This is a genomic window from Thermoanaerobacter uzonensis DSM 18761 (assembly GCF_900129115.1).
Lineage (GTDB): Bacteria > Bacillota > Thermoanaerobacteria > Thermoanaerobacterales > Thermoanaerobacteraceae > Thermoanaerobacter > Thermoanaerobacter uzonensis.
The window spans coordinates 115,343-173,013 of sequence record NZ_FQUR01000010.1 but is presented as its reverse complement, the minus strand read 5'-3'; the positions used below and the strand labels follow the sequence as shown (position 1 = coordinate 173,013).

The following is a 57,671-nucleotide window of genomic DNA, read 5'->3' as shown; positions in this document are numbered from 1 at the left end:
CATCACCTTCATAAAACTTCTTTTAAGTTGGATACAAAGCTCTTAACTTTCTGCAGCATTTCAGATTTATTATACCCTTTAGCAATTCTTTCTACAAGGGCACTCCCTACAATAATTCCATCACTGAAATCTTTTAATTTTTTCGCCATCTCCGGAGTAGATATGCCAAACCCTATTGCCTTTGGCATATTGGTGTATTGAGAGACTGTCTTCATATATTCTTCAATGTCAGTTTCAATATCCTCCCTCGCACCTGTCACACCTGTAATTGATACGCAATATACAAATCCTTTCCCGTTTTGCGTAATTAATTTTATCCTCTCTTTTGATGTGGGAGCAACTAAAGGTATTAAATAAATATCGTATTTATCTGCTTCTTCTAAAATATCTTTTCTCTCTTCAATAGGCAAGTCTGGTATGATAAGCCCATCTATCCCTACATCTTTTGACTCTTTTAAAAATTTTTGTATGCCATATTTGAATATAGAGTTATAGTAGACAAGGTAAACCAGAGGGATATCACTTTTTAACCTTATTTTTTCTACTATTTTCATTATATCAGGTATTTTTACACCTTTATTTAAGGCTCTTTGTGAAGAAGCCTGTATTGTAGGTCCATCAGCTAAGGGATCAGAATAAGGTATTCCCAGTTCTATTATATCCGCTCCTGCTTCTTCCAAAGCCAAGACTATATCATAAGTCGTCTCTATATCCGGGTCTCCCGCTGTTATAAAGGCTATTAAAGCTTTGCGCCCTTCTCCTTTTAAGGCTTCAAACTTTTTGTCTATCCTATTCATAACTCCACCCCCAATACTTTCGCAACTGTATTTACGTCTTTATCTCCTCTGCCTGACAAATTTACAATGATAATATTGTCTTTCCTTAAATTTGGAGCCAGTTTCATAGCATATGCCAAAGCGTGAGCACTCTCTAAAGCTGGTATTATTCCTTCTATTTGAGATAAGTCCATAAAAGCCGCCAATGCTTCTTCGTCTGTCGCATACACATACTCTGCTCTATTACTTTCTTTTAAAAAGGCATGTTCTGGACCTACACCTGGATAATCAAGTCCTGCAGATATAGAGTATACTGGCATTATTCTCCCCTCTTCATCCTGTAAAAGATAAGTCATCATGCCGTGCAATACTCCTACAGAACCTTTCGCCATTGTAGCTGCATGTTTCCCTGTTTCAATCCCTTCTCCTGCAGCCTCTACACCTATTAATTTTACCTCTTTATCTTCAATAAAGGGATAGAAAATTCCCATGGAATTACTGCCTCCGCCAACACAAGCAATCACATAATCAGGAAGTCTTCCTTCTTTTTGAAGAATTTGTTCTTTTGCCTCATCCCCTATCACTCTTTGAAAATCTCTCACCATAGTAGGATAAGGATGAGGACCAACAACAGAACCCATCACATAAAAAGTATTATCTACATTTGTCACCCAATCTCTTATTGCTTCATTTACTGCATCTTTAAGTGTTTTTGTCCCTGTAGTTACTGGCGTCACTTTTGCACCTAAAAGTTTCATCCTAAAGACGTTTAAAGATTGCCTTTTTATATCTTCTTCTCCCATGAATATTTCGCATTCCATTCCAAACATTGCAGCAGCTGTAGCAGTTGCCACTCCATGCTGTCCTGCTCCTGTCTCAGCTATAACTCTCTTTTTATTCATCCGTTTTGCCAATAAAATCTGTCCCAATACGTTGTTTATTTTATGGGCTCCTGTGTGGTTTAGGTCTTCCCTCTTTAGATAAATCTTTGCCCCACCCAGCTTTTTAGTAAGATTCTCAGCATAATACAAAGGTGTAGGCCTTCCTGAATATTCCCTCAAGTAATACCTATATTCTTCCATGAAATCTTTATCCTGTTTAGCTTTTTCAAATTCTCTTTCTAATTCTATAAGCGCATTCATCAAAGTCTCTGGCACATACTGACCTCCAAAACGTCCAAATCTTCCATTCATCGAATACCCCTCACTTTTTCAATAAATGATTTCATTTTTTTAAAATCTTTATAACCTTCTGTCTCAACGCCACTGGAGACGTCAACAGCATAGGGATTTACTATTTTTATAGCTTCCTCTACATTGTTTTCATTTAGCCCTCCTGCCAAAATTATTGGAACATTCAATTCAATCCCCTTCAAAACTTCCCAATTAAATGTTTTTCCTGTACCACCGTATTCGTTTTTTGTCAAAGTGTCAAATACAAAACTGTTTGCTCTAAATTCTTTTGTTTTTTCCAAATCTTCTTTGTCTTTTATGCGTATTGCCTTCCACACTGTGAAATTTTTAAAATTATCTATATAATCCTGTGTTTCATCACCGTGAAACTGTAAAACATCGAGATTTAGTGTTTGAGCTATCTTTAATGCATTTCCCACTGGTTCATTTACAAAAACTCCTACTGTTTTGATCTCTCTATCAAGAAGGCTTATGAGGTATAAAGCCTGTTCTACCTCTACTTGTCTTTTGCTTTTTGCAAAGACAAATCCTACATAATCAGGTTTTAGCTCATTGGCATATTCAATATCCTCTTTCCTTCTCAGTCCGCAAATTTTTACTTTTACCAATTTATCCTCCTCCTTTTGCCTCCCTTACAAAATCAGTGATTTTGTCAATATCATCTATAATTTTCATAAAAGTCTCGCCAATTAATACGGCATCTACCCTCAATGAAGCTAAATACCTTATATCTTCAGGTATTTTTATTCCACTTTCGGAAACAATTATTGTACTTTGAGGTATATGTTTAATCAAATTTTCTGTTGTGTTTATATCTACATTAAAAGTTTTGAGGTCTCTGTTATTTATACCTATTATGTCACATTCAGCTTCTAATGCTATTGCAAGCTGTTGTCTGTCATGAACTTCCACAAGCGCATCTAAACCTACACTTTTAGACAAATTATAAAAATCTCTTAATTTGTCCCCTAATACGGAAACAATGAGAAGTACTGCATCGGCTCCTAAAATTTTTGATTCATATATTTGGTATTCATCCACAATAAAATCTTTTCTCAAAATAGGTTTTGAACTCACTTTTTTTACTTCCCTGATATAGTTGTCATCCCCTTTAAAAAATTCCTTCTCTGTCAAAACGGAAATAGCGTCAATATCAACTTTCTCATACACTTTTGCAATTTTTACTGAATCAAAGTCTTCTTTTATAATTCCTTTGGAGGGAGAGGCTTTTTTTATCTCCCCAATAATTGATATACCCTCTTTTTGAAGTGCTTTCTTGAAACTGCCAGAATAGCCTCCTTTAATTTCGTTAATTAGTTCCTCTACTGGCTTTATTCTTTTTTTCTCTTCCACCTCCTTTTTTTTGTGTCTCACAATCTCATCTAATACCATCAACTAAGCCTCCTTTGGTACTCCAAAATCTCGGTAAGCTTATCAAGAGCTAAACCCGTATCTATTAGATAATTTGCCACTTTTATTCCTTCTTTTAAATCTTCCACAACTTTTCCTATATATAAGGCTGCTGCTGCGTTTAAAACGACTATATCTCTTTTTGGCCCTTTTTCACCTCTCAAAATGTTCAAAATTATTTGAGCATTTTCTTTAGCGTCTTTGCCTTCTAAATCTTCAAGTTTTGCATAAGGGATACCGTAATCTCCTGGGTCTATCACATAATCAATGACTTTGCCTTCTTTTACTTCACTGACAAAAGTAGGAGAAGTAGTAGTTATTTCATCAAGGCCATCAAAGCCGTGGACCACCATAGCCTTTTCAATTCCCAATCTTAAAAGTACTTCAGCAAGAGGATGAATCAATTCTTTATCGTAAACTCCTAACACCTGTCCTTTTACAAATGCGGGATTTGTCAATGGTCCTAAAACATTAAATACCGTTCTTGTGCCTAACTCTTTTCTAATGCCTGCTACGTTTTTCATTGCAACGTGATATTTAGGTGCGAATAAAAATCCCATTCCTTTTTCTTCAATTAATTTTTTTGTCTTTTGTGGTTCTGCCTCAATGTCAAATCCCAATTCCCTCAAAACATCAGCACTGCCGCTCCTGCTCGAAACAGCTCTGTTGCCATGTTTTGCAACTTTTACACCCGCAGTTGAAGCAATTATAGCAACTGCCGTTGAAATATTGAATGTCTTTCCACCGTCACCTCCTGTCCCACAAGTATCTATCACATAGTTAGAGGCAAGTTCTACTTTTATTGCATTGTCTCTCATTGCCTTCGCGAAACCTGTTATTTCTTCCACGCTTTCACCTTTTAATCGTAGTCCTATTAATATGCCCCCTATTAAAGAAGGAGTTGCATTACCACTCATAATTTCATTCATAACAGCATAAGCTTCTTTTTCTTCAAGACTTTCCTTTAAAACAATTTTTTTAATAGCTTCTTGTAACATGGTATCCCACCTCCAAAAAATTTCTTAAAATTTCTTTCCCCTGCTCTGTCAAGATAGACTCTGGATGAAACTGTAAACCATATACAGGGTACATTTTATGCCTTACTCCCATAATCACTCCTTCCTCTGTATAGGCTGTAATTTCTAAATCTCTTGGAAGGGTTTGTCTGTCAATAACAAGAGAATGATATCTCATTGCCTCTATGGGATTCTTAATATCTTTAAATATTTTTTCACCTTCGTGAAATACGAGAGAAGTTTTGCCATGCATTATCTTATCTGCTTTCACAATTTTTGCACCATATGCATATCCAATCGCTTGGTGGCCAAGACATATTCCTAATATTGGAATTTTGTCCCCTAAACTTTTAATGACATCAACGCATATGCCTGCATTTTCAGGCCTTCCCGGTCCAGGTGATAATATAATTTTTTCGGGATTCAGTTTTTCAATGTCTTTAACAGCCACTTCATCATTTCTTATTACAAATATTTCTTTGTGCATTTCTCCCACATATTGATAAAGATTATAGGTAAAGGAATCGTAATTATCTATAATCAGAATCATCAAAGAACCTCCTTAAGAGCCATTGCCTTATTTAAAGTTTCGTAATATTCCATTTCAGGAATTGAATCATATACAATACCTGCTCCCGCTTGAAGGTAAGCATAACCTTCCTTGAAGAGAATAGTCCTTATTGCTATGCACATATCCATATTGCCATTGTAGGAAAAATAACCAACAGCTCCTGCGTAAAAAGACCTTCTCACATTTTCAAGTTCGTCTATTATTTCCATCGCCCTTATTTTTGGTGCCCCAGAAACTGTACCTGCAGGAAGACAAGCTATAAGAGCATCAAAAGCCGTAAGTCCTCTTTTTAGCTTTCCTGAAACAGTCGATACAATGTGCATTACATGAGAGTAAAAATCTACTTCCATAAAACGCTCTATTTTTACACTTCCAAATTCACTAACTTTTCCTATGTCATTTCTTCCAAGGTCAACTAGCATCACATGCTCTGCCCTTTCCTTTTCATCTTTTAAAAGTTCCTCTTTAAGTCTTAAATCTTCTTCTTCATCTTTTCCTCTTCGCCTTGTACCCGCTATTGGATTTGTAGTCACTTTGTCTCCAAAAACACTTACAAGGCTTTCAGGTGAAGAACCAAGAAGCTGAAAATCACCAAAATCGATGTAAAAAAGATATGGAGATGGATTTTTTGACCTTAATCTTCTGTATATCTCGAAAGGGTGGGAGCTTACTGCTGCTTTTAACCTTTGAGACAACACTACTTGGAATATGTCTCCTTTTTCGATGTATTCTTTTGCTTTTTCAACAATTTTACAAAACTCTTCTTTTGTAAAATTGTAATAAATTTCCTTTTCTTGTTGCGATGGAAGGTCATGAAATTGAGGAGCATTTGATTTTACCTCTTGCAAAAGTTCATTAATTTTTTGCAAAACTTCTTCATATTCTACGTCTTCCTCAGGATACACATTATAAACAACATAGATTCTGTGTTTAAAGTGGTCATAGCAAATAAAACTTTTATAAAACATAAAGTATACATCCGGTATATTTATTTCATCAGGGTTTTTATCCAGCAGTCTTTCATAAAGCCTTATCGTATCGTAAGATACATAACCCACAGCCCCCCCTACAAAAGGAATATCAAGTCCTAAAGGATTATAATTAACCTGTAAAACATTTTTTATCTCTTCAAAGGCCATACCTTTTCTATGCTCTTCTCTGTCTGTGATAATTTTTATATCTCTGTTGTAACTTAGAATTGATAAATATGGGTCTTTTCCTATAAAGGAATATCTCCCCCAGTTAGTACCTCCATTTGCACTTTCCAGTAAAAATTTGTTTTTGCCTTCAAGACTATAAAAAATGTTTATTGGCGTCAATTCATCTCCGTTTATTTCTGCATAGACCGGGAAGACATATCCTCTTTTTTTGTGTTCGCAAAAATCTTCTTTAGAAATGTTTACCACTTTATCACCTCCTGAAAATTAAAAAAAGTCACCCCGCCCATTGGGGCGAAGTGACTCGCGGTGCCACCCAATTTGTCCTGTATTACTAAAAAAAGCATTTCACCAAAAGGGCGAAATGCTCGCTTGTGCCACCTTTTTCACACAGGACCACTCTTTCGGGTACGGAGATTCCTCGATACCCTGTCTTTTTAACGGTAGACCACCGGATACTGCTACTTAAAAGTTCGCATCTCACCTCGCGGGCCCATTCAATATCAGCTACAGTACTCGGCTTTCACCCTCCCGAGCTCGCTTTGACTAAACGCTGATATCTACTCTTCCCGGTCATTGGTTTTCATACATATTTATATTGTGTTATTTTAATTCTATAACGCATTAAATTATTTGTCAAGATATTTTTATGCAAGTCAATACTTGCAGGCTTAAATTGACAACTGGCACTTTATCACCTCAAAACCTTTTTAAATTTGTTTAAGAGCTTGATCCAAATCCTCTATTATATCATTGTAATCCTCAAGCCCTACTGATATTCTCACCATACTTTCTGTGAAGCCGGACTCCTCAAGCTTTTCTTTTGGATACCCTCTGTGAGTCATAAGGGAAGGTACTTCCACTAATGTTTCTGTATCTCCTAAGCTTACCGCTAACTGACACAATCTTAAATTACTTATAAACTTCTCTAAATTTTTGGTTCCTCCCTCTATTTCAAAACTTATGATAGCTCCGAATCCTCTCATTTGTTTTTTCGCTATTTCATAACCTTTAAAACTTTTAAGACCAGGATACATAACGTTTTTTACTTTAGGATGCGAATTTAAAAAATTTGCTACCTCTATTGCATTTTTTTCATGTTGCCTCATTCTTAAGCCTAAAGTCTTTATGCCTCTCAACATCAACCAAGCATTGAAAGGACTCATTACCCCACCAAATTCACACATATAATCAAATTTTAAATAATGTATATACTTTTCATCTTGTGAAACTGCAACTCCTCCAAGTGCGTCACCGTGACCTCCTATATATTTAGTAGCACTATGAACAACTACATCGGCTCCCAATAGAAGAGGATTTTGAAAATAGGGGGTAGCAAAAGTATTATCAACAACAATTTTAATATCTTTTTTATGGCATACCCTTGCAACCTCTTCAATATCTATAATAGATAAATTTGGATTAGAAGGAGTCTCAAAATACACAACTTTTGCGGAGTCATCTACACTTTTTTCTAATTCGCTTATATCTGTAAGGTCCACTATTTTATAATTTACTCCATATTTAGGCAGTATATTTGTCACTACGTTATAAGTTGAACCATAAAGAGTCTTATGAACTATTACAGTATCTTTGGGTTTTAAAAGAGAAAATAAAACTGAACTAATAGCAGCCATCCCGGAAGAAAAAGCTACTGCCCCTTTGCCATATTCCAACTCCGCTAATCTGTTTTCAAATAATCTTAAGGTCGGATTATTACCTCTTGTATAAACATAGTCTTGAGATTGAAAAGACATCACCTTTTCAACATGTTCGAGGTCATCAAAAACAAAAGTAGTCGTCTGAAAAATTGGAGGATTCAAAGCATTTTCAGGGTTCTTCTTAAACTCAGTTCCATGAATTGCTTTTGTGTCAAACCGATAGTTTTTATTTACTCCCATAGTAGTTCCTCCTATAATTTAATCACATCTAATCATAATTCAATTACTGCTTTACTGCAATTACAATGCTCTTGGTCTAATTTTTCTTCTAAAAAAACTCTTATAAACGTTTTTATCACTTTTTCTTTGTTCAATTCTAAGGTATCTTTTATTTCATGTAATGTTATACTGCCCTTCATTCCTGTAGCCCAATTTGAAACTATCCCCATCGCAGCATAGCACATTCCTAATTCTTTCGCTAAAACTACTTCTGGAACATTAGTCATCCCAACTACATCGGCACCTAAATTTTTATACATTCTTATCTCTTGTGCAGTTTCAAATCGTGGACCTTCAGTGCACACATAAACTGCATCTCCTTTTATCAATAAGTCTTCTTTTTTAGCAGCATTGTAAAATTTTGCCCTTAAATTGCTGCAATAAGGGTCACTCATATCTACATGTCTTACCACTCCATCTTCCCCTTCAAAAAAGGTCAATGGTCTCGATTTAGTAAAATCTAAAAAATCTTTAAGTATTACAACATCACCTGGCTCATAATTTTCATTAAAAGAACCAACTGCAGCTGTTGCATACACATATTTTACTCCCATTTGTTTCAATGCCATAATATTTGCCCTATAATTTACGAGATGAGGTGGAACTGCATGACCTTTCCCATGTCGGGGCAAAAAACCAATTTCCTCCCCCTCAATAGTCACAATATCAATTTCCACTTCTCCATATTTTGTCTCTACCAATTTTTTTGACACCTTTTGTCCTATTTCGTAAAATCCAGTACCACCAATGATCGCCTTTTCCATTAAAAATGTACCCCCTCTGTCTTTTGTATTTATATGCAAATAATCAAAATTAATCCGGGTATCCTTCACTTTAGCTTTAATATGTTTTCCCTGAAAGGAGGTCTAATTATTCCTTTTTCTGTAATTATTCCTGTTATATTTTCATGAGGAGTCACATCAAAGGCTGGATTGTACACTTCTATTCCTTCAGGTGCAATTCTTACGCCATTTATATGAGTTACCTCTTCAGGACTTCTTTCCTCTATAACTATCTCTTTTCCTGTCTCAATGTTAAAATCAATTGTGCTGGTAGGAGCTACCACATAAAAAGGAACGTGGTATATCTTTGCAATAGCAGAGAGCATAAAAGTTCCAATTTTATTGGCAGTATCCCCATTTAAAGCAATTCTATCGGCTCCTACTAATATTACATCTATTTTCCCATCTCTTATCAAAGTAGCAGCAACACCATCAGCAATTAACTTTGCAGGAATTCCTTCTTGTACTAATTCCCATGCTGTCAATTTTGCGCCTTGAAGCCTAGGCCTTGTCTCATCAGCATATACAAAAATATTTTTCCCACTGTAATGGGCTTCTCTAATAACTCCTAAAGCAGTTCCATACCCTACGGTTGCAAGGGCTCCCGTATTGCAATGGGTCAAAATAACTGCATTTTCTTTAATTATCTCATTCCCAAATTTAGCCATATTTTTGTTGGTTTCTATATCTTCGTAGTAAATATCATCTGCTTCTTTTTTTAATAGCTCATATAGGTCTTGTAGTTCTAGCTCTTTATTATTCTCAATAACTTTTTTCATTCTATTTATTGCCCACATAAGGTTTACAGCAGTAGGTCTTGATTTTGAGAGAATTTCTAAAGCTTCCTCCATTTTTTTGAAGAAACTTTCTTTTTCCTCATTAATAAATTCTTTGGCAGCCAATACCATCCCATAAGCTGCTGCAGCTCCAATTGCCGGTGCCCCCCTTACCACCATGTCTTTTATAGCAAAATTTACGTCTTTATAAGTTCTGCACTCAAAAATCTCATAACTATTGGGCAATTTTCTTTGGTCAATTAAATATAAAACTCCATCTTTAAACTCTATAGTTTTAATCTCTCCCACTTTTTTCACCTCTTTATTATTTTTTTACCTGCCCATAAGTTTTAAACTTTTCTAACATTAACCTCATTTCATCTTCTGGAAGAATAACTGGTTCTCCTATAGATTTTGACCTGTAATATAATTCTGCCACGTACTCAATTTGAATACTTATATTAAAAGCATTAGGCAAATCTTCAGCTCCTACCAAAAGTCCGTGATTGGCTAATAGCACAGCTTTTCTATCCTTCATAGCCTCAAAAGCGTTTTCTGCCAATTCTTTTGTACCAAAAGTTGCATATTTAGCACATCTGACATTTGGTCCTGCTAAAGCCACAAGGTAATGAACTGGTGGAAGGTCCCAATGTAGACAGGAAAGAGTTGTAGAATATACTGGATGAGTGTGTATAATAGCGTTTATGTCTTGTCTGTTAGCGTAAAAAATTCTGTGCATCTCATACTCTGAAGAAGGAGTCCTATTACCTTCTATTACATTACCATTTAAGTCCATTACTACTACATCCTCAGGCTTAATTTCAAAATAATTCATTCCTGAAGGAGTTATAGCCATCAATCCTTTTTCCTTATTGTAAATGCTTAAATTCCCTCCTGTACCTCTTGTAAGATTAGAATTTATAAGTTTTTTGCCATAATCTACTATTTGTTCTCTTTCTGATTTTAATAGCACTTTTATCACCCCATTTTTAATATGTGCTCTAGTGTAAATGATTTTACAACTTCTACTAAAGCCATCATATAATAATGCAAACAAAGTGTCAACTTACAAAAATTTAGGTATCCTGCCTTAGCAGAATACCTTTTCCATGTTATTTTTTCCCTATTAACTCCTTCGCCCTTTTCCCAACATTATACATTACTTTTTCCACATCTGCGGTTTTTATTTCTCTATTTTCCATTATTATTTTGCCATTTATTATCACTGTATCCACATCTGATGCTTGAGCAGTATAAGCTAAAGCAGAAATTAAGTTGTGGTGTGGATAAAAATGCGGCTTGTCAATATCAATAATCACTATATCCGCTTTTTTTCCCACTTCGATGGAACCTATCTCTTTATCCCACAATAAAGCTTTAGCGCCATTGATTGTCGCCATTTTTAGAGCTTCCAATGCCGGTACAGCAAGAGCATCGTAATTTAACGCCTTATTAATAGTGGCAGCAAAATGAACCTCTTCAAACATGTTTAAGTTATTGTTACTGGCTGGGCCATCTGTCCCCAAAGCTACGTTTATTCCTTTTTTTAGCATTTGATCCACTGGAGCAAAACCACTGGCTAACTTGGCATTACTGGTAGGATTGTAAACTGGTGATACCTTCATTTCCTTTAATATTTCAATGTCTTCATCGCTTATATGAACACAATGAGCTGCTATAGTTGGAACATCAAACACTCCTATGTCCTTTAAATGTTTCACAGGAGATTTTCCATGCTTTTGTAAACTTTCTTCTACTTCTTTTTTTGTTTCTGATACATGAATATGAATTCCTGTATTTAACTCCTTAGCTAACTCTACTACTTCCTTTAAATAAGAGGAGCTACAGGTATAAGGTGCATGAGGACCCACCATTACTTTGATTCTTCCCTCCGCTTTATTATGCCAGGTATTATAAAGTTTTCGCGTATCTCTTAACTTTTCCTTATTTATTTCAGCGTCACTTTCTTCTATAATACCCCTTGTCAACACTCCTCTTATCCCTACTTCTTCTGTTGCTTTAGCTACTTCATCCATAAAAAAATACATATCGCAAAAAGTAGTAGTACCAGAATAAATCATCTCTATCATACTCAATAAAGAACCCCAGTAAACGTCTTCTGCTGAAAGTTTAGATTCAACGGGCCAGATATGTTTGCTCAACCAATCAAATAACGGCACATCATCTGCATAATTCCTAAATAAAGACATTCCCAAATGAGTATGAGCATTTATAAGACCCGGCATTGCAATTTTTTTTGTTCCATCTATGACTCTGTCAACTTTTATATCCGGATTAATTTCTCCTATGTAAGTTATCGTGTCACCTTCAATATAGATATTGGTGTTTTCCATAAGTGGCTGTTCTTCTTTCATAGATAGCAAAGCTACATTTTTTATAAGCAAATTCATAATATCCCTCCTCAAAATAATGTTTAAAAAGGGGAAAAATCCCCTTTTTAAACTTGTGTTTGCTGCTCAATGTGAGAAGCACATCTTGCACAAATAGTTGGATGCTCTTTTATAGTTCCTACTGTTTCACTGTACATCCAGCAGCGTTCGCATTTTTCCCCAGGTGCATGGCTTACCACAATCTTCAAATTATAATCTTCACTTTCATAAGCATTTTGAGGAACAGGTTCTTCTGGTTGGTGAAGTACCATTTTTGAAACTATGAACACATATTCGAGGTCATTAAAGCCTTTAAAGAAATCATAAAGCTCTTGAGATGGATATATATCCACTTGTGCCTCTAAAGAATGACCTATCTTTTTGTCAGTTCTCGCTATTTCAAGAGCTTTAGAAATATCTTTTCTTATGTCAAAAAGTTTTTCCCATTTTTCTATTATATAAGGATTATTGTATTTTTCTTGGACCTTTGGCCAATCAGCTAACTGAACACTTTCAAAATTATTTTGACTGTCGTGCTTCATATATGACCATATTTCTTCTGAAGTAAATGTAAGCACTGGTGCTATCAACCTTACAAGAGTGTCTAAAATAATGTAAAGTGTCGTTTGAGCCGCTCTTCTCTCTTTAGAAGTAGCAGGATAAGTGTACAATCTGTCTTTTAAAATGTCCAGGTAAAGGCTACTCATATCTACTACACAGAAGGTATGAACCAGATGGAGAAAATCGTAATACTCATATTTATCAAAAGCCTCTGTAAGCTCTTCAACTACTCTGTTAAGCCTAAATAAAGCCCATTTATCTATCTCTAAAAGCTCTTCGTAATGGAGCATATCCTTATCAGGGTCAAAGTCATAAAGATTGCTTAACAAGAACTTACTAGTGTTACGTATTTTTCTGTACGCTTCTGTCATCTGTTTTAAAATCTCTTGTGAAATTCTCATATCTGAAGTAAAGTCAGCAGAAACAGCCCAAAGCCTCAAAATATCCGCTCCATATTCTTTTATAACGTCTGCTGGGTCAATACCATTCCCTAAAGATTTTGACATTTTCCTTCCTTCACCGTCTACAACAAATCCGTGGGTCAATACGTTTCTATAAGGTGCTTTTCCACGTGTTGCCACAGATGTCAAAAGAGAAGACTGGAACCATCCTCTGTGTTGGTCTGAACCTTCTAAATAAAGCTCTGCAGGCCACTTTAGGTCAGGATGAGTTTGCAGCACAGCTGCATGGCTGGAGCCTGAATCAAACCACACATCCATTATATCTGTCTCTTTCCTAAACTTTGTAGAACCGCATTCGCAAGTAATCCCTTTTGGCAATATCTCTTCAGCTGACATTTCAAACCATGCATCTGAACCCTTTTGCCTGAAGATCTCTTTAACTGCATTTATTGTATCATCGTTTATAAGCGGTTTCCCACACTTTTCACAGTAGAATATAGGAATTGGCACACCCCATACCCTTTGCCTTGAAATACACCAGTCTCGTCTATCTCTTACCATGTTAGTTATGCGCTCTTCGCCCCATGAAGGATACCAATTAACTTCTTTAATAGCTTTTAGTGCCTCTTCTCTAAATCCTTCCACAGAAGCAAACCACTGTTCTGTCGCCCTAAATATTATTGGACTTTTACATCTCCAACAGTGAGGATATGAGTGAGTAATACGGGTTTCTGCTACTAACGCATTAGCTTTTTTCAAGTCTTCCTTTATGACCTTGTTAGCCTCTTCATAATACAGACCAGCATATCCTGGCGCTTTATCTGTAAAATATCCCTTATCATCTATTGGATTTAAAGCATCAAGACCATATTCTTGCCCAACTAAAAAATCTTCTTCACCGTGGCCGGGAGCAGTATGAACACATCCAGTACCAGCTTCTAAAGTTACATGTTCACCCAAGATTATTAAAGAATCTCTGTCATATAAAGGATGGGTAGCCTTCATGCCCTCCAAATCTTTTCCTTTAAATACAGCAAGTATTTCATAATCTGAAAGGTTAGCTTCTTTCTTTGCAGTATCTAACATATCTTTTGCCATTATATATACTTCGTCTCCAAACTTTGCAAGCGCATAATCAAACTCTGGATTTAAAGCAATTGCAAGGTTAGCTGGAATAGTCCATGTAGTAGTTGTCCATATTATAAAATACACATTATTAAGATTCTCAACAATTCCCTTGAATTTCCCTAAATCATCTTTAACTCTAAATTTTACATAAATAGAATCAGAGGTTTCATCAAAGTATTCAATTTCTGCTTCTGCCAAAGCAGTCTCACAGCTGGGGCACCAATATACAGGCTTTAGACCTTTATAGATATAGCCTTTTTTAGCCATTTCACCAAATACTTCTATCTGTTTAGCTTCATACTCCGGATTCAAGGTAAGATAAGGATTATCCCAATCTCCCCTTACTCCCAATCTTTTGAATTGAGCTTTTTGCTTTTCAATCTGAGAAAAAGCAAAATCCCTACACACTTTTCTAAATTCTGTAGGACTTACTTCATGCCTTTTTATACCTAAAGTTTTTATGGCTTGCTGTTCAATAGGAAGACCGTGTGTATCCCAACCTGGCACATAAGGAGCATCATAACCCCTCATTGTTTTGTATTTCACTATAATGTCTTTTAATACCTTATTCATAGCAGTTCCAATGTGTATATCTCCATTAGCATAAGGCGGCCCATCGTGTAAAATATATTTTTCCTTGCCTTTATTTTTCCCCAATGTTTTATGATAAATATCCATTTCTTCCCATCTTTTTAATATCTCTGGCTCTCGTGTTGGCAAATTAGCCTTCATAGGAAAATCTGTCCTCGGTAAATTAAGTGTCTTGTTGTAATCCACTGAACATTACCTCCTCTTCAAATATTATCTTTCAAACTAAAAATAAAACTTCTCGTCAGGGACGAGAAGTTCGCGGTACCACCCTACTTATTAAGACAAAGAAAAACTTTGCCTTAATCTCTCAATTTAAGATAACGGGAAACCCGGCACAGCTTACTCCTATTTCAGCCTGCAGCTCCGAGGTGATTTTCAGTAGAAACGAACTTATTGGCTCGCACCTACCGCCAACTCTCTGGAAGTTGCTTCTACTTACTCGTCCTCATCATAGCTTTTAACAATATTTTTTACACAATTATATAATACCACAAGTTTTTCGTCAATAGTATGCATATCTCATGCAGTCAGAGCAGATTTCACTTTTACCCCAGGAAGACTACCAAGTTTACCAGTAAGAGCCCCTATTTCATCCGTTGTACCATCAACTATTAAAGCGATAACCGATACTCCCCTATCTTTATAGGGTATACCCATTCTTCCTACAATAATGTGGCCGTACTCACTCAATATGTGATTTACCCTATCCGCCACATTTTCTCTATTTTGAATCAATATTCCAACAACCCCTAATCTATTCTGCATCCTTCTCCTCATCCTCATCTGGAATCAATTCTTTCTCATCTATTGAAAGTATTGATTCCAACTGGGCTTCTAAAAGAGATTTAAATTTCGCTTTAAAAACATTTAATTGCTTGCGATATCTTTCTAACTCCATTCTTATTCTCACAACTTCTTGATTTGCCTTCTCTAATATTTTTTCTGCATTTTGTTGTGCATTTTGTATGATAAGTTGAGCTTCTTTTTCTGCATTTCTTTTCAATTCCTCTGCAGTATTTTGAGCAACAATCAAAGTATTGTTTAAAGTATTCTCCATATTTATGTAGCTTTGAAGTTTTTCATTCATTATATTAATTCTGTCTTTTAACTCCGCATTTTCTTTGTATAACATTTCATAGTCTTCCATAATTTTATCCAAAAACTCGTCCACTTCCTCTTCATTATAACCCCTAAAAGACCGCCTAAATTCTTTATTATGTATATCCATAGGCGTCAGCATAATATTACCTCCTTTTCTTTTGTAACATTATATAAACCTTAGAATATGTACAGAAACGCGACCTTTTTTTGTATTACCTCTCACTTCTTCTAATTTAATTCTTCCAAAACCACGTAAAGAAATTACATCCTCCTCTTTTACTTCTGAAGAAGGGTCTTCTGTATACTCCCAATTTATTTGAAGAAGACCGGACTTTATAAATTCTGAAGCCTTCGTCCTTGATATGCCAAAACCTGCAGCTGCTACACTGTCAACCCGTAGTGAGGCTACGGTAGAAAAAATGTCCTTGTACTTTATTTCAGGTTCCAAGACATTTTTCAAGTCAATTGAATTAACTCTTACCTTCTCTTTCCCGACTTTAAAAAGGTTCATAAGTACATAACTTTCCACATCTTTATGTAACAATATGTCACATTTATCCTCTTTTACAATTATATCGCCTATTTTTTGTCTTTTTATCCCCAACCCTAAAAGTGAACCCAACACATCTCTATGAGATATCTTAGAAAAATCACCTTCAATTCTTACAGCGCAAATAGGGGTATCTTCCGGCTGTAAAAAATCGGGGTAAATAATTGCTATCTTTCTTTCTGCTAAAGGATATCCCCCATCTAGATTATAGTTTATATCTTGCTGTCGATACTTTAATATAGTTTTTTCAAAAATTTTTTGTTCAGAGAGGCTTAAAAAGTCTGTATATTTTACTCTTTTAGATTTTAAAACGCCCTTAATTATGTCTTCAAATCGGGATACAGTAAATTCTTTGTCCATCATATATACCTCATCAGTAATAATACTAATTTAAAAACTAAAGGACGAACTAAATACTGAATCACCAAAATCGCCAAAACTGGCGAAAAATCTATCATTAAATTTCTTCCAATAGAAGACCTAAATTGTAATGCCCTAAAAGGCTCAAGTATTGGTTCTGTCGTTACGATCACAAAGCGAGAAAGTGGATTTGACATATTTTCCATTCGTAGCAAAGATAAAATAACCCTTATCAATATAAGCCAATTTATAACTTCAAAAAAATAATCTAATGCTGTTAAAATTGCAAAATTTACAGGCAAAATCATTTCCTCCTTATCAATTTAGATGGTATAAAGAATTTACTTCATCTTTTATATCCCCTGTAATATCAAAATTCTCAGGTGCAATTAAAAATATATAGCCAGATATCTTCTTTATCTCTCCATTAAGAGCATAGGCTGCACCGCTTAAAAAATCCACTAATCTTTGAGCTTCATTTTTATCCATCTTTTGTAAATCAACAATCACCGGTTTTTTATTTTTTAACTCATTACATATATTCATTACTTGTTCAAACTTTTCTGGCTTTAAAATCAAAACTTTTACTTGGGGCTGTGTATGAATATTGACAATTTTAGGCTTTCTATCGTAAGGTATAACAGGTTGTAAAGAGTCTACTTCTTCTTTCTCTTCTTCTGGCTCATCGATACCAAAGAAACTCATTAATTTATCAATCACTTTTGAAGACATTAATTATCCCTCCACATTATATTGTCTTTGCCCAAAAATAGAAGTGCCAATTCTAACAATATTCGCCCCTTCTTCAACTGCTACCCAATAGTCATTGGACATGCCCATTGACAAAAATTCTACTTGTACATTATGTTGCTTAATTTCTTTTAGCTCTTCAAATAGCTTTTTCATCTTCCTAAAATAGGGTCTTACCTCTTCTGGTGGAAGGTAAGGAGCTATTGTCATAAGCCCTCTAATTCTTATATTATCATATTTTCCCATTTCTTTAACAAAATTATGCATTTCTTCAGGAGGAATTCCATATTTACTTTCCTCTCCACCAATATTGATTTCCACCAAACAATCTATTATGAGACTTTTTTGTTTAGCCCTTTTGTCTATTTCTTCTGCCAGTTTGATACTATCTAAAGAATGTATCAACTTAACTTTGTCAATAATGTATTTCACTTTGTTTGTCTGTAAATGTCCTATAAAGTGAAATTCTACCTCATTTTTTAAATAAGGATACTTTTCATTTAACTCTTGAACCTTATTCTCACCTATGTCAGTTATTCCACAAGCAATAGCCTCTTTTATAGTTTCAACACCGAAAGTTTTAGTAGCTGCCACAATTAATATTTCCTCCGGATTTCTATTTACCTTTAATGCATGCTCTTTTATGTTTTCTTTTATCTTTCTTATATTTTCACATATAGTCGTATTTATCCCCCCTTATTTGCTCAAGTAATCCTCTCCATTTACCGCTATTTCGTCATACGCTTTTAACCCAGATGTTTTATCAACGCTTTCTACAATCGCATATTTGCCATCTGTAGCCTTTATTACTACTTCTTTAAAAGTAGGAACTTTGCCATTTTTTATTACAAAAACTCCTTCTTTTCCTTCTTTTTGTACAATAGAAGAAAGAGGTATTTTAAGTCCATTGTACTCTTTAACTTTAATTTTAACATCTATTTTAGAGGTTTTATAAAAATCGGGATATTCATCTATCATCTCAATTATTCCTATATATAATTTATCGTCACCTTTGTAGGTTTTTATAACTTTTCCCCGCAATTCACCACCATAATTATCAATCAAAATTTTCACATTACTATCTTCTTTTAATAAGTCCTGTTGTTTTTCATTTAAAACCAACGCTAAATACCACTCCAAATTATCCACTATTTTTACAAAAGGGTAATCTCCTTTTACTTCTGTGCTAATTTCTTTGGATTGAAAGTTTAAATTTTCAAGCTGTGTCGGATTTAAATTGAACATATTTCTTTCATTTAGAATATTCTCACTGCCATCGAAATAGTAACTTACAATTCCTGATTCTGGTGAATTTACAGTAATCATATTTTTTTCTACATATTTTTCTAAATACTCCTTTTGCTCTTTTAAGCTTTCAATCTTTTGAAGTATTATTGGCCCTTTACTTAAAATTTCTTCTTTTTTGGCTTTTAAGTCTTCAATCCTTTTTTGTATTTTATCTGCATTAGGCCTACCCTGTTGTATCGCATTTTGATAATTTTGCTCTTCTTTTTTTATTATGTTGTCTAATTTTTGAATATCTGAATAAAAAGGTATATTAGTATCCTGATTTTTTAGTTTTCTATCTATCTCCTCTAATTGATGTAGTTTTTCTTCATCAAAATCGGCAGAATAAACTTCCACAATAGGAGTACCTTTCGGAATTTTTTCTCCACTTTGTACAAGTTTTTTTATTTTGCCATCGAAAGGAGCATTTATCAACATTTCATTCTTTATAACATATCCTTGGGCATTAAAGGCTATTGAAATACTTCCATAAGTCACTACTGTAGTTTCATTTTTGTTTGCAAAAGTCGTTATCCCTACTTTACTTATGTAAACTATCACCAATAATATAACTATAATTTTAGCTAACCTTTTCACATCTCTCACCTTATCAATATATTCTATATAAATGCCGATTTTCCTTCTACAAATTTATGCATATATTCATTTTATCACAGTTTTCAATATTTTTATAGACAAATTAAGGAGATTGGCAAAATGCCATCTCCTTTCAGTTTGTTGACAAAGTTAAAAAATCTTCAAAGGAGATATTTTGCATCGTCACTCCGATGTTCCAAAGCGACAAAACTAAAGCTCGACCTTCAGGCTCCGGCAGGGTACCGGGCACAATCGGCCTCCTTGCCTTAAGGTGCCCGCCTTCGCCATCCATGGCTTCGGCCCTGCCTCCACCCTCGGTCTTACTAAGTTTTGTTATCGCTTTGTAACAAGTCACTCCTTATGCAAAATATCTCCTTTACGAAAGTTTGTCTACAGTCTGTAAGGAGATTGGCAAAATGCCATCTCCTTTATGTTTACTCTACCGGTTCTAATCTCGCAGTAAAATGCCTTAATATTGGCGGCTCATAAGTAAATCTATATCCTTTTATTTTATCTCTTCTTGCATAAACTCTTTTTACAGCTTCTGCTATAACATCCATATGGCTGTTAGTGTAAACTCTCCTTGGAATTGTAAGGCGCACAAAATCTAATTTTGGAAGTATCTCTTTTTTAGTAACAGGGTCACGGCCAGCAAGCAATGCTCCTACTTCTACTGCACGAATACCAGCTTCTATATAAAGCTCTACGCAAATTGCATGGGAAGGAAATTGTTCTTGGGGTACATGAGGCAAAAACTTTTTGCCATCTATGAAAACAGCATGTCCTCCTGTTGGGTATTGAATCGGTATCCCTGCATCTCTTAGTTTGCCACCCAAATACTTTACCTGATTAATTCGCCATGCTAAATAATTTTCATCTAGGACTTCTTCAAGCCCTCTTGCCATAGCTTCCATATCTCTACCAGCAAGGCCACCGTATGTTACAAACCCTTCCATAGGAATGAGCATTGTCTTGACATTGGTGAAAAGTTCTTCATCATCTTTTATGGCAATAATTCCACCAATATTTACCAGTGCATCTTTTTTCGCAGACATTGTAAAACCATCTCCATAAGAAAACATCTCTCTCACTATTTCTTTAATAGATTTGTTCTCATATCCCTTTTCTCTCTGTTTTATAAAATAAGCGTTTTCTGCAAATCTGGCCGCATCAAAGAAAAGCTTTAATCCGTATTTATCCGCTATTCTCCGCACTTCTTTGATGTTCTCCATGGAAACAGGTTGTCCACCAGCACTGTTACAAGTAACAGTTGCCAAAATAAATGCTATATTTTCTGGCTTTTTGTCTTTTATGAAATTTTCTAAAGCTTCGAGGTCAAAATTACCTTTAAAAGGATGATAATTTTCTGTGTCTTCTGCTTCTTTTATCACCATGTCTACTGCAATGCCCTCTGCTAATTCTATGTGAGCTTTTGTAGTATCAAAATGCATATTTCCCAATATATATTGTCCTTTTTTAATTAACAATGGAAATAAAACCTTTTCAGCACCGCGACCTTGATGAGTTGGAACAACGTAGTTGTATCCAAAAATATCTTTAACTACTTTACAAAGGTGCAAATAATTTCTACTTCCCGCATAGGATTCATCCCCCAGCATTATGCCAGCCCATTGGTAATCACTCATGGCAGAAGTACCACTGTCAGTCAAAAGGTCAATATATACATCATCTGACTTTAACAGAAAGAGATTGTATCCTGCCTCTTTAATAAGCTTTATGCGCTCTTCTCGAGTTGTTATCTTAAGTGGCTCTACCATTTTGATTTTATAAGGTTCTGCCATTTTCGTTAAATCATCATACATAAAAAAACACCCTCCTATTTTTATTTCCCCAGCTTGTAATCGTTTAATAATTCTTTAAAAAAAGAGAAAAATTTATCTATGAGCAACGACTTCTATTTCTATAAGAGCACCCTTAGGAAGACTTTTTACTTCAACTAAAGAACGGGCAGGTGGATTATCTTTAAAATACCTTCCATAAATCTCATTAATTTTTGCAAAATCCCCTATGTTAGTGACAAATACAGTTGTCTTTATAACATTATTAAGGTCCATTCCGGCAGCTTTTAAAATCGCTTTTATGTTCTCTAAAACCCTTTCCGTCTGCGCTTCAATACCTCCTTCTACAAATTCTCCTGTAGCAGGATCAATTGCTATTTGTCCTGATGCGTACAAAAAGCTGTCTATCATTACAGCTTGCGAATATGGTCCAATAGCTTTAGGGGCTGCGTCGGTGTTTATTATGGTTTTCATTTATTTTCATCCTTTCATTAAAAGTGTTATACAATATGTAAAATCTGAATACATAGAATATTATATCATTAATATTTATCGCTTTTCAATATTTTTTTAATGATTATAAAATTTTTTGCACTATGCCACTTCCCATCTCTACATTTCTTAAAAAGTTGAAAAAAGGAGAGGTGAGAAGTCCACCTCTCCTTTTTTCAACTTTTTAAGCCTTTAGGGCTTTGATTAACCTAAAAATTCTCTCAGTGGATTTTTCTAACAATGTTGGTGCGTTTTTTATGGCATCTTCAAGAGACATTGGTTTTTCCATAGTTGAAAAAATGCTGCTAACTCCAATCTCATAAAGTTTTTCTATATCTTCAACTGTTCCCGCTATTACAATAAGTGGTTTATTATACTTTTTGCACAATTTAGCTATTCCTGAAATTGTTTTCCCAAACGCTGTTTGGAAATCTATTTTTCCCTCACCGGAAATTACTATATCAGCTTCTTTTATTTTTTCTTCAAGTTTTAATGTCTCAATAATTATTTCTATACCACTTTTTAACTGCGCATTTAAAAATGCCATAAGTCCTGCGGCTAAGCCACCTGCAGCACCTGAACCTTCTACATCTATTATTTTTTTATTAAAATACTTTTCTAAAAGTTCACCATAATGTTCAAGGTTTTTATCTAAAACTTCTACCATCTCTTTTGTAGCGCCCTTTTGGGGACCGTAAACTCTTGATGCGCCATTTTCTCCAATTAAAGGATTTGCTACGTCGCAAGCTACGATAAACTCACATTCCTTTAGTCTCTCATCAAGATTTGAAATATCTATTGAGTAAATTTTGGAAAGTTCTCCTCCTCCAAGACCTATTTCTCTACCATCTTTATCATAAAATTTAACTCCTAACGCTGTTGCCATACCAGTACCACCATCGTTTGTTGCGCTTCCACCTATTGCTATAATAAATTTCCTACAGCCTTTATCTAAAGCGTGTTTTATAAGCTGACCGGTTCCATATGTTGTTGTAATCATGGGGTTTCTCTCATAATCCTTCAAAAGATAAAGTCCTGAGGCAGCAGCCATTTCTATAACTGCTGTTTTGCCATCACCTAATATTCCATAAAAGCTTTCAATATCTCTAAATAGAGGATCCTTTACATTTGTCTTTATTATTTTTCCTCCAGTTGCATCAACTAATGATTCAACAGTCCCTTCGCCACCATCTGCCATAGGGACTTTCTCGATAACGGCTTTTGGGAAAACCTTTAAAATTCCTTTTTCTATGTTATTTGCAACCTCAAATGCAGATAAACTTCCTTTGAATTTATCGGGAGCTATGAGAATTTTCATAACATCACCACCATATGACTGAGCATAAGCATCCCTCCTAGATAATTTGTTTTGCCCTTTCCCTAAGTATTCTCTCTTCTTCACTTTCAGGCTCAGGTAAGGTAACATTATGCGGCGCTGGCCTTCCATTCTCATCTACATGAACAAAAGTAGCAAAGCCTTCTAATATAGGCTCAACTTCATCATTTTTATATATTTTAGCATAAGTTTTTAAACTAGACCTTCCAGTTAAAACTACACGAGATTTTATTTTTATAATATCTCCTTTCATCGCACTCTTTCTAAATTCAAGGCCATGTATTTTTAGGCAAACAATGTTTTCAGGCTTTTTTATAAGGTCACAGGCAGCTATAAAACAGGCTTCTACAAACCATTCAGCTATTCTTCCAGCAAAAAGTGTTCCGTGATGGTTTAGATCTTCAGATTTAACAAGATGCGCACTACTTATTTCTTTCATTTTTTGGCCTCCTTTAAGTTAATTCTATTCATTGGCAAAAGTATGCAAAATCCTTTAATCCAATATTACCACAGTTTATAAAATTTTGCATATATTATCTTTACCAGTTGATAGTATCAAGATATTGTAGTGTTGATGCTATTTTTCTGAAAGGTTAAGGCATACAAGCAGTGACATCACGCTGGATACCTACTCCCATGTAATACTCGACATTCAAAAAGAAACCATTTAAGCAATTGATACCCCTACAGGTTAGAAAAGATATAAAAGACATGTTTGCAAAATGTTTGCAAATTTCGATTTCTAATTGTATTATTTCTAAAAAAAGAAAACCGCAAAGCCTTGCGGTTACAATTTCACTGGTCTGAGTGGGGGGACTTGAACCCCCGGCCTCCAGAACCCCATTCTGGCGCGCTACCAGCTGCGCCACACCCAGAAAAAAACTATGTTCAGCTTTTATTATAAACGAGATAAAAGAAAAAATCAATAGTTAAATGATTATAAAGATTATTCCGCCTCCGCTGTCATTTACAACTCTTTCTAATGTATCTCTCAGTTTATGACTTAAGTTTTCGGGAATAGCGCCAATCTTGTTTTGCATTCCCTCTTTTACAAGGTCACTCAAGGTCTTGCCAAAAATGTTGGATTCCCAAATTTTTTCTGGATCGCTCTCAAACTGTTCTGTCAAATATTTTACAAAATCTTCACTTTGCTTTTCTGTTCCTACAACTGGCGATACTTCTGCTGTAATATCAGTTCTAAATATGTGATATGACGGTGCAGAAGCTTTAAGCCTTACCGCAAATCTCCCGCCTTGCCTTACTATTTCGGGTTTTTCAAACTTCATGTCATCAAGGCTTGCAGGTACTACTCCTACACCTGTTTTTTCAGCTTGTAAAAAGGCGTCTTTAACTCTATCATACTGTCTTTTTGCATAAGCCAATTCTCTCATCATTGCCATTAATTCTTTATCACCCTGAATTTCAAGTCCGCTTTCATCACTTAATATCTTAAAGAATAAGCCTTCCTGGGTTTTTATTTCAACATTTGCACAGCCTTCACCTGGAGTTATCTTCTTTATAAACACCTCAGAAAAGTTTTCATTTGCTTTAAGACCACCAACTAACTTAGGTATATCTCTTAATCTAAACAAATCTTTTATGTTTTCTTTTACTGTTTCCATTATATTTTGCTTAAGCCAATGACTTTTATCAAGAGCATCTACCCATTTAGGCAAATCAATTGCAATCTCTCGTATGGGAAATTCAAATAAGACTTTTTCCAAAATTGCACGAATGTCTGGTATTTCCATTTTAAGTACATTTAAAACAACAACAGGTACATCGTATTTTTTCTCTAATTCTTTTGCTAAATTAATTGTTTCGGGACTTTGAGGATCAGTTGTATTTAGCACTATTATAAAAGGTTTATTCAGTACTTTTAATTCTTTTACTACCCTTTCTTCTGCTGCTACATAATTTTCTCGCGGTATGTCAGTTATGCTTCCATCAGTGGTCATCACTAATCCTATTGTAGAATGGTCATTTATGACTTTTTTTGTTCCTATTTCTGCCGCTTCCTCAAAAGGTATTTCATAATCATACCAAGGAGTAGACACCATACGTGGCTTATCCTCTTCCATGTATCCCAGTGCGCCTTTAACCATATATCCTACACAATCTACTAGTCTCACTTTGAACCTCGTGTTTTCATTAATTGTTATCTCTACCGCTTTTTCAGGAACAAATTTAGGCTCAGTAGTCATTATGGTTTTGCCTGCTGCACTTTGTGGCAATTCATCTTTTATTCTCTCTTTTTGGGGAAGATTTTCTATGTATGGCAGTACCAATATGTCCATAAATCGCTTAATAAAAGTCGATTTACCTGTTCTCACTGGGCCTACTACTCCTATGTAGATATCCCCTTGTGTTCTTTCTGCAATATTTTTATAGATATCGTAGTTTTCCAACCTATTTCCCTCCTTTTTATATCCCCATATCCTTTTCTTCTCACTCATATATATATGCTTTAACAGTACATTTATATGTAAAAAATATTGAAATATGATAAAATCTCCGGAAAACCGGAGATCCAGACTGTAGACAAACTTTCGTAAAGGAGATATTTTGCAATTGGTGCGACTTGTTACAAAGCGTTAACAAAACTTAACAAGACCGAGGGTGGAGGCAGGGCCGTAGCCACGGATGGCGGAGGCGGGCACCTTAAGGCATGGATGCCGATTGTGCCCGGTACCCTGCCGGAACCTGAAGGTCGAGTTTTAGTTTTGTCGCTTTGGAACATCGGAGCGACGATACAAAATATCTCCTTTTGAATATTTTTTTACTTTGTCAACAAACTGAATCTCCGGAAAACCGGAGATCAAATACCGTGCAATTCATGTTTTTTATCTCTCGTCATAAGACTATAAACAGCCTCATAGGGATTTTTACCCTCAAAAAGAATGGAATAAATTTCTTTAGTTATTGGCATTTCTATTTTATGAATTTGAGAAAGTTTGTAGGCGGATTTTGTAGTATTAACTCCTTCTACTACCATTCCTATATCTTTTAATGTTTCTTCTAAACTTTTACCTTTACCTATAAGTATTCCTGCTCTTCTATTTCGCGAAAGCATGCTGGTACAGGTGACAATAAGGTCTCCTACGCCTGCCAAACCTAAAAACGTCAGCGGATCAGAACCTAACGCAACACCCAAACGAGTAATTTCCGCAAGACCTCTTGTCATAAGAGCAGCTTTGGTATTATCGCCAAATCCAAGCCCGTCTGAAATTCCAGCTCCCAAGGCTATAATATTCTTTAATGCCCCTCCTAATTCCACTCCCACAACGTCCTTGTTTATATATAACCTAAAGTTTTCATCCATAAAGGCATCTTGCACTACCTCACAGGCTTTAACATTTAAAGAGGCTAAAACACAGGCTGTAGGAATTTGTCTGACTACTTCCTCAGCATGACTAGGACCTGACAAAACAACTACATCATTTGAAAAATATTCTTTTATGACTTCAGACATTCTTTTTAAAGTGGAAGTCTCTATTCCCTTTGCAAGATTTACCACAATAGAGTTTTTATCAATTACATCTTTTAATTTTTTCGATATATCTCTTACAGCATGGGAAGGTACTGCAATTACTACAATCGATGAATTTTCCGCAGCTTCTTCCAAATCTGTTGTAATGTAAATTTCTTGAGGAATATCAACATCAAGATATTTTTTATTGTGCCGAGTAGACATAATTTCTTCAAATTGATTTTTATCTCTCATCCACAATGTAATTTGATGCCCAAGTCGGTTTAAGTGTATCGCTATAGATGTTCCCCAACTTCCCGCCCCTAATACTGATATTTTCATGACCACATTCCTTTCTCATTTTATTTCCGTCTTTTGTCCAAGTTTAGATTCTGTTCCCGCCAGCAAACGTTTTATGTTGGAACGATGTTGGAAAATTGCTAAAGATGCTAGAATAAGTGAAAATACAAATATTTGTGTTGAATTCCAAAAGATTGTATTTAAAAGCACAAAAGTAACCGTCCCTGTTATGGACCCTAAAGATACATATTTTGTCAAAACAATTACTGTAACCCCAATTGCTAAGGCTATGAGCCCTAAAAGAGGGCTTACGGTCATTATAACTCCAATGCTTGTAGCAATTCCTTTTCCACCTCTAAATTTTAAAAACACAGGCCAGTTATGACCGCATACCACTGCTATTCCCGCAATCATAGCACCAGTATTACCCATTAAATATTTACCGATTAATACAGCTATTACTCCTTTTAGCACATCTAGCGCAAAAACAGGAGCTGCAGCCTTATATCCTAATACTCTCAAAACATTAGTAGCTCCTGCATTTCCACTCCCATAATTGCGAATGTCTATTTTTCGCATATATTTTGTTAAAATATATGCATTGTTTATGCAACCAATCAAATAAGCAATGATGGCCGTCAAAACAGCGTACATATTTTCCCCCCTTTCCCTTTTAATTTTCTCCTCTTTTTCTAGTAGAAATAACAATAGGTACCCCTTCAAAGCCAAAATTTTGTCTTAACGTATTCTCAATAAATCTTAAATAGGAAAAATGCATTAGCTCTGGTTCATTAACAAATACTACAAAAGAAGGCGGCTTAATTCCTACTTGTGAAGTATAATATACTTTTAATAGTTTGCCCTTATCAGCAGGTGGAGGAAACATAAGCATAGCTTCATTTAGCACATTATTTAAAAGACCAGTAGTAATTCTTTTATTATATTCCTCCCATACTTTATCTACAGTCTCTAAAACTCTGTGTACTCTTTGCCCTGTTTTTGCTGAAATAAATAGTATAGGAACAAATGATATAAAAGATAGTTTTTCTCTTACCATCTTAGTATACTCGTTAACAGTATTATTATCTTTTTTTATTGCATCCCATTTATTAACAACTATGATGATTCCCTTCCCATTTTCAAACGCATATCCTGCTATTTTAGTGTCCTGTTCTGTTGGACCTTCTGTAGCATCTATCATCAAAAGGCATATATCAGACCTTTCAATTGCAGCTAAAGCTCTTAGTACGCTGTACCTTTCTATAGATTCACTAATTCTACTTTTTCTACGTATCCCTGCTGTGTCAATAAGAACATAGTTCTTCCCATCTTTTGAAAAAGGAGTATCTATTGCATCCCGTGTAGTGCCAGGTATGTTACTAACTATTACCCTTTCTTCCCCTAATATTTTGTTAACTAGTGAGGATTTCCCCACATTAGGTTTGCCAATAACAGCAATTTTAATTGTCTCTTCAGTGTATTCTAACTCTTCCTGTGGCAATCTTTTTACTACTTCGTCTAAAAGTTCTCCGATACCCAACCCATTTGACGCTGAAATTGGAATGGGATTGCCTAAACCAAGGCTAAAAAAGTCATAATAAGTAGGAGGCATTTCTTTAAAACTGTCCACCTTGTTGCAAACCAAAATAACTTCCTTTTTTGCTCTTCTTAAAATGTTTGCTATTTCTTCATCTTCCGGCATTAAACCTTCTTTTGCATCAACTAAAAATAATATTACGTCGGAAGCATCAATTGCTGCTTCCACTTGTAAACGGACTTTTGAAAAGAGAATATCTTCAGCATTTGGGTCTAATCCTCCTGTGTCTACTAATATAAATTTTTTGTCCAGCCACTCTGCATTACCGTATATTCTATCCCTTGTAACTCCTGGTTTGTCTTCCACAATAGAAATTCTTTTTCCCATAATTTTATTAAAAAGGGTAGATTTACCCACATTGGGTCTACCTACAATACTTACCATTGCTCCTGCCATATCTATCACCTTCCATTCTGTATCTTTTGTAAAAATTTTTTCCCATCGACTTCAGAAACTATAACTTTTGTCCCTAGTTTTCTTTCTATTTCTTCAACAGTAGTATCATCAAGAAAAACATTTGAACTTTCCTTTAACATGACATCGGGAATAACTAAAACTTCTTCATTTATTTTACCTTTTAATTGGTTTATTATATCTTTCCCCACCACAAGTCCAGCTACTGTGATATTGTGACCAAAAAACTCATTGTGTATCTTCTCCACTTTCACATTAAACCCTGTTTTTCTTAATTCTTTCGCTACTTCTTCCATAAAATTATAGGCAGCTATTCCTGTAACAATAATGTAAGAGGTGGTATTTATATTTTCCCCTTTATTCGCTTTTAATCTTTTTACACTCCTTTGAAATTGATGTTTAAACAATGCTATAAGTCCCACGCCATTTTCTATTTGAGGGAATCCCTCGTAATGATGATAAGAAGGTATAGTAACACCTGCCATCACATAAAACTCATCTGACAAAAAAACAAAAGAAGAACCTAATTCTTTCTTTAATTTCTTTTGCCATGAAGATACTTGTTCGACTACATTTTTAGCTTCCTCTTTAGTAAATGTCCTAAGTTTATAAAGTTTCTCTCTGTGGTCTGTAAGTCCCACTGGAACAACTGCTATTGATTTTACACCAGGATATAGACTCGACAAATCCTTGATAGTTCTATCAAGAATTTTACCATCATTTATTTCTGGACATAATACGATTTGACCATGTACCTCAATTCCGTTCTCAACAAGTTTTTTTAATTTATCCATTATACCTTTTGCATTCGGGTTATTTATCATTCTTACTCTTACATCATCATCAGTGGCATGAATTGAAACATATAAGGGAGAGAGCTTATATTTTATTACCCTGGCAATTTCCTCTTCACTCATATTAGTCATAGTAATAAAATTACCTTGTAAAAAGGAAAACCTATAATCGTCATCCTTAAATAAAAGAGATTTGCGGACTCCTTTAGGTAACTGGTCAATAAAGCAAAAAATACACTTATTTCTACAATGTTTTGGTTTGTCAATTATTTCTTCTTCAAAGACTAACCCTAAATCCTCATCATAGTCTTTTTCCACTTCAAAAATATATCTTTCTCCTGTAGCCTTTTCAATTTCTAATTGTATAAACTCATTTGACACTTCATATCGATAATCTATTATATCAATTATTTCTTTTCCGTTTAATGTAATGAGTTTGTCTCCTTTTTGTATATCTAAATCCCATGCTATACTTCCTTTTATTACATCTTTTATATTTATTTTATGCATATTTTTCCTCCTAAATTAACTCCTCTCTTTTCAATTATGAATTAATCCTATCAATACGTCAAGACCTTATTTGCAACTTTGTTTTAATATCTGTTACTAATTTTACGAAATTGTTGTATTTTTTCAATATGCCATATACCGTTATAGGCCTACCTAAAAAGATAATTCCTAAGCGCCTTGACGTAATACCTCCAATCTTTGTAGTAAGTCCTATGGTAGGAAGTGCATCTACGACTAATATATCTTTTTCAGAAATTCCATATAAAGACAAAAAACTGTAAATAGCTTTTGTTACTATTTCTCGCCCATTTCTCGCACCGACAATGTACACATAGTTCCCAAATTCATCCTTACCCATATAAAAAAGAGTGCCAATTTCATCGTTGGAAGTTTTATCATAATGCGGAAGAGAAACAATTTCTTCATAAGTAGGCACTCTGTCAATAGGTAAAAGTCCTATGTGTATAGAAGCAGCTACAACAGAAGAGTGAGCACTTCCATAACACATATATACAATAATCACAAACCTACCACCTCATAGTATTTTTTTATATCTCTCTACAAATCTTTTTATATTCTTGTGTCTCATCAAATAGTAATTATACAAAAAATTGTCTATAGTTTGTGTTAGTATTTTCTTACCTCTTAGATTCATCAGCACTTTAAAAAAAATTACATCATAGTGGGAAGTGTCTATAAAAATTATATCTTCTTTTATTTTAAAAACTTCCATCAAATCATACAAAGTTTTCTTGATATTTTCACTAAAATTTTTCGTTCCTATTATGAAGACTTCATTTTGATTATTATCTTTCCCAATAAATCTCATTTGTCCATAATCAACTTGAAACAAAAAAGGGATTTTAAGAAATTCCTCTTTTTCAATTTTGGATTTATCATTTAAATGAAGATATGCACATATAGAAGAAGAATAGCACCCATAATAGCTATAATACACTACTTTCATAGATACCACCTAATATTGTTTAACTAAAATAAATACTCCATTTTCAAGATCATGAACGGCTGCCTTAAAAATTCTGCTTAAATACATAGAAAGCTTTTGCTGCTCTTCTTCATTTTCTACATATATGATAGGTGCAGTACCACTTGAAACATTGTCTTTTGCCTCTTTTAAAGCTACCATAGCTATTATATATCCTGTTACATGTACTTCCATTCTATCACCTCAATTGAAAGCTTTTCTCGCACCCCTTGACTTTGAAGGATACTTCCTTACAGTTTCAATTGCTGGCACATTCTTTATAATTTCCACAAAAGCATCAATATCAGGCTTCATCGCTACCATAACTACAATAACATCTCCATTTTCATTGTTGTTCATAGTAAGAGGAGCTAATTCAGGAGTATCAATATTCATTTTTAATCCCAATTGATTAGCAGCTTCATGGAGAATAGCCTGTCTTATTCCTAAGTTATTTATGGAAATTAAACTATCTAACCCTTTTGGTCGTATTACAACGGCCATTCCGAATTTCTCTATTATTTCTCTTCCTTCTTTTAGACCTATATCTGCTAAAACCACATCCTCAACGCACAATAAAGGTCCTTTAAAAACAATCTTTGAAGGAAGAACTTCGGCAATATCTCTAATATAAGCAATTTTCATTACATAACGAGATAAATAAATTGCTAGTCCTCCCACAATCGTCCCTATTATAACACTTTTAGAAAAATAAACTGCCAAAGAAGTAAGAGCAGCTACAGCCATAGCAATATAGTTTCTTGCTTCAAAAATTTTAGCTATATTTTCTATATAAGCCGCTCCTCTTGGAACTAATTCTGTTGCTTCCATTTTTTCTAAGCTGGTTCTCTCTATTTCTCTTACTTCTTTAAATTGTTGTGCTGCCAAAGCTAAAAAGGTAACAGCAGTGTACTGTTTTTCAATTAATGCAGGCACAGAAAAAGCTCCTAAAGCCGCTGAAATTATCCCTAAGGTCAAATGAGTCATATAACCTTGAGGATAAGTAGGATACTGCCTATAGTCCACTCTTAAATATATAAAGCGGGCTAGGGTCCCCAAAGCAATTCCACAAACCACAATATTGATATAAAATTCATGATTTATGCTCATGACTCATCTCCTTTTTTTCGCCTAAACTTACCCAAATAACTTGCAAATTCTTTGCGCGTAGCTTTAGAAAACTTGTGATACATTTCTCGCCCGCCAGTACTCAAAAACATGAAAGCTACTGCTGACACTACAACAACTCCAATCAAAACCCATATTCCGGTACCTGCAGCTTTATTTTGTCCTGGAAGCGGTTTTTGAGTTTTTGTAACAGTGCCTACTTGTTTTTGCTCATCTGAACCATAAAGTGCTTTAGTCAATATGTCTGCTATTAAAGAAGCAGAAACTTCTGCTCTTTCTCTTGTATGAGAGTAGGTACCAAATTCTAACAATAAAGAGTTTGGAGTCAAATCTTGATTAAAATCTCCTTTTCCAAAAAATACATCCTTGATCATGTTTGGATATGTCTTATCCGCAATAGCTTTTATCCTATAGGCTAACTGCTGATTTGCTTTTAAATTAGGGTTGTTCCGTCCTAAGACAATTCTTACGCCTGTAGCATTCTTCCCTGCAATTTTTCGTATATATTCTTGGAAGGGGACTGCATCTCTATGGACATCCAAAAGTAAGTCCGGTTTAAAATCCTTCAAAAGTTTGACCGCTCCTGTTCTTGACCGGCTGTATGCCATAGCATCATGAGGTAGATACAAAGTCCTGTCCACTTTGACTGTGACTCCTTTTGCCTCTAAAGCTTTTTGTAAGGCAGCATCTACTTTATATATCCCGCCATGTCCATTGATACTTGCAGCACCATCTGAAGGAAGATATGATTCATCACTGTGGGTAGAATATATCGCCACTCTCTTTTCACCAGTATTTTCTGCTACTGCCATTGCTTGTGAAATTTCTTCTATGTTAACATCTGGAAGTTTTTCTGTTCGCAAATACTTTGCATAAGCTTTACTTTCATTTTTATCCACTTTAAGCACTTCATATAATTTATTATCCCCTGATAAATATCTGTCCCCTTTATAAACCTCCATTGCAGTTCTGAAAAGCACTTTATTTGTCTTTCCATCATACACTGTGTAATAATCAGGTTGTAATTCAGTCTGCTTTTCTGCATAACTGCTAATAGCAAAAGATAAAAATCCAATAACCAATAAGATTAATATTGTAGCTCTATTCATCTTTCTTTTGTTCATTTTTGTCACCCTCTTCTTTTTTGTTAGTATCTACCAAGCTGCTAGCCATACCCTCCCTAGGTTCAAAATGCTTTTTAGAAGTACCTCCTTGCAATTTTTCCCTTGTTTCCCCAATTATTTCAGACAAAAAGACGGCAATTATCATAGATATAACTACCGAATCAAAAAATCCAGCTCCTCCTATAGAAACGGCTCCTCTTGTCCCTGTCAGGTAGTTTGAGACTGCCTGCATTACATTTGCCAGTATTATCCCCATCACTCCTGCAATAAAAGCACTTCTTCTCGAATGTGAAAAAAGATACGCAATTAAACCTCCAACAATACCATAAATATACTTAGGCTCAATAATCATGGCTTCAGGTTCTGCAGGAAGTATTCTGCCTGCAATAAAAACAGTTATTCCGGCAACAATTGATACTACAACTGCATTTACTCTTTCTCTCGTACTTTCTGCTTTCAAAAAAAGATACACACATACTGCTATAGGGATAACAGCTCCACCTATGTTTATAGACACGGTTTTTGTTATAGGAATGTTAGGTATTAATGTCCCTATTATCATCCCAATTATTACCAAAAAAGCCCATGTATCTGTCATTTTCATCCTATCTAATACTCTATGGGCAAATCCGAACAAAACGACCAATCCTGTAATAGAAAGCAAAATATAGCTTAATGGCATCAAAATCACTCCTTAACTTCTTTTCTTAAAAATATGTTTTGCACAATGTAAAAAAAATATGCAAAAAGCGCTCACTTTTTCAGTGAGCGCTTTTTGCATTTCAATTTAAATCTATATGTTCACCGGTATCTAGATAAATTACCCATTCACATATATTAGTTGCATGGTCAGCAATTCTTTCGAGATAACGAGCAACAAACAAAAATTGTGTTGCCTGGTCAATGTTTCTAGGATCTTCCATCATATATGTCAAAAGTTCTCTAAAAACCTGTTTGTAAAGAGCATCTACTATATCGTCTTTTTCGCCAATAGCTCTCGCCAGCTCTAAATCTTGTCGTACATAGGAATCCAAAGACATTTTAACCATTTCTCTTACAATTTCTGCCATTCTCGGAATATCTATTAAAGGTTTTATATACTTTTGATGAGCAATCCTCAACGTAGTCTTTGCTATATCTACTGCATGATCTGCCATTCTTTCCAAATCTGTAACAATTTTAAGGCCCGTCAAAACTATTCTCAAATCTTTTGCAATTGGCTGCTGGGTCACAATAATCTTTGCACACTTATTATCGATTTCTACTTCCATTTTGTCTATTCTGTCATCGTCATCTATAACTTTCTGAGCTAATTCTGTGTCATGGTTTACTAGAGAAGCAATGGCATTTGCTATGGCCTCTTCTACAAGGCTACCCATTTTTAAGACATCATAATGAAGTTCTTCTAATTCTTTTTCAAAATGAGTACGATTCACTATGTCACCTCCTTCTAACCGAATCTTCCAGTAATGTAGTCTTCCGTCCTCTTATCTTTAGGATTATAAAAAACTCTATCTGTCGGTCCGCTTTCAATTAATTCACCATTTAAGAAAAAGGCCGTATAATCTGACACTCTTCCTGCTTGTTGCATATTATGAGTTACTATTATTATTGTATATTTATTTTTCAACTCATTAATTAATTCCTCAATTTTCATAGTAGAAATAGGGTCTAGCGCTGAAGTAGGTTCGTCCATCAAAATTACCTCTGGTTCTATTGCCAATGTCCTAGCAATACAAAGCCTTTGCTGTTGACCACCAGACAAACTAAGAGCTGACTTGGAGAGTCTATCTTTTACTTCATCCCATAAAGCTGCAGCCATCAGGCTTTTTTCAACAATTTCATTCAGCTTTTTTTTGTCTTTTATACCATGAATTCTTGGACCATAAGCTACATTGTCATAAACCGTCATAGGAAAAGGATTAGGTTTTTGAAAAACCATTCCTACTCTCTTTCTAAGTTCAATAACATCTACATCTTTATATATATCTTGACCATCAAGTAAAACAGTACCACTTATTTTAACTCCCTCAATAAGATCGTTCATCCTATTTAAAGTACGAACAAAGGTAGATTTGCCACAACCAGAGGGACCTATAAGTGCCAAAACGCTATTTTCCTCTACATCCAAATTTATTTTTTTGAGGGCTTGGACATCTCCGTAAAACAAGTCTAAATCTTTGACCTGTATTTTTTTCATTTACCAGTCATTCCCCTTCCTCTTAAGCATATTATACCATTTTATCTTTCGCCTGTCATTCTTTTATATAATGTATTTCCTAACCATCTAGCAAGGATATTAAAAATCAATACCATTAACAATAAAACTGCTGCGGCACCGTCTGCAATCTGTCTTGCATCAGGTGCTAACCCTTCACTATTTACCTTCCAAATATAAACAGCCAAAGTTTCCGCAGGTCTAACGATATTTAAAGGCGAGGTAGGACTCGAAGGATTTAAGTTTGAAAAATTCAAGGCAGGGCTACTCATACCTGCGGTATAAAGTAGTGCAGCCGCTTCCCCAAAAATTCTTCCGGCAGTTAAAATTATTCCTGTTATAATACCAGGCATTGCAGCAGGCACTACAACTTTTACAATTGTTTGCCATTTTGTAGAACCTAAAGCATAACTTGCCTCTCTCAAACTATTGGGCACACTTCTAATTGAATCTTCACTTACTCTTGTCATTACAGGAAGATTTAACACCGTAAGAGCAAGAGCACCTGCAATTAGAGAATACCCCCATCCAGTCATAGTTACAAACACTAAAAGCCCAAAAAGGCCTACTACAATAGAAGGCATTGAAGATAAAGTTTCTATAGACAATCTTATAATTTCTGTTAACAAACCTGGCTTTGCATACTCTGCCATATAAATTCCTGCACCTAAGCCTATAGGAATAGAAATTATCAAGGTTATTATTAACAATTCTAACGAATTGAAAAGCTGAGGCCCTATGCCTCCTCCTGCTTCCATAAATTTGGGAGGGGAAGTTAAAAAATCTATGTTGAGTTTAGTTCTACCTTGATACAATATATAACTTATTAATGAGGCCAAAAACAAGATTAAAAACACAGCAACAGCGTAAAAATATATAGTCGCTATTTTGTCATATAGTTTAGATTTCATTTATACATTCCCCTCCTGCCTACCAATTTAATTACGATGATAAAAGTAAAAGATATCATAAGAAGGAGTAGTGCTAAGGACCAAAGGGCATCATTCCACACAGTGCCCATTGCTGTATTCCCCATGTCCATTGTAATAATAGAAGTTATAGTACTCATTGGTTCTAAAAAAGATTTAGGAATCACTGGTCGATTTCCTATAACCATTTGAACTGCCAAAGCTTCTCCAAAAGCTCTTGCCAGTCCTAATACAATAGCAGTCAAAATTCCCGGTTTCGCTGCAGGAAGAATTACATGTCTTATTGTTTGCCATCGTGTCGCACCAAGGGCATAACTGGCTTCTCTTATCTCCACAGGTAACGACTTTATAGCATCAGTGCTAACACTAGTAATTGTTGGCAGTGTCATGACAGTGAGAACTAATATACCAGCCAACAAGCTAAATCCTAATCCTCCAAAATGTTTACTTATAAAAGGAACTAATACCGTCAGACCAACCCAACCGTACACTACAGAAGGAATACCTACAAATATTTCAATAGCTGGTTGCAAAATCTTTTGACCTAATTTTTTCGCAATTTCAATCATGAAAATTGCAGAGGAAACTCCAAGAGGTGCACTTATCATAATAGCAAAAACAGAAACGAGAATAGAACCTAATATAAATTGTAATGAACCTACTGCAGGAACATCTCTATCAGGCTTCCAGGTGGTAGAAAATAAAAATTCTTTTAAAGAGATGCCATCTTTTATAAAAGTGGAAAGACCTTTAGACGCTACAAATAAAAAGAGAGAAGCAGTGATAATTATTAATAGCAAAGCAGAGATGAAAACGATAGCCTTTCCAAACAAATTAACTATTTTCCGCTTTCTTTCATAATTTTTATCAACTGTCATGTGAGTTCCCCCATTTAAGAAATTATAATGACAATAATGGCACTTTTTTATAGTATCAATTTTAAAAAAAAACTTCATTAAATTTATGTTAAATAAATGTTAAATTTATGTTAAATCCATATTTTTGCAAAAAGGAGCTAGAAAAGATACCAGCTCCTTTTTGCAATATATTTTTTATTTTGCTTTCATTTCGGTAATAGGTATAAACCCTAATTTAGTAAGAGGTCCTTTCTGCACTTCTGTTGACATCATAAAATCTAAAAAAGCTTTAACCGCTCCTGTAGGTTCTCCTTTTGTGTACATATGTTCATATGACCAAATTGGATATTTACCATCTATTATGTTTTGAGCCGTTGGGTCTACACCATTGTACTTTAACACTTTTACCGTATCATCAATATATGACAAACCAATATAACTAATTGCACCTTTTGTATCAGCTACCGCCTTTTTAACCGTTCCATTAGAATCTTCAGTTAATGCGACACCTTCTACTTCATCCTGTCCCTTTAACACGATTTTCTTAAAAGTTGCTCTTGTGCCCGAACTTGCAGGTCTTAAAATAACGGTTATCTTTTCATCTGGTCCGCCAACGTCTTTCCAATTTGTTATTTTCCCTGTAAAAATATCTATTAATTGCTGTTGAGTCAAATTATCAACTGTCACATCTTTATTCACAACTACAGCAAAACCTACAACTGCAACTTTATGGTCTACTAAAGATTTGGCCGTGTTGGCATCTAATTTTTCTTCCGCAAAAATATCAGAATTTCCAATATTAATTGCGCCCTGAGCTACCTGTGTCAACCCTGTACCACTGCCACCGCCTTGCACTGTTATCGCCACATTGGGGTATTTTTCCATAAACATTTTGGCAGCTTGTTCAGCTAATGGCTGTAATGCCGTAGAGCCAGCAATTGTTATGTTGCCTGAAAGATTATTAGAAGTTGAAGAATTATTACTTTGAGGTTGTTTTGAGCCACAGGCAGCAAAACTAAAAAGACTTGTAATCAACAGTACTGCAATAGCAAGTTTCGCAAATCGACTATTTACCATTAAAGCACCTCCAAAATTTTCTTAAATTTTTTGTACAACTACATTGTAACAATCTATTGTAAAGTCAATATTAAAATATTGTTAAGTCTTTGTTAAATCAGCTTTGTTGAATTTTATAATAAATTTTGTACCTTTTCCCACTTCACTTTCTACAAAAATTTCCCCTTTCATAGATTCCACGATATGTTTAACTATAGCAAGTCCCAACCCTGTACCCCCTAATTTCCTCGAACGACTTTTGTCAACTCGGTAAAATCTCTCAAAAAGCCTAGGAATATTTTCTTTTGAAATGCCAATACCGTTGTCTTCTACTGTAATAATTATTTTATCCCCTTTTTCTTGAGTAGATACTTTTACAAATCCGCCTTCTGGAGTGTATTTTATACCATTATCTATTAAATTAATCATCATTTGATGAAATCTATCTTTATTAGTATTTATCACCAAATCAGTACAATTTAAATCTTTTTTCAACGTTATATTTTTATCTTTCGCCACTTTTTCCATTATATATAATATATCCTCTATTTCATTATCTAATTCTATTTCTTCTTTAGGATAACCTTCTTTCACATTCTCTATCTCAGAAAGAGCAAGTATATCGTTTATAAGTCTTGTAAGTCTTTCTGATTCAAAATCAATTATATCTAAAAATTTATCTCTTGCCTGTGGATTGTCAATAGCACCATTTCTTAAAGTTTCAATAAAGCCTCTAATAGAAGTTAAAGGCGTTCTCAGCTCATGAGACACATTTGCAACAAATTCACTTCTTATTTTTTCCAATCTTCTCATTTCTGTGATATCATCTATTATTAACACAAAACCTAAATTTTGATGGGAAATTGGATGAAGAATTGGACTGGTGTACACTTTGAGGTGTTTATTGAAAACATTTAACTCTAAACTTTTGGAAGGAGAATTTTTATTTTTTTTCACATCCTCAAAAAGATCATATAACTTACTATTTCTTACAATTTCTAGGATATGCCTTCCAATTAAATCCTTCCCTTTTATATTTAGAATTTTCCTCGCAGCGTCATTTATAAGTAATATTTTCTCATTATTATCAAAAGCGATAACCCCATTTACTATGCTTTTTAAAATAGCTTCTAATTTTGCATTTCTATCATTTAATTCTTCTATAGTTTCTTTTAATTTATAAGACATAGAATCTACTGCAAGAGAAAGTTCTTTTATCTCATCAATAGAATCGCTTTCAAGCCCATGACTGTATATCCCATTTGCAATATCCTTTGTAATCTCAGTTATCTCTTTTATAGGATCTGCTATATTTTTTATAAATCTATAACTCAAAAAAAATGTTACTAAAATTCCCAAAAAAATAGCAAAAATAAATTTGGTCATCGAAACATTGCCTAAAAAAAATAGAGCAACTATCAAAATTCCAAGTAGGTTTATGAAAAACAATTTATAATAGGATTTTTTTAACATTATACTCCACCTTTATTGTTTAGTTTATATCCAATTCCTCTTACAGTTTCAATATACACAGGAGATTTATCATCGTCTTCTATCTTTTTTCTTAAATGCCTGATATGGACATCAACGGTTCGAGTCTCTCCCGCATATTCATATCCCCATACTTTGTCTAATAGATAGTCTCTAGTTAATACTTTACCCATATTTTGAGATAAAAGTTTTAAAAGCTCAAATTCTTTTAAAGTCAATTCTAATACTTTTCCTTTTTTATAAACCAAATGCTTTCCTGTATCTATAACTATATCACCAAATTTTATTATTTCTTCTTTTTCTTCTTCTGGTTGTTGGGTTCGCCGAAGAACAGCTTTAATTCGAGCTAACAATTCTCTTACACTGAAGGGTTTTGTTATATAGTCGTCTGCTCCCAACTCCAATCCCAATACTTTATCAAATTCTTCACTTTTTGCTGTTAACATTATTATCGGTATATTTTTCGTTTCATCATTCTTTTTTAAAATTTTACATATTTCCAATCCATCTACATCTGGCAACATCAAATCTAATATAACCAAATCGGGTTTTTCTTCAAGTGCTTTATCCAATCCTTCTTTTCCATTTTCCGAAGTAATAACTTTGTACCCTGCTGCTTCCAAGTTATACCTTAAAAGTTCCAATATATGAACTTCATCTTCTATAACCAAAACCATATGGGCCATTTTGACACCTCCAGCTAATATGGCTTGTACACCTTTGAAACAAAAAAACAATTACGTCTTTTCTTTTTTTGTCTCGTTCTCTTTAAGAAGTTTCTTAAGTTCGTCCATAAAAGTATTTATGTCTTTAAACTGCCTATAAACAGAAGCAAACCTGACATAAGCTACTTCATCTACATTTTTAAGTTTTTCCATTACCATTTCTCCGATTTCAGTGGAGGTTATTTCCCTTTCCATTGAATTTATTATTCTCTTGTCAATTTCATCTGTAATTTCTTCTAAAACTTTTATAGACACTGGCCTTTTTTCACAAGCTTTTATCATGCCTTTTAATATTTTATCTCTGTCATAGACCTCTCTGCTATTGTCCTTTTTTATTACAAGTATAGGCAATTGTTCTACTTTCTCATAAGTAGTAAATCTCTTCCCACATTTTAAACATTCCCTTCTTCTCCTTATTGAAGTGTTATCATCTGTAGGTCGAGAGTCAATAACTTTTGAATCTGGATACCCACAATAAGGGCATTTCATCTTATTACCTCCAACAATTCTTAATTGTTTAATAAAATTATAATAAACTTGTTTTCATTAGTCAAACTTAAGCTTCTCTGTCTTTGAAATCTACTAATATTACATCCGTTCCAATCTTTTTTATAGATTCCCACGACAAATAAATTTCTATATCTTTATTAAAAAACCTAAAAAGACTTGTTTCCTTCGGTATAACAATTCCTTCCACTCTTCCTTCTTCAAGATTTATTTCAATGTCAACTATATTTCCTAATTTTTGTCCTGTGTTTATATCTATAACATCTTTATCTCTTAATTCTGATGCTTTAATCATCTTAATTTCCCCCTTTTGTCCTTTTCCTTTTCATAAAATTATATGAAAAAATCTAGCTTATCATTCCTGATAAGCTCAGTTTGTTGACAAAGTTAAAAAATATTCAAAGGAGATATTTTGCATTGTCGCTCCGATGTTCCAAAGCGACAAAACTAAAGCTCGACCTTCGGGCTCCGGCAGGGTACCGGGCACAATCGGCCTCCTTGCCTTAAGGTGCCCGCCTTCGCCCTCCATGGCTTCGGCCCTGCCTCCACCCTCGGTCTTGCTAAGTTTTATGCCGCTTTGTCACAAGTCGCACCGATTGCAAAATATCTCCTTTGCGAAAGTTTGTCTACAGTCTGAGCTTATCATTCCTGATAAGCTAGATGTATTTCCTCATGTGATTTAAAGCCGCTTTTTCCAATCTTGAAACTTGTGCTTGAGATATTCCTATCTCCTTTGCTACCTCCATTTGAGTTTTACCCTCAAAAAATCTCAGTGTCAATATCAATTTCTCCCTTTCATTAAGTTTTTGTATCGCCTCTTTTAAAGCAATTTTTTCTAACCAAACTTCGTCAATATTCTTGTCATCACTGACTTGGTCCATCACATAAATTGCATCACCACCATCATGATAGATAGGTTCAAACAAAGAAACCGGTTCTTGAATAGCATCAAGAGCCATTACTACTTCTTCACGTGGGAGGTCCAGCTCCTTAGCTATTTCGCCTACTGTCGGCTCTTTGGAATTTTCCGATACTAATTTGTCCCTTACCTGTAATGCTTTATAAGCTATATCTCTTAAAGAGCGGCTCACTCTTATAGGAGTGTTATCTCTTAAATATCTTCTTATTTCTCCAATTATCATCGGAACAGCATAAGTGGAAAATTTTACATTTTGATTTAAGTCAAAATTGTCAATTGCTTTTATAAGCCCTATACATCCTACTTGAAACAAATCATCTACGTACTCTCCGCGATTATTAAACCTTTGAATAACGCTTAGTACCAATCGCAAATTCCCATTTATAAATTCTTCTCTCGCTTTTTTGTCTCCATTTTTCATCCGCTGCAGTAGCTCTTTTTGCTTGGAAGGTTTTAAAACAGGTAACTTAGAGGTATTGACTCCGCAAATTTCAACTTTGTTATTCATAAATCCTGCCCCCACATGTTTAGCTTATTAACAGTATTGCCGGCAGGATAAAAAAATATACAGAAAAGCTTAGACTAATCTATTCATTTCTTTTTTTAATCTTTTTAAAATCTTTTTTTCTAAACGAGAAATATATGACTGTGAAATTCCTAACATATCTGCCACTTCTTTTTGAGTCTTTTCTACTCCACCCTCCAATCCAAATCTCAATCCTATTATCTTTTTTTCTCTATCTGGTAATTTCTTCAATGCAGAAGTTAATAATTCCTTTTCTACCTCATCTTCGATATATTTATAAACTGTTTCATTATCAGTTCCTAAAATATCAGAAAGCAGAAGTTCATTTCCGTCCCAATCTACATTTAAAGGCTCCTCAAAAGAAACCTCTAATTTAGTTTTGCTATTCCTTCTTAAATACATTAATATCTCATTCTCAATACAGCGAGAAGCATACGTAGCTAATTTTATTTTTTTCTTAGGATTGAAAGTATTAATGGCTTTTATAAGTCCAATTGTGCCAATAGATATTAAATCTTCGATTCCCACTCCTGTGTTTTCAAATTTTTTTGCTATATATACTACCAACCTTAAATTTCTTTCAATAAGTACCGTTTTTGCTCCATTATCTCCTTTTTCCATCTTTGAAATTAAATATATTTCTTCTTCTACAGAAAGAGGAGGAGGTAATGCTTCACTTCCTCCAATATAAAATATGCCTTCAGATAAATCTAAAAAATCAAGGATTTTTTTCCACAACAATAGCATTTCTATTTTTACTTTTGTTTTTAGTTGCACTTTCCACACCCCCATTATACTAAAATTTCTGGTGTCAACAACGCTGCATAGTTGCCATCTTTACCTATTTTACTTTTGTATATTCCTACTATTGCATTTCTTACTTCTTTTTCCCCTACAACTAATTTATCCGGCTTAAATCCTAGCATTATTCCTTTTGACTGTCCCACTGATATAAAGGGTATTAACCTTATCCTTGATAACCATCTTTCCTCTTTCAAAACTTCAAAAATTTTGTTAAAATCTATATTTTCTTCATTTAATAAAATTTCCATATTATCAGGAAGTATATTTCCCATAGCCGAAAACTCCACTACCACAACAGGCGCTTTAGTTAAAGGGTCATATAATCTATTTCCAGTATCCAATAATCCTTTTATCTCTACTTGTTTTTGAAAAATTTCTATTTTTATGCTGTATAACATTTTTCCCTCTGTTGATTTTCTCACTATATAATCCCAATTAGTATAGAAAAGTAAAATAGCTATCAATATTCCAATCCACAAACTATGTAAATTAAGTTTTGCCGTATATAAAACCGCAAAAATTGTCCCACCTATTGCAAAAGAAATTAGATAAAAAACTGCTAAAATTCTCAAAAATTCTTTTAATGTTTTTGGAGTAAATGCCATATATATTATTAAGAGAGATAAAATAATTTTTGCGAAAACTTCGTGAATCATCTTATAAGGTAACAAAAAAATTATTAGTACATAACAGGCTCCCAATAATGCACCTAAAAAAAGTTTAATAGGTTTGCTGTCTTTTTTAGAAAATTTTTGTGTAAGGGATAAAATAAGATAGTTAATAATTAAATTTTCGAAAAAAATTACATCTAAATACATTCATATCATCCCCGGGGACACTTTTAATCCTTATACAATGTATATTCCCATTTGCTTATTTTATTCATATTATAAAATAAAAATCCCAAATTTATTGTAATATTTTGGAATAAAAATAAGGTTGTTTTTGTAGAATTTTTGCATAAAAAAAATCTGCAAAGAAACCTTTGCAGATTTATCGTCTTCCTCTTCTTAGAAAAGTAGGTATATCCAAATCATCACTTTCTATAACATTTTCTAATTTTACTTCAGGCTCCCTAGTGTCTTTTTTCTTCGCTGCCTCCTTAGATTTTTCATTTCTTTCAAAACCTGTAGCTATAACAGTAATTCTTATTTGGTCATCTAATGATTCGTCTATTACTGCACCAAATATAATATTTGCATCAGGGTCAGCAGCCTCATAGATAAAATTAGCTGCTTCATTAACTTCAAATATGGTTAAATTCGGACCTCCTGCAATATTCAAAAGAATTCCTCTTGAGCCTTCAATTGAAGTCTCTAATAGTGGACTATGAATGGCTTGTTTCGCTGCCTCAGTCGCTTTATTCTCCCCAGAAGCTATGCCTATTCCCATATGTGCAAGTCCCGTATTTGTCATAATCGTTTTTACATCAGCAAAATCAACATTTACAAGTCCAGGGACTGCAATAAGATCGGATATACCTTGAACACCTTGTCTTAAAACATCATCCGCTAATTTAAAAGCATCGATCATTGAAGTTTTTTTCTCTACAACTTGCAATAATCTATCATTAGGAATAGTAATAAGCGCATCTACATGTTTTTTAAGTTCTTCAATGCCCATTTCTGCATGAGCCATCCTTTTTCTTCCTTCAAATGTAAAAGGCTTAGTAACAACTCCCACTGTCAAAATTCCTAATTCTTTTGCTATTTCTGCCACAACTGGAGCAGCTCCCGTTCCTGTGCCTCCTCCCATGCCAGAAGTAATAAATATCATATCAGCGCCTTTTATAACTCGTTCTATTTCTTCTCTAGATTCTTCAGCAGCTTTTTTCCCAATTTCCGGGTTTGCCCCTGCTCCTAACCCTTTCGTTAATTTTTCACCAATTTGTATTTTTATTTCAGCTTTTGATAAATAAAGAGCTTGCTTGTCTGTATTAATTGAAATAAACTCAACACCGCGAAGGCCAGCATCAATCATACGATTTACTGCATTTCCGCCTCCACCACCAACTCCTATTACTTTAATAGCAGCAAATTGTTCCATATCAGTTTCTATACCTATCACAAAAAACCCTCCTCTTTATGCCCAAAAATCGCTAAATATTTCCTTGAGCTTGTCAACTAATTTAGAACTCTTTTTCTCCTTTTTATCATTCGATTGGATATTATGCATAAACCTCTTATTGTTATATACATATTTTACCACTCCTACTCCTGCTGAGTAAATAGGAGTTGCTACTCCGATATTTTGCGGAGAGCCAATCCGAATATTTCTATTAAAAATTTTTTGTGCTAACTCTAGGTTACCTTTTAAGAAGGAAATACCTCCACCTGTTATGACAACATTTGTAACAATGTCTTCCAGAACTTTTGCTTCTTCCAATCTTTCATACACAAGCATTAAAAGTTCAGAAACCCTAGCTTCTATTATATCAGATATTTCATTTACATCTGTAGTAGATTTGCTTTTACCTGCTAAACTAGCAATTTTAATTGGTTCCAGCTTTTCAGGAGATAATTTTTCTAAAGTTCCATATTTCTTCTTTATATTTTCGGCTTCTTCAAAAGAAATCTTTAACCCTACAGACAAATCGTTTGTGATATGCCATCCTCCCACTGCTATCATGGAAGAATAAATAATTTTGCCATCTTTAAAAACAGAAATATCAGTCACTCCTGCACCCACATCAATTAATGCAACTCCCAACTCTTTTTCATCTTTTAAAAGTACTGCTTCTCCCGTAGCTAAAGGTCCTACGATTATTCCTTCTACCTCTAACCCCGCTTTTTTAACACACTTTTCCATATTTTGAATAGCGGTAACACTACCTGTTACTATAGCTGCATTTACCTCTAACCTTATACCTGCCATTCCAATCGGGTCTTTTATTTCCCCATATCCATCCACAATGTATTCTAATGGTATAACATCGATAATTTCTTTATCAGAAGGAATGGCAATAATTTTAGCAGCTTGTAAAACTCTATCCACATCTTGTTTTGTTATTTCTCTATCTTCTCTCGATACTGCTACTACTCCATTATTTTTATATATTGTCGTCAATCCCCCATATATTTTCAAATACACAGATGATATTTTTTGGTTGGCCATTCTTTCCGCTTGCTCTACAGACTTTTTTATAGAATAGGCAGTTTCGTCTATATCTACAATAACTCCTTTTTTTACCCCACTACAAGGATAATAGCCAATCCCAACAATATGCAGCTCTCCGTTTTTATCCCCTTCTCCAATAATTGTACATACTTTAGATGTACCAATGTCTAAACCAACTATTAAATTACCCATTATTAAATCCTCCTTCAGGAGACTGCTACCTTCTTCGCATCTTGTCTATCAGATATCTCCTTATATATGCAAAATTGACAAAGAGCCTGCTTCCAAATACAAAAATTGCCGCAAGATAAATGGGAACTCCTAATACATCTCCAATATAAGCAAGGCCTCCTGCCAATATCGCATTACCAAAAAAACCAGTTATAAAAATAAGATTGTCAAACTTCCCCTCAATACTAGCTCTAATACCACCAAAAACTGAGTCCAACGCTGCAAGAATAGCAACGGATAAATAAGAAACATAAGTACTGGGGATATTAATTGGCAAAATAAAACCTATTATTATTCCTATTAATAAACTAACCATTATAATATAAGCCATTACTTGCTCTCTCCTTCAACTAAAGGTTTTGCATATCTAAACTTTATCACTCCGTCATATTTTTTAATCAATATATTGTCCGATTTTTTGATATTTACCTCTATTCCCCAAGTAGCTAAAGTATCTACTACTCCACCCTTTAGCTTAAGCGCAGCCTCTAAGGTATCGGGATCTCCAATAGCTTTTATAATATACGGCGCAGAAAAACGTACAGAATTTACATTTACTGTAGGTCCAACACACCTAATTTCTGAAGTAGCAATTAATCTTTGGTCATTTAAAGATATAGCCTCCGCTCCTGCCGCTCTTAGCTCATTTACAACCCGCAACAAGTCCTCATCGTGGACCAAAAATAAATTAGGGTCCTGTCCTGGAGGAACTGCTTGTTTGCTATCATTTATAGTTACAATTACTCCTGGACCTTGAAGGTCAGTCAGACCTGCTAATTCTTTATATTTTTCTACATCATTTTTCAAAGTTTTAGTAATTACACTATTCTTGGAGGCAGAATCTTCATAAGCATTTATTTTTGCTTCTAAATCATTAATCTGCTTTAGAAGAGCATTTTTTTCTGACTGCAGTTCCTTTAGTTGAGCTGCCAATTCTTCTGCTCTCTGCACAGTAACTATACCACTTTTTTTTACTATTTTAAATTGCGTAGAAAGCATTATTCCTAATACTATTGAAACTAAAGCTACGGAAATATATACACTTTTTTTCATAAGTACCCCCATCCTCTATGGCATAAATACTGGATTACTGTCTCCAATAATTTGAATTGTGCCTTTATGATACCCTTTTTTAGCTAAATCTTTTAATATTAATTCGGCAAATTTGAAAGAATAATTAACGTCCGAAGGATTGTCAAAAGATATCTCTATACCATTTTTTGTAACTAATATAATTTGTTTTTCATTCACGTATTTTATAACAGAATAAAAGTCTGTACCTTCTATGAGTTCTAAAAGCGTTCCCAAATAACTTTTTTCAAAAATATCACTCAACTTTTTACCAATCTGATACTTCTCAACTTTTATCCCTTCTATAACAGGAAGTTCAGGATTGTAATTTTCCTTTTTTATTACTACTCCTTCTTTATCTATCATTAAATAGTCATTTTGATATTTAACCTGTGCAACTATTCGCCTTTCTTTTATAAATATTTCTACAGTAGAAGGATATTGAATTTTTACTTTGCTTTCCCTTATATAGGGGTTAGCAAGTAAATTACTTTCTATTTTTTTAGGATTAACTTTAAAAATATTCATTCCATAGTCAATCATAGCTAACTCTTTAATATCATTATAAGATAAAATTCGATTGCCTACAACTTTTATCGTTTTAATCTCAAAATAATTTGAATGAAACATAAAAAGGTAAATCAAAACTATAAATACTAGCATCACAAACATAAAAATTAAAAACCTCTTTTTAAAAGCACTTTTAACCATTAAACCATCCCCTGCTTGTACTTTTCTTTTGCATATGTAAAACAGCATGATGCTGTTTTACATTATTCTTACAATATCCCCTCCCACACTTTTCAAAGCATTTTCGATTGATTCATATCCTCTATCAATGTGTTCTGCTTCTTCTACTATTGTTGTACCTTTTGCCCCCAAACCTGCAATAATCAAAGCAGCTCCTCCCCTTAAATCTCTTGCTACTACTTTTGCACCCATTAACTTCTCAACACCACGTATTACTGCTACTCTTCCCTCCACTTTTATATCTGCTCCCATTCGTATAAGTTCTTCCGTGTATTTAAATCTATTATCAAATATTGTCTCTGTAACAATAGATGTTCCCTCTGCTACAGACAAAACCGAAGCCATTTGTGGCTGTAAATCTGTGGGGAAGCCAGGGTATGGCAATGTAATGATCATGTCTACTGCTTTGGGACGTTTATCACACATAATTTTTATATAATCATTCCCAGTTTGTATTTTACATCCTGTCTCTCTCAATTTTGACAACAATGGTTCTAAATGTTCTTTTAAAGCATTTACTACCGTTAATTCTCCTCGTGTCATCGCCGCAGCACAAAGATAAGTACCCGCAACAATTCTATCTGGAATTATAGTATATTCCGTATCATGCAATCTTTTTACTCCTTCTATAATAATCGTGTTGGTACCAGCTCCTGATATTTTAGCCCCCATAGAGTTTAAAAAATTCTGCAAGTCTTCTATTTCCGGTTCTTTTGCCGCATTTCTAATGATGGTAATACCTTCTGCAAAAACTCCCGCCAGCATAATATTTTCTGTAGCTCCTACACTAGGAAGGTCTAAGTGAATTTCATTTCCTCTTATCTTACCACCTTCACATTTAATATACCCATAAGATTCTTCAACTTTAACTCCTAATCTTCTCAGCCCTTTAAGATGTAGGTCTATAGGTCTGTGTCCTATATCACAACCTCCTGGAAAACTCATCAAAGCTTTTTTGTTTCTTGATATTAAAGCCCCCATCAAAAATATAGATGACCTCATGGTTCTCATTAAGCTATCAGGTATTTCACTATCTTTTACATACCTTGCATCTATAATAATGTCTCTGCCCTTAAAGGTTACCTTACAGCCTAAATGTTCTAAAATTTCTATCATTGAATAAACATCTTTTAATTTAGGACAATCATGTATTACAGAAATTCCTTCATTTAAAATTGATGCTGCAAGGATGGGTAAAACAGAATTTTTAGCGCCATTTACCTTTAACTCACCATACAGCCTGTTCCCTCCATTAATTTTAAATTTCCCCATCTTATCACCCCTAAATTTAATACAGCTTACACCATATACTATGCATAAATAAGATGGGGTGTTACATAAGGTATTAAGTTATACTTTTTATAAGCTTGTATATCTTCTCAGCAGCATCAATTTTAGAAATTTTTCGTGCATTATCTCTCATTTTCGAAAGTACTTGAGGATTCTCCAAAAGATATTTAATTTTTTTGTACAATTCTTCTGCTGTCAAATCCTTTTCTAATATAACATAAGAAGCTTCGGCTTTTTCTAACACCCGGGCGTTATACTCTTGGTGATTATTAGCAACATAAGGAGAAGGAATCAAGATTGAAGCAACACCTTTTGCAGTAATTTCTGACAAAGTAATAGCCCCAGCCCTACAGATTATAATATCTGCAGCAGCATATACATCCTGCATATTGTGACAATAAGGAATTATTTTAACTGTTTCATCTATATCTATAGTTTCAATTTTAACATTTTCTAACACTTTTTCATATTGATTAGTTCCTGTAATTATTAAAACTTGCAAGTTTTTATCTTTCAATTTTAAAAACTCTACCATTGTAGAATTGATTTTCTCTGCCCCTCTGCTTCCTCCAACTGATACTATTAAAGGTTTATCACGATAAAAACCCAAATTTTTCAAGCCTTCTTCTTTAGTAATTTCTAACAATTCTCTTCTAATTGGATTACCTGTTACCACAACTTTTTCTTTATTTTTAAAATATTTAACTGATTCTTCAAAACTTACTGCTACTACCTTCACAAAACGTGATAGTACCTTATTTGTAAGGCCTGGAAAAGCATTTTGTTCATGAATCAAAGTAGGTATCCCTTTTAAAGCCGCCATCATTAAAACAGGACCACAGACATATCCCCCTGTTCCAATTACCACATTCGGTTTGAATTCTTTTAAAATATCATTTGCGTCCTTAAGCCCCACCACTGCTTTATAAATAGTTTTTAATGTATCCAACGATAATTTTCTTTTAAATCCCTGCACAGTAATTGTCTTAAATTCAAAGCCTTCTCTTGGTACTAACTCATTTTCTAAACCTTTTTTTGTACCTACAAATAAAATTTGAGCATCTTTTTCATTTTTTAATATTTCCCTAGCAATGGCTATGGCAGGATAAATATGCCCTCCAGTACCTCCACCAGCAAACAGATATTTCAACTGTCCATCAACTCCTATCTAAACTTGCATATCGTGAAACATTTAATAGTATTCCTACTCCTGCCATCATAATAACAGTAGAAGTGCCTCCATAACTTATAAAAGGAAGAGACACCCCTGTAGGTGGCATAGAAGAAGTTACAACTGCAACATTTATAAGTGTTTGTATTCCTATAAGAGTTGTAATTCCTGTAGCTAAAATACATCCAAACATATCCGGAGCTTTCGCTGCCACTCTCAAACCTCGCAAAATAAGGTATAAAAACATCAAAAGTATAGTAACTGTACCTACAAGTCCTAATTCTTCTCCAATTATGGCGAATATAAAATCATTGTGAGGCATAGGCAGATACATAAGTTTTTGTCTGCTTCCTCCAAGTCCTACTCCGAATAATCCTCCAGAGCCTAAAGCATAAAGGGATTGTACAATTTGATACCCAGATTTTTGAATATCCTGCCACGGATTTAAAAATGTAAATACCCTTTCCCGTATATACTTAAAAGATGAAAAAACAACAACTGCTGCCCCAATTCCTGCTCCAAATAAAGCTCCCATAAAAGATAATTTAGCACCTGCTACAAAGAGAATTATTACAGCCACAATGAATATAATACCAGCTGTACTAAAATTAGGCTGTAACATTATAAGACCAAAAAACAATCCTGCCAATCCTAAAACAGGCATAACTCCTTTTTTGAAACTTTTTGCATAATCAGGATGTTTGTCAAAATGTTTTGCAAAGTATATAATAAGAGCATATTTTGCCACTTCAGAAGGCTGTATTGTAAAGCTTCCAACTCCTATCCATCTGGTCGCATTATATCTTTCAACTCCTATTCCAGGAATTAAGACTGCAACAAGCAATCCAATCGAAATAATAAGCAAAGGACCAGCTATCTTTTTTAAAATAATGTAATCAAAATTCATCATAAAAACCATAGCAAAAAAACCTAATATTACCCATAACAATTGCCTTTTCAAAAAATAATAAGGGTCATTGTACATGTACTCAGCACTGGCAGAACTAGCACTAAAGACCATAATTACACCAATAGAGACTAGTATTAAAACTATGAGTAAAATGCCATAATCCACAGGATACTTTTTTTTCATTATTTTACCTCCTTAACTCTGCCACTGCCTTTTTAAAGATTCTTCCCCTCTCCTCAAAATTCCTAAACATATCCCAGCTGGCACAAGCTGGTGACAAAAGTACACTATCTCCCTCTTTCGCACTTTCATAAGCTTTTTTAACGGCTTCTTCTAGAGTACTAGCAAAAAATATGTCATTTTCAGGATAAGAATACTTCCTTGCAGTATCTCTGATTTTTTTTGCAGTTTGCCCTATCAAAATCAATTTCTTTACTTTCCCATTAAAGGCTTTTACAAACTCATCAAATTCACTACCTTTATCATAACCACCAGCAATTAAAACTATAGGGGTTTTTAGCGCTTGTATCGCTTTAATTGAGGCGTCTGGGTTAGTCCCTTTAGAATCGTTGTAAAATTTTATACCATTTATTTCATCAACAAACTCAATCCTATGTTCCACGCCTTTAAAAGTTTTTAAAGTATTTGCAATAACATCTACATTAATTCCTGAAAGATATGCTACTGAAGAAGCAGCTAATGCATTCTCTAAATTGTGTTCTCCAGGAATATAAATTTCCTCTATGTTAATAATTTTTTTAGCATTTCCATTAACACTTATATAAATACTTCCATCTTTTACATATGCCCCATTTTCTAATGAACTTTTTCTACTAAAAGGAAAAACTCTGCATTTAGCCTTATTTTTTAGACTCCAAGTAACAGGGTCATCGAAATTTAGAACAGTATATTCATTTTCTCGTTGATTTTCAAAAATTCTTCCTTTTATATCTCTATAATTTTCAAAAGTTTTATGTCTGTTTAAATGATCAGGGGTAATATTTATTATACAGCTTATTTTGGGTTTAAACTCTTTTACAGTCTCTAATTGAAAGCTGCTAATCTCTGCTACTATAAAATCTCCTTCTGTTGCTTCCATAGTAGCGTAAATAAGTGGATAACCTATATTCCCCGCAACATATACCTTTCTCCCCGCATTTTTAAACATTTCACCTAATAAAGAAGTAGTAGTTGTCTTACCATTTGTACCTGTAATTGCATAAATAGGAGCTTTAGAAAATTTATATGCAAACTCTACTTCTCCCCATACTTCAATTTTTTTTTGCTGTGCTGTTTTTACTATATCCGAATCTGTAGGAACACCTGGACTTAAAACAACCAAATCCACACCTTCTAAAAATTCCTTTTTGAATCTACCAAACCTAAAATCTACAGGCAAACTTTTAACTTCTTCTAAATTTTCTTTTAACACATAATATTCTTTTTCATCATAAGCTATTACTTTTGCTTCTAAGCTGTACAACACTTTACACAAAGCTATTCCGCTAACTCCTAAACCTGCTACAAAAATTTTTTTACCCTTTAGCTCCATAATTTGCACTCCTTAGCTTAAACTATAAAAAGATATAAACATAGCAATTAGAGTAACAATCCAAAAAGCGTAGACTACATTTTGTTCTTGCCAACCTGACAATTCAAAATGATGGTGTAAAGGACTCATTTTAAAAACCCTTTTACTAAACAATCTAAAAGACAATACCTGAATAATCACTGAAAGAGCTTCAGCCACATAAATAATGCCTAATAAGGGCAAAATCAAGGGCAATTTAGTCAAAACCGCGGCAGTAGCTATAGCTCCTCCAATAGCTAAGGAACCAGTATCTCCCATAAAAACCTCTGCGGGATGACGATTATACCTCAAAAATCCCAACAATCCTCCTGTCAAAGCAGCGCTAAAAGCCCCATAAGTTATATTATTTAAAAATAAAGCTGTCATAGTGAAAAAAGCCATAACAATAAAAGATACACCAGCTGCTAATCCATCAAGCCCATCTGTCAAATTTACGCTGTTTACTGTTCCAACTATTACAAAAACCATAAAAGGAATATATAAATTGCCAAGGTCAATAGTAGTTTTTAAAAAAGGAAAAATCACTTCTGTTCCCACATATTTTTGAGCAAAATATGAAATGATTGTCGCAAGTAAAAACTGTCCAATAAGTTTTTCTCTCGCTTTTAAACCTAAAGGCCTCTTAAAATAAACCTTTAGAAAATCATCTGCAAATCCTATTAAACCATAGCCCAAAAAACCTAATAACAAAATTGACAAATATTTGTTCCAATGAGAAAAAATTAAAGTAGAAATAACTGTGGCTGTAATAAACATTATCCCACCCATTGTAGGGGTTCCGGATTTTTTTAAATGGCTTTTAGGCCCATCTTCCCTTACTTTTTGCCCAAATTTTAATTTTCTAAGATAAGGTATAAAAAGAGGACCAGACACCAAGCTTAGCACAAAAGCAACAACTGTAGCCAAAATTATCTTTTGTAACATTTTATTTTACCCTCTCCTGCAAAAATTGTACTATTTGTTCCATTTTCATACCTCTTGAACCTTTTATTAAAATTGAATCTCCTTGTTTGATAATATCTTTCAAAATTTCCTTAACCTCTTTATTAGTGTTACAAACAAAAATAGTATTCTCTTTCATCCCACAAACCTTGGATTCTTCTGCAATATATTTCGACATATCACCAGAGGTTATCAAAATATCTATATGGCTATCTGCCACCAATTTTCCTATTTCTTTGTGAGCTTCTACTGCATACTCACCTAATTCCAGCATATCTCCTAAAACTGCTATTTTTCTCTTAGCAGGTAAATCCCTTAATACGCTTAAAGCTGCTTTCATAGAATCTGGATTAGCATTATATACATCATCAATAATTTTTATATCACCTTTTTCTATTATATTAAGCCTCATTTTGCCTGGTTGGAAATCTTTTAAAGCCTCTGCCATGTCTTCTACATCGATACCAAACTCTAATCCAACACAAATAGCAGCAAGAGAATTATACACATTATGAATACCTGGTACTGAAAGCTTTATTTCTTTCTCCAAATTTTTATATTTTAAAGTATATTTTATATCTTTTTCTCCTTTTTCTATATCGCAAGCTTTAATTTCTCCACTTTTTATACCATATCTGTAATACTTACTTGAATACTGCAGAGGAATTTTTGATAGCATATCATCATCTGCATTTAATACAATCACATTTTCCTCATTAAAATTTTCAATCAACTCCGTTTTTGCTTTTAATATATTTTCCTTTGAACCTAATTTTTCAATATGAGCAACTCCTATATTTGTAAAAACTGCTACTTGAGGCTCTGCAATATTCTTTAGTCTCCTAATTTCTCCAAAGCCGCTCATTCCCATTTCCACTACCGCAATCTGATGAGTATCTTCTAAGTTAAAAATTGTCAATGGTAAGCCAATTTCATTATTAAAATTTCCCTCTGTTTTCAAAACTTTATACTTTTTAGACAATATTTGTGCAATCATATCTTTCGTAGTAGTTTTTCCGCTGCTACCTGTTACAGCAATAAAAGGAATATTGAATTTTTTTCTATAATAAGAAGCAATTTTATGCAAAGCTTCTAAAGTCTCATTAACGTAAATGACATCAACTGAAAAATCTTTCAAACACTCTACATTTTCCAACCTCGCAGTAATAACTGCAATAGCGCCTTTGTCTATTGCATCTTTTACGAAATCTTCTCCATCGTATTTTTCCCCTTTCAAAGGGATAAATAATTCATCTTTTTTGACTTTTCTCGAATCAGTTGAAATGCCTATTACTTTATCCTTTAAACTTCCTTTTATCAATTTTCCCTCAGTAGCCCTTACAATTTCATCTATTAAAAGTTCCATTATTTATTACCGCCTTCAGACAAAATTTCTTTAACTATTTCTCTCTCATCAAAAGGAATAACCTCATTTCCTATAACTTGATAGGTTTCGTGACCTTTGCCTGCAAGTATTATTACATCGTCTTTTTGAGCATTAGTTAGAGCGTACCTTATTGCTTCTTTTCTATTTTCTATTACAACATAAGGACAATCAGTCTTTTTTATGCCTTCCTCAATTTGTGAAATTATTTCTCTTGGGTCTTCCGAACGAGGATTATCTGAAGTCAAAATGCAAAAATCCGCATACTTCCCTGCAACTTCTCCCATCAAAGGCCTTTTAGTTTTATCTCTATCTCCTCCAGCACCGAAAAGAAGTATTTTTCTTCCGGTTTTATATTCCTTCAATGCCTCCATTATATTCTGTATTCCGTCAGGAGTATGGGCATAATCTATAATTACATAAAAGTCTTTTCCTGTCTCTACTAGTTCAAATCGACCTTTTACTGTGACCTGACTTAAAGCTTCTCTCACACTTCGCAAAGAAATACCAAGAAAGTCAGCCACTGTAATGGCAGCTAAAGCATTGTAGACGCTAAAAATTCCTGGAATTTTTAATGAAATCTCCTCTTTTTTATCTTCAATCTGCACTTTAAACTTTACACCGCTTAGACTATTCCTAATATCCTTTGCCATAACATAAGCAAAATCTTTTATACCATAAGTCAAAACTTTTGCCTTAGAACTCTCAATCATCATAGAAGAGTATTTATCATCTATATTGATGACCGATGCCCTCTTCGCCATCTTGAATAACTTACTCTTTGTCTTAGCATACTCTTCCATGTTCTGGTGAAAATCCAAATGGTCTTGGGATAAGTTGGTAAAAACTGCTATATCAAATTCACATTCGTCTACCCTATTTAATGCTAAAGAATGAGATGATACCTCCATAACCACATACTTAACACCTTTGTTCACCATAATACTAAAAAGCTCCTGCAAATCCAATGATTCAGGTGTAGTATGTACAGAAGGTATCACTTCATCCCCTATCATGTTTTGTATTGTCCCTACTAATCCCACTTTATTATTTTGCCTTTCTAAAATCGCTTTTAGCATATAAGTAACAGAGGTTTTGCCATTTGTTCCTGTTACACCAATTAAAGTAAGTTTGCTGGTGGGGTTATTGTAAAAATTAGAAGCTATTTTTGCCATGGCAACTCGAGCATCTTCTACTAATACTGTTGTAATACCAGGATACTCTTTTATTTCTCTATCTGTAACAACAGCAACTGCCCCATTTTTAATAGCCTCTTCCACATATAAAATACCATCGGTTTTAAACCCTTTTATAGCAATAAATAAATATTTCTTTTTGGCTTTACGGGAATCGTAACACACCCCACTGATGTCTATATTAGGATCTCCTTTTATCTCGCACTTAACACTTTTTAAAATATCTATAAGTTTCATGTTAGGCCTCCTCACAAAAATATCTAAAAAGCATACCACCACTAAATAGTATAGCACAATTATAGATTTTGCATAGAGGAAGTTTAATTTTCCTTAGGCCTAAACTCCACTTCTACAGTTTCACCTTTTTTCAAAATCGTACCTTCTTTCGGACTTTGATTTACAGCAAAACCACTGCCTTTTATTCTTATTTTAAGTCCTAAAGAATTTAGAATTTCTGTAGCTTCTTTTACACTCTTACCAGTTAAATCAGGGATTACTACTTCTTGTATTTTTTCAGCATTTAAGTACAAAATAACTTGTGTGTTTTCTTCTACAATTGCTCCTGGTATAGGCATTTGGTCAAAAACGGTATCTCCATTTCCTTCTATTATAAAATTAAGTTTATTCGACAAAATAATGTTCTCTGCTTCGTAAAGTTTCATATTCCTCACATCCGGTACCACAACCGATGCAGGTTTTTC

General features: G+C 34.2%; 61 protein-coding genes, 1 tRNA gene and 2 other annotated features (1 of these 64 cut by a window edge). All 62 genes read right to left on the bottom strand.

Annotated features, from left to right (window positions below):
* Positions 1 to 8: 8 nt before the first annotated feature.
* A complete protein-coding gene (gene trpA / locus BUB32_RS06670; protein WP_072968535.1) occupies positions 9 to 797 on the bottom strand; it encodes a tryptophan synthase subunit alpha in 789 nt (262 codons plus the stop codon).
* Complete coding sequence (gene trpB / locus BUB32_RS06665) at positions 794 to 1,969, bottom strand: tryptophan synthase subunit beta (protein ID WP_072968533.1); 1,176 nt, start codon at positions 1,967 to 1,969, stop codon at positions 794 to 796. The genes trpA and trpB overlap by 4 nt, the downstream gene beginning before the upstream one ends.
* On the bottom strand, positions 1,966 to 2,577 hold the full coding sequence (locus BUB32_RS06660) for a phosphoribosylanthranilate isomerase (protein ID WP_072968531.1): 612 nt from the start codon (positions 2,575 to 2,577) through the stop codon (positions 1,966 to 1,968). Before BUB32_RS06660 ends, trpB begins: the two co-directional genes overlap by 4 nt.
* Position 2,578: 1 nt before the next feature.
* Positions 2,579 to 3,361, bottom strand: coding sequence for an indole-3-glycerol phosphate synthase TrpC (gene trpC / locus BUB32_RS06655; protein WP_072968529.1), 783 nt, complete (start codon positions 3,359 to 3,361; stop codon positions 2,579 to 2,581).
* The gene (gene trpD, locus BUB32_RS06650; RefSeq protein ID WP_072968527.1) at positions 3,361 to 4,377 is read right to left on the bottom strand and encodes an anthranilate phosphoribosyltransferase; all 1,017 of its coding nucleotides are present in this window, start codon (positions 4,375 to 4,377) and stop codon (positions 3,361 to 3,363) included. The genes trpC and trpD overlap by 1 nt, the downstream gene beginning before the upstream one ends.
* Positions 4,358 to 4,945 carry an anthranilate synthase component II gene (locus BUB32_RS06645; RefSeq protein WP_072968525.1) on the bottom strand — a complete coding sequence of 196 codons (588 nt, stop codon included), beginning with the start codon at positions 4,943 to 4,945 and terminating at the stop codon, positions 4,358 to 4,360. The genes trpD and BUB32_RS06645 overlap by 20 nt, the downstream gene beginning before the upstream one ends.
* Positions 4,945 to 6,372, bottom strand: coding sequence for an anthranilate synthase component I (trpE, locus tag BUB32_RS06640; protein WP_072968523.1), 1,428 nt, complete (start codon positions 6,370 to 6,372; stop codon positions 4,945 to 4,947). The genes BUB32_RS06645 and trpE overlap by 1 nt, the downstream gene beginning before the upstream one ends.
* A gap of 38 nt (positions 6,373 to 6,410) precedes the next feature.
* Positions 6,411 to 6,709, bottom strand: a binding site (T-box leader).
* Between the two features lie 124 nt (positions 6,710 to 6,833).
* Positions 6,834 to 8,024: a trans-sulfuration enzyme family protein gene (locus BUB32_RS06630; protein WP_072968518.1), complete on the bottom strand. Its 1,191-nt coding sequence runs from the start codon at positions 8,022 to 8,024 to the stop codon at positions 6,834 to 6,836.
* A gap of 32 nt (positions 8,025 to 8,056) precedes the next feature.
* On the bottom strand, positions 8,057 to 8,827 hold the full coding sequence (locus tag BUB32_RS06625) for an S-methyl-5'-thioinosine phosphorylase (protein ID WP_072968516.1): 771 nt from the start codon (positions 8,825 to 8,827) through the stop codon (positions 8,057 to 8,059).
* Positions 8,828 to 8,892: 65 nt separating this feature from the next.
* Positions 8,893 to 9,930, bottom strand: coding sequence for an S-methyl-5-thioribose-1-phosphate isomerase (gene mtnA, locus BUB32_RS06620; RefSeq protein ID WP_072968514.1), 1,038 nt, complete (start codon positions 9,928 to 9,930; stop codon positions 8,893 to 8,895).
* Positions 9,931 to 9,946: 16 nt separating this feature from the next.
* Positions 9,947 to 10,594: an L-fuculose-phosphate aldolase gene (locus tag BUB32_RS06615; RefSeq protein ID WP_072968512.1), complete on the bottom strand. Its 648-nt coding sequence runs from the start codon at positions 10,592 to 10,594 to the stop codon at positions 9,947 to 9,949.
* 139 nt (positions 10,595 to 10,733) lie between these two features.
* The gene (locus BUB32_RS06610) at positions 10,734 to 12,032 is read right to left on the bottom strand and encodes an amidohydrolase (RefSeq protein WP_072968510.1); all 1,299 of its coding nucleotides are present in this window, start codon (positions 12,030 to 12,032) and stop codon (positions 10,734 to 10,736) included.
* A gap of 47 nt (positions 12,033 to 12,079) precedes the next feature.
* Positions 12,080 to 14,878 (bottom strand): isoleucine--tRNA ligase, encoded by a 2,799-nt coding sequence (ileS, locus tag BUB32_RS06605; protein ID WP_072968508.1) that lies wholly within the window; start codon positions 14,876 to 14,878, stop codon positions 12,080 to 12,082.
* A gap of 54 nt (positions 14,879 to 14,932) precedes the next feature.
* Positions 14,933 to 15,153, bottom strand: a binding site (T-box leader).
* A 58-nt stretch (positions 15,154 to 15,211) separates the two neighbouring features.
* A complete protein-coding gene (locus BUB32_RS06600) occupies positions 15,212 to 15,457 on the bottom strand; it encodes a TM1266 family iron-only hydrogenase system putative regulator (protein WP_003867670.1) in 246 nt (81 codons plus the stop codon).
* Positions 15,447 to 15,932 (bottom strand): DivIVA domain-containing protein, encoded by a 486-nt coding sequence (locus BUB32_RS06595; RefSeq protein ID WP_003869629.1) that lies wholly within the window; start codon positions 15,930 to 15,932, stop codon positions 15,447 to 15,449. The genes BUB32_RS06600 and BUB32_RS06595 overlap by 11 nt, the downstream gene beginning before the upstream one ends.
* Positions 15,933 to 15,959: 27 nt before the next feature.
* The gene (locus tag BUB32_RS06590; RefSeq protein WP_072968506.1) at positions 15,960 to 16,706 is read right to left on the bottom strand and encodes a YlmH family RNA-binding protein; all 747 of its coding nucleotides are present in this window, start codon (positions 16,704 to 16,706) and stop codon (positions 15,960 to 15,962) included.
* The gene (locus tag BUB32_RS06585) at positions 16,703 to 17,005 is read right to left on the bottom strand and encodes a YggT family protein (protein WP_003867667.1); all 303 of its coding nucleotides are present in this window, start codon (positions 17,003 to 17,005) and stop codon (positions 16,703 to 16,705) included. The genes BUB32_RS06590 and BUB32_RS06585 overlap by 4 nt, the downstream gene beginning before the upstream one ends.
* Before the next feature lie 16 nt (positions 17,006 to 17,021).
* Positions 17,022 to 17,435 (bottom strand): cell division protein SepF, encoded by a 414-nt coding sequence (locus BUB32_RS06580; RefSeq protein WP_072968503.1) that lies wholly within the window; start codon positions 17,433 to 17,435, stop codon positions 17,022 to 17,024.
* A 3-nt stretch (positions 17,436 to 17,438) separates the two neighbouring features.
* Complete coding sequence (locus BUB32_RS06575; RefSeq protein ID WP_200773862.1) at positions 17,439 to 18,143, bottom strand: YggS family pyridoxal phosphate-dependent enzyme; 705 nt, start codon at positions 18,141 to 18,143, stop codon at positions 17,439 to 17,441.
* A gap of 6 nt (positions 18,144 to 18,149) precedes the next feature.
* Complete coding sequence (locus tag BUB32_RS06570) at positions 18,150 to 19,337, bottom strand: biotin/lipoyl attachment domain-containing protein (RefSeq protein ID WP_072968498.1); 1,188 nt, start codon at positions 19,335 to 19,337, stop codon at positions 18,150 to 18,152.
* A gap of 133 nt (positions 19,338 to 19,470) precedes the next feature.
* A complete protein-coding gene (locus tag BUB32_RS12960) occupies positions 19,471 to 19,629 on the bottom strand; it encodes a hypothetical protein (protein WP_200773860.1) in 159 nt (52 codons plus the stop codon).
* A gap of 142 nt (positions 19,630 to 19,771) precedes the next feature.
* A complete protein-coding gene (locus tag BUB32_RS06560; protein WP_072968494.1) occupies positions 19,772 to 21,160 on the bottom strand; it encodes a tryptophanase in 1,389 nt (462 codons plus the stop codon).
* Between the two features lie 72 nt (positions 21,161 to 21,232).
* A complete protein-coding gene (locus BUB32_RS06555) occupies positions 21,233 to 21,610 on the bottom strand; it encodes a RidA family protein (RefSeq protein WP_072968491.1) in 378 nt (125 codons plus the stop codon).
* 202 nt (positions 21,611 to 21,812) lie between these two features.
* On the bottom strand, positions 21,813 to 22,946 hold the full coding sequence (locus BUB32_RS06550; protein WP_072968489.1) for a glycerate kinase: 1,134 nt from the start codon (positions 22,944 to 22,946) through the stop codon (positions 21,813 to 21,815).
* A 37-nt stretch (positions 22,947 to 22,983) separates the two neighbouring features.
* Positions 22,984 to 23,403, bottom strand: coding sequence for an acyl-CoA thioesterase (locus BUB32_RS06545; RefSeq protein WP_072968487.1), 420 nt, complete (start codon positions 23,401 to 23,403; stop codon positions 22,984 to 22,986).
* Positions 23,404 to 23,763: 360 nt separating this feature from the next.
* Positions 23,764 to 23,839 (bottom strand) — tRNA-Pro (locus tag BUB32_RS06540).
* Between the two features lie 54 nt (positions 23,840 to 23,893).
* A complete protein-coding gene (spoIVA, locus tag BUB32_RS06535; protein WP_072968486.1) occupies positions 23,894 to 25,372 on the bottom strand; it encodes a stage IV sporulation protein A in 1,479 nt (492 codons plus the stop codon).
* Between the two features lie 410 nt (positions 25,373 to 25,782).
* The gene (locus BUB32_RS06530; RefSeq protein WP_072968483.1) at positions 25,783 to 26,775 is read right to left on the bottom strand and encodes an NAD(P)H-dependent glycerol-3-phosphate dehydrogenase; all 993 of its coding nucleotides are present in this window, start codon (positions 26,773 to 26,775) and stop codon (positions 25,783 to 25,785) included.
* Between the two features lie 15 nt (positions 26,776 to 26,790).
* Positions 26,791 to 27,387 (bottom strand): glycerol-3-phosphate 1-O-acyltransferase PlsY, encoded by a 597-nt coding sequence (plsY, locus tag BUB32_RS06525; protein WP_072968565.1) that lies wholly within the window; start codon positions 27,385 to 27,387, stop codon positions 26,791 to 26,793.
* Positions 27,388 to 27,406: 19 nt separating this feature from the next.
* Complete coding sequence (gene der / locus BUB32_RS06520) at positions 27,407 to 28,726, bottom strand: ribosome biogenesis GTPase Der (RefSeq protein WP_072968481.1); 1,320 nt, start codon at positions 28,724 to 28,726, stop codon at positions 27,407 to 27,409.
* A 5-nt stretch (positions 28,727 to 28,731) separates the two neighbouring features.
* The gene (locus BUB32_RS06515; protein WP_072968479.1) at positions 28,732 to 30,048 is read right to left on the bottom strand and encodes a DUF512 domain-containing protein; all 1,317 of its coding nucleotides are present in this window, start codon (positions 30,046 to 30,048) and stop codon (positions 28,732 to 28,734) included.
* Positions 30,049 to 30,106: 58 nt separating this feature from the next.
* Complete coding sequence (locus BUB32_RS06510; protein ID WP_003867953.1) at positions 30,107 to 30,571, bottom strand: DUF3189 family protein; 465 nt, start codon at positions 30,569 to 30,571, stop codon at positions 30,107 to 30,109.
* Between the two features lie 12 nt (positions 30,572 to 30,583).
* Positions 30,584 to 31,015, bottom strand: a complete 432-nt coding sequence (locus BUB32_RS06505) for a DUF3189 family protein (RefSeq protein ID WP_072968476.1) — start codon at positions 31,013 to 31,015, stop codon at positions 30,584 to 30,586.
* Between the two features lie 9 nt (positions 31,016 to 31,024).
* The gene (locus tag BUB32_RS06500) at positions 31,025 to 31,228 is read right to left on the bottom strand and encodes a capping complex subunit for YIEGIA (RefSeq protein WP_072968475.1); all 204 of its coding nucleotides are present in this window, start codon (positions 31,226 to 31,228) and stop codon (positions 31,025 to 31,027) included.
* 9 nt (positions 31,229 to 31,237) lie between these two features.
* A complete protein-coding gene (locus BUB32_RS06495) occupies positions 31,238 to 32,143 on the bottom strand; it encodes a YIEGIA family protein (protein ID WP_072968473.1) in 906 nt (301 codons plus the stop codon).
* Positions 32,140 to 33,285, bottom strand: a complete 1,146-nt coding sequence (gene spoIIP / locus BUB32_RS06490; RefSeq protein WP_072968471.1) for a stage II sporulation protein P — start codon at positions 33,283 to 33,285, stop codon at positions 32,140 to 32,142. Before spoIIP ends, BUB32_RS06495 begins: the two co-directional genes overlap by 4 nt.
* Positions 33,263 to 33,967, bottom strand: a complete 705-nt coding sequence (locus BUB32_RS06485) for a DUF1614 domain-containing protein (RefSeq protein WP_072968470.1) — start codon at positions 33,965 to 33,967, stop codon at positions 33,263 to 33,265. Before BUB32_RS06485 ends, spoIIP begins: the two co-directional genes overlap by 23 nt.
* 100 nt (positions 33,968 to 34,067) lie before the next feature.
* Positions 34,068 to 34,721: a phosphate signaling complex protein PhoU gene (phoU, locus tag BUB32_RS06480; protein ID WP_072968469.1), complete on the bottom strand. Its 654-nt coding sequence runs from the start codon at positions 34,719 to 34,721 to the stop codon at positions 34,068 to 34,070.
* 14 nt (positions 34,722 to 34,735) lie between these two features.
* Entirely contained in the window at positions 34,736 to 35,485 is a 750-nt protein-coding gene (gene pstB, locus BUB32_RS06475; RefSeq protein WP_072968468.1) for a phosphate ABC transporter ATP-binding protein PstB, read from the bottom strand.
* 41 nt (positions 35,486 to 35,526) lie between these two features.
* Entirely contained in the window at positions 35,527 to 36,414 is an 888-nt protein-coding gene (gene pstA, locus BUB32_RS06470; protein ID WP_072968467.1) for a phosphate ABC transporter permease PstA, read from the bottom strand.
* Positions 36,411 to 37,310: a phosphate ABC transporter permease subunit PstC gene (gene pstC / locus BUB32_RS06465; protein ID WP_072968466.1), complete on the bottom strand. Its 900-nt coding sequence runs from the start codon at positions 37,308 to 37,310 to the stop codon at positions 36,411 to 36,413. The genes pstA and pstC overlap by 4 nt, the downstream gene beginning before the upstream one ends.
* 174 nt (positions 37,311 to 37,484) lie before the next feature.
* Positions 37,485 to 38,366 (bottom strand): phosphate ABC transporter substrate-binding protein, encoded by an 882-nt coding sequence (locus BUB32_RS06460; RefSeq protein ID WP_072968465.1) that lies wholly within the window; start codon positions 38,364 to 38,366, stop codon positions 37,485 to 37,487.
* A gap of 81 nt (positions 38,367 to 38,447) precedes the next feature.
* Positions 38,448 to 39,818: a two-component system histidine kinase PnpS gene (gene pnpS, locus BUB32_RS06455; protein ID WP_072968464.1), complete on the bottom strand. Its 1,371-nt coding sequence runs from the start codon at positions 39,816 to 39,818 to the stop codon at positions 38,448 to 38,450.
* On the bottom strand, positions 39,818 to 40,522 hold the full coding sequence (locus tag BUB32_RS06450; protein WP_072968463.1) for a response regulator transcription factor: 705 nt from the start codon (positions 40,520 to 40,522) through the stop codon (positions 39,818 to 39,820). The genes pnpS and BUB32_RS06450 overlap by 1 nt, the downstream gene beginning before the upstream one ends.
* Positions 40,523 to 40,573: 51 nt before the next feature.
* On the bottom strand, positions 40,574 to 41,050 hold the full coding sequence (gene nrdR, locus BUB32_RS06445) for a transcriptional regulator NrdR (protein WP_072968462.1): 477 nt from the start codon (positions 41,048 to 41,050) through the stop codon (positions 40,574 to 40,576).
* 67 nt (positions 41,051 to 41,117) lie between these two features.
* Positions 41,118 to 41,363 carry a YlmC/YmxH family sporulation protein gene (locus BUB32_RS06440; RefSeq protein ID WP_072968461.1) on the bottom strand — a complete coding sequence of 82 codons (246 nt, stop codon included), beginning with the start codon at positions 41,361 to 41,363 and terminating at the stop codon, positions 41,118 to 41,120.
* 361 nt (positions 41,364 to 41,724) lie between these two features.
* On the bottom strand, positions 41,725 to 42,495 hold the full coding sequence (gene sigG, locus BUB32_RS06435; RefSeq protein WP_042833315.1) for an RNA polymerase sporulation sigma factor SigG: 771 nt from the start codon (positions 42,493 to 42,495) through the stop codon (positions 41,725 to 41,727).
* Positions 42,496 to 42,564: 69 nt separating this feature from the next.
* Positions 42,565 to 43,290, bottom strand: coding sequence for an RNA polymerase sporulation sigma factor SigE (sigE, locus tag BUB32_RS06430; protein ID WP_042833316.1), 726 nt, complete (start codon positions 43,288 to 43,290; stop codon positions 42,565 to 42,567).
* A 14-nt stretch (positions 43,291 to 43,304) separates the two neighbouring features.
* The gene (spoIIGA, locus tag BUB32_RS06425) at positions 43,305 to 44,135 is read right to left on the bottom strand and encodes a sigma-E processing peptidase SpoIIGA (protein ID WP_072968460.1); all 831 of its coding nucleotides are present in this window, start codon (positions 44,133 to 44,135) and stop codon (positions 43,305 to 43,307) included.
* A 175-nt stretch (positions 44,136 to 44,310) separates the two neighbouring features.
* The gene (gene ftsZ / locus BUB32_RS06420) at positions 44,311 to 45,384 is read right to left on the bottom strand and encodes a cell division protein FtsZ (RefSeq protein ID WP_072968458.1); all 1,074 of its coding nucleotides are present in this window, start codon (positions 45,382 to 45,384) and stop codon (positions 44,311 to 44,313) included.
* A gap of 15 nt (positions 45,385 to 45,399) precedes the next feature.
* Complete coding sequence (gene ftsA, locus BUB32_RS06415; protein WP_072968456.1) at positions 45,400 to 46,626, bottom strand: cell division protein FtsA; 1,227 nt, start codon at positions 46,624 to 46,626, stop codon at positions 45,400 to 45,402.
* A 25-nt stretch (positions 46,627 to 46,651) separates the two neighbouring features.
* Positions 46,652 to 46,996, bottom strand: a complete 345-nt coding sequence (locus BUB32_RS06410; protein WP_072968454.1) for a small basic family protein — start codon at positions 46,994 to 46,996, stop codon at positions 46,652 to 46,654.
* Positions 46,996 to 47,718: a DUF881 domain-containing protein gene (locus tag BUB32_RS06405; RefSeq protein WP_072968452.1), complete on the bottom strand. Its 723-nt coding sequence runs from the start codon at positions 47,716 to 47,718 to the stop codon at positions 46,996 to 46,998. Before BUB32_RS06405 ends, BUB32_RS06410 begins: the two co-directional genes overlap by 1 nt.
* Before the next feature lie 15 nt (positions 47,719 to 47,733).
* Complete coding sequence (locus BUB32_RS06400; RefSeq protein WP_072968563.1) at positions 47,734 to 48,447, bottom strand: cell division protein FtsQ/DivIB; 714 nt, start codon at positions 48,445 to 48,447, stop codon at positions 47,734 to 47,736.
* A gap of 57 nt (positions 48,448 to 48,504) precedes the next feature.
* Positions 48,505 to 49,758: a UDP-N-acetylglucosamine 1-carboxyvinyltransferase gene (gene murA, locus BUB32_RS06395; RefSeq protein WP_072968450.1), complete on the bottom strand. Its 1,254-nt coding sequence runs from the start codon at positions 49,756 to 49,758 to the stop codon at positions 48,505 to 48,507.
* Positions 49,759 to 49,831: 73 nt separating this feature from the next.
* Entirely contained in the window at positions 49,832 to 50,926 is a 1,095-nt protein-coding gene (gene murG / locus BUB32_RS06390; protein ID WP_072968448.1) for an undecaprenyldiphospho-muramoylpentapeptide beta-N-acetylglucosaminyltransferase, read from the bottom strand.
* 7 nt (positions 50,927 to 50,933) lie between these two features.
* Positions 50,934 to 52,040, bottom strand: coding sequence for a stage V sporulation protein E (gene spoVE / locus BUB32_RS06385; RefSeq protein WP_072968446.1), 1,107 nt, complete (start codon positions 52,038 to 52,040; stop codon positions 50,934 to 50,936).
* Positions 52,041 to 52,044: 4 nt separating this feature from the next.
* Positions 52,045 to 53,409, bottom strand: coding sequence for a UDP-N-acetylmuramoyl-L-alanine--D-glutamate ligase (murD, locus tag BUB32_RS06380; RefSeq protein ID WP_072968443.1), 1,365 nt, complete (start codon positions 53,407 to 53,409; stop codon positions 52,045 to 52,047).
* A 12-nt stretch (positions 53,410 to 53,421) separates the two neighbouring features.
* A complete protein-coding gene (gene mraY, locus BUB32_RS06375; RefSeq protein WP_072968441.1) occupies positions 53,422 to 54,372 on the bottom strand; it encodes a phospho-N-acetylmuramoyl-pentapeptide-transferase in 951 nt (316 codons plus the stop codon).
* 1 nt (position 54,373) lies between these two features.
* Entirely contained in the window at positions 54,374 to 55,759 is a 1,386-nt protein-coding gene (locus tag BUB32_RS06370) for a UDP-N-acetylmuramoyl-tripeptide--D-alanyl-D-alanine ligase (RefSeq protein WP_084726986.1), read from the bottom strand.
* Positions 55,756 to 57,207, bottom strand: a complete 1,452-nt coding sequence (locus BUB32_RS06365) for a UDP-N-acetylmuramoyl-L-alanyl-D-glutamate--2,6-diaminopimelate ligase (protein ID WP_072968436.1) — start codon at positions 57,205 to 57,207, stop codon at positions 55,756 to 55,758. The genes BUB32_RS06370 and BUB32_RS06365 overlap by 4 nt, the downstream gene beginning before the upstream one ends.
* Positions 57,208 to 57,290: 83 nt before the next feature.
* Positions 57,291 to 57,671 carry the end of a stage V sporulation protein D gene (locus BUB32_RS06360; RefSeq protein ID WP_072968435.1) on the bottom strand. The gene runs 1,695 nt beyond the window's last position, so only the last 381 of its 2,076 coding nucleotides appear in the window; its start codon lies beyond the right edge, outside the window; the stop codon is at positions 57,291 to 57,293.

Coding starts and splice junctions, on each gene's coding strand:
- trpA (WP_072968535.1), bottom strand. CDS start 797: ATGAATAGGATAGACAAAAAGTTTGAAGCCTTAAAAGGAGAAGGGCGC.
- trpB (WP_072968533.1), bottom strand. CDS start 1,969: ATGAATGGAAGATTTGGACGTTTTGGAGGTCAGTATGTGCCAGAGACT.
- trpC (WP_072968529.1), bottom strand. CDS start 3,361: ATGGTATTAGATGAGATTGTGAGACACAAAAAAAAGGAGGTGGAAGAG.
- trpD (WP_072968527.1), bottom strand. CDS start 4,377: ATGTTACAAGAAGCTATTAAAAAAATTGTTTTAAAGGAAAGTCTTGAA.
- BUB32_RS06645 (WP_072968525.1), bottom strand. CDS start 4,945: ATGATTCTGATTATAGATAATTACGATTCCTTTACCTATAATCTTTAT.
- BUB32_RS06630 (WP_072968518.1), bottom strand. CDS start 8,024: ATGGGAGTAAATAAAAACTATCGGTTTGACACAAAAGCAATTCATGGA.
- BUB32_RS06625 (WP_072968516.1), bottom strand. CDS start 8,827: ATGGAAAAGGCGATCATTGGTGGTACTGGATTTTACGAAATAGGACAA.
- BUB32_RS06610 (WP_072968510.1), bottom strand. CDS start 12,032: ATGAATTTGCTTATAAAAAATGTAGCTTTGCTATCTATGAAAGAAGAA.
- BUB32_RS06600 (WP_003867670.1), bottom strand. CDS start 15,457: ATGCAGAATAGATTAGGGGTTGTTGGAATATTGATTCAAAATAGAGAA.
- BUB32_RS06595 (WP_003869629.1), bottom strand. CDS start 15,932: ATGCTGACGCCTATGGATATACATAATAAAGAATTTAGGCGGTCTTTT.
- BUB32_RS06590 (WP_072968506.1), bottom strand. CDS start 16,706: ATGATGGACAAAGAATTTACTGTATCCCGATTTGAAGACATAATTAAG.
- BUB32_RS06580 (WP_072968503.1), bottom strand. CDS start 17,435: ATGTCTTCAAAAGTGATTGATAAATTAATGAGTTTCTTTGGTATCGAT.
- BUB32_RS12960 (WP_200773860.1), bottom strand. CDS start 19,629: ATGGATGGCGAAGGCGGGCACCTTAAGGCAAGGAGGCCGATTGTGCCC.
- BUB32_RS06560 (WP_072968494.1), bottom strand. CDS start 21,160: ATGTATGATGATTTAACGAAAATGGCAGAACCTTATAAAATCAAAATG.
- BUB32_RS06555 (WP_072968491.1), bottom strand. CDS start 21,610: ATGAAAACCATAATAAACACCGACGCAGCCCCTAAAGCTATTGGACCA.
- BUB32_RS06550 (WP_072968489.1), bottom strand. CDS start 22,946: ATGAAAATTCTCATAGCTCCCGATAAATTCAAAGGAAGTTTATCTGCA.
- BUB32_RS06545 (WP_072968487.1), bottom strand. CDS start 23,403: ATGAAAGAAATAAGTAGTGCGCATCTTGTTAAATCTGAAGATCTAAAC.
- BUB32_RS06530 (WP_072968483.1), bottom strand. CDS start 26,775: ATGAAAATATCAGTATTAGGGGCGGGAAGTTGGGGAACATCTATAGCG.
- plsY (WP_072968565.1), bottom strand. CDS start 27,387: ATGTACGCTGTTTTGACGGCCATCATTGCTTATTTGATTGGTTGCATA.
- der (WP_072968481.1), bottom strand. CDS start 28,726: ATGGCAGGAGCAATGGTAAGTATTGTAGGTAGACCCAATGTGGGTAAA.
- BUB32_RS06515 (WP_072968479.1), bottom strand. CDS start 30,048: ATGCATAAAATAAATATAAAAGATGTAATAAAAGGAAGTATAGCATGG.
- BUB32_RS06505 (WP_072968476.1), bottom strand. CDS start 31,015: ATGAAAGTAGTGTATTATAGCTATTATGGGTGCTATTCTTCTTCTATA.
- BUB32_RS06500 (WP_072968475.1), bottom strand. CDS start 31,228: ATGGAAGTACATGTAACAGGATATATAATAGCTATGGTAGCTTTAAAA.
- BUB32_RS06495 (WP_072968473.1), bottom strand. CDS start 32,143: ATGAGCATAAATCATGAATTTTATATCAATATTGTGGTTTGTGGAATT.
- spoIIP (WP_072968471.1), bottom strand. CDS start 33,285: ATGAACAAAAGAAAGATGAATAGAGCTACAATATTAATCTTATTGGTT.
- BUB32_RS06485 (WP_072968470.1), bottom strand. CDS start 33,967: ATGCCATTAAGCTATATTTTGCTTTCTATTACAGGATTGGTCGTTTTG.
- pstB (WP_072968468.1), bottom strand. CDS start 35,485: ATGAAAAAAATACAGGTCAAAGATTTAGACTTGTTTTACGGAGATGTC.
- pstA (WP_072968467.1), bottom strand. CDS start 36,414: ATGAAATCTAAACTATATGACAAAATAGCGACTATATATTTTTACGCT.
- pstC (WP_072968466.1), bottom strand. CDS start 37,310: ATGACAGTTGATAAAAATTATGAAAGAAAGCGGAAAATAGTTAATTTG.
- BUB32_RS06460 (WP_072968465.1), bottom strand. CDS start 38,366: ATGGTAAATAGTCGATTTGCGAAACTTGCTATTGCAGTACTGTTGATT.
- pnpS (WP_072968464.1), bottom strand. CDS start 39,818: ATGTTAAAAAAATCCTATTATAAATTGTTTTTCATAAACCTACTTGGA.
- BUB32_RS06450 (WP_072968463.1), bottom strand. CDS start 40,522: ATGGCCCATATGGTTTTGGTTATAGAAGATGAAGTTCATATATTGGAA.
- nrdR (WP_072968462.1), bottom strand. CDS start 41,050: ATGAAATGCCCTTATTGTGGGTATCCAGATTCAAAAGTTATTGACTCT.
- BUB32_RS06440 (WP_072968461.1), bottom strand. CDS start 41,363: ATGATTAAAGCATCAGAATTAAGAGATAAAGATGTTATAGATATAAAC.
- sigG (WP_042833315.1), bottom strand. CDS start 42,495: ATGAATAACAAAGTTGAAATTTGCGGAGTCAATACCTCTAAGTTACCT.
- spoIIGA (WP_072968460.1), bottom strand. CDS start 44,135: ATGTATTTAGATGTAATTTTTTTCGAAAATTTAATTATTAACTATCTT.
- ftsA (WP_072968456.1), bottom strand. CDS start 46,626: ATGGGTAATTTAATAGTTGGTTTAGACATTGGTACATCTAAAGTATGT.
- BUB32_RS06410 (WP_072968454.1), bottom strand. CDS start 46,996: ATGGCTTATATTATAATGGTTAGTTTATTAATAGGAATAATAATAGGT.
- BUB32_RS06405 (WP_072968452.1), bottom strand. CDS start 47,718: ATGAAAAAAAGTGTATATATTTCCGTAGCTTTAGTTTCAATAGTATTA.
- BUB32_RS06400 (WP_072968563.1), bottom strand. CDS start 48,447: ATGGTTAAAAGTGCTTTTAAAAAGAGGTTTTTAATTTTTATGTTTGTG.
- murA (WP_072968450.1), bottom strand. CDS start 49,758: ATGGGGAAATTTAAAATTAATGGAGGGAACAGGCTGTATGGTGAGTTA.
- spoVE (WP_072968446.1), bottom strand. CDS start 52,040: ATGAAAAAAAAGTATCCTGTGGATTATGGCATTTTACTCATAGTTTTA.
- murD (WP_072968443.1), bottom strand. CDS start 53,409: ATGGAGCTAAAGGGTAAAAAAATTTTTGTAGCAGGTTTAGGAGTTAGC.
- mraY (WP_072968441.1), bottom strand. CDS start 54,372: ATGTTACAAAAGATAATTTTGGCTACAGTTGTTGCTTTTGTGCTAAGC.
- BUB32_RS06365 (WP_072968436.1), bottom strand. CDS start 57,207: ATGAAACTTATAGATATTTTAAAAAGTGTTAAGTGCGAGATAAAAGGA.